This window comes from Rhizobium gallicum bv. gallicum R602sp, from assembly GCF_000816845.1.
Lineage (GTDB): Bacteria > Pseudomonadota > Alphaproteobacteria > Rhizobiales > Rhizobiaceae > Rhizobium > Rhizobium gallicum.
This window is the reverse complement of sequence record NZ_CP006879.1, coordinates 458,406-507,254: the sequence shown is the minus strand read 5'-3', so window position 1 is coordinate 507,254 and position 48,849 is coordinate 458,406. Positions and strand designations below refer to the sequence as shown.

Annotated in this window: 49 protein-coding genes and 8 pseudogenes (1 of these 57 cut by a window edge); 32 read left to right on the top strand and 25 right to left on the bottom strand. The window is 59.2% G+C overall.

Annotated elements, in window-relative coordinates:
• Positions 1-11: 11 nt before the first annotated feature.
• The 3 genes from repC to repA all read right to left on the bottom strand — a co-directional run bounded on the left by repC (position 12) and on the right by repA (position 3,720).
• Entirely contained in the window at positions 12-1,214 is a 1,203-nt protein-coding gene (gene repC / locus RGR602_RS23395; protein WP_040114423.1) for a plasmid replication protein RepC, read from the bottom strand.
• 194 nt (positions 1,215-1,408) lie between these two features.
• On the bottom strand, positions 1,409-2,440 hold the full coding sequence (gene repB / locus RGR602_RS23390) for a plasmid partitioning protein RepB (protein ID WP_040114422.1): 1,032 nt from the start codon (positions 2,438-2,440) through the stop codon (positions 1,409-1,411).
• Positions 2,437-3,720, bottom strand: a complete 1,284-nt coding sequence (gene repA / locus RGR602_RS23385; protein WP_040114421.1) for a plasmid partitioning protein RepA — start codon at positions 3,718-3,720, stop codon at positions 2,437-2,439. Before repA ends, repB begins: the two co-directional genes overlap by 4 nt.
• A 321-nt stretch (positions 3,721-4,041) precedes the next feature.
• Here repA and traI point away from each other — a divergent pair, with 321 nt between their 5' ends.
• The 13 genes from traI to RGR602_RS23320 all read left to right on the top strand — a co-directional run bounded on the left by traI (position 4,042) and on the right by RGR602_RS23320 (position 15,254).
• The gene (gene traI / locus RGR602_RS23380) at positions 4,042-4,665 is read left to right on the top strand and encodes an acyl-homoserine-lactone synthase (protein WP_040114420.1); all 624 of its coding nucleotides are present in this window, start codon (positions 4,042-4,044) and stop codon (positions 4,663-4,665) included.
• Between the two features lie 10 nt (positions 4,666-4,675).
• Positions 4,676-5,653: a P-type conjugative transfer ATPase TrbB gene (gene trbB, locus RGR602_RS23375; protein WP_040114419.1), complete on the top strand. Its 978-nt coding sequence runs from the start codon at positions 4,676-4,678 to the stop codon at positions 5,651-5,653.
• Positions 5,643-6,026, top strand: coding sequence for a TrbC/VirB2 family protein (locus RGR602_RS23370; RefSeq protein WP_040114418.1), 384 nt, complete (start codon positions 5,643-5,645; stop codon positions 6,024-6,026). The genes trbB and RGR602_RS23370 overlap by 11 nt, the downstream gene beginning before the upstream one ends.
• Positions 6,019-6,318: a conjugal transfer protein TrbD gene (locus tag RGR602_RS23365; protein WP_040114417.1), complete on the top strand. Its 300-nt coding sequence runs from the start codon at positions 6,019-6,021 to the stop codon at positions 6,316-6,318. Before RGR602_RS23370 ends, RGR602_RS23365 begins: the two co-directional genes overlap by 8 nt.
• 10 nt (positions 6,319-6,328) lie before the next feature.
• Complete coding sequence (locus tag RGR602_RS23360; protein ID WP_040114416.1) at positions 6,329-8,785, top strand: conjugal transfer protein TrbE; 2,457 nt, start codon at positions 6,329-6,331, stop codon at positions 8,783-8,785.
• On the top strand, positions 8,757-9,560 hold the full coding sequence (trbJ, locus tag RGR602_RS23355) for a P-type conjugative transfer protein TrbJ (protein ID WP_040114415.1): 804 nt from the start codon (positions 8,757-8,759) through the stop codon (positions 9,558-9,560). Before RGR602_RS23360 ends, trbJ begins: the two co-directional genes overlap by 29 nt.
• A complete protein-coding gene (gene trbK, locus RGR602_RS23350; protein WP_040114414.1) occupies positions 9,557-9,757 on the top strand; it encodes an entry exclusion protein TrbK in 201 nt (66 codons plus the stop codon). Before trbJ ends, trbK begins: the two co-directional genes overlap by 4 nt.
• Positions 9,751-10,932, top strand: a complete 1,182-nt coding sequence (gene trbL, locus RGR602_RS23345) for a P-type conjugative transfer protein TrbL (RefSeq protein ID WP_040114413.1) — start codon at positions 9,751-9,753, stop codon at positions 10,930-10,932. The genes trbK and trbL overlap by 7 nt, the downstream gene beginning before the upstream one ends.
• An 18-nt stretch (positions 10,933-10,950) precedes the next feature.
• Positions 10,951-11,613 carry a conjugal transfer protein TrbF gene (locus tag RGR602_RS23340; protein WP_040114412.1) on the top strand — a complete coding sequence of 221 codons (663 nt, stop codon included), beginning with the start codon at positions 10,951-10,953 and terminating at the stop codon, positions 11,611-11,613.
• A 17-nt stretch (positions 11,614-11,630) separates the two neighbouring features.
• Positions 11,631-12,443, top strand: a complete 813-nt coding sequence (gene trbG, locus RGR602_RS23335; protein WP_040114411.1) for a P-type conjugative transfer protein TrbG — start codon at positions 11,631-11,633, stop codon at positions 12,441-12,443.
• A gap of 3 nt (positions 12,444-12,446) precedes the next feature.
• Entirely contained in the window at positions 12,447-12,884 is a 438-nt protein-coding gene (trbH, locus tag RGR602_RS23330; RefSeq protein WP_040114410.1) for a conjugal transfer protein TrbH, read from the top strand.
• A gap of 11 nt (positions 12,885-12,895) precedes the next feature.
• Entirely contained in the window at positions 12,896-14,233 is a 1,338-nt protein-coding gene (trbI, locus tag RGR602_RS23325) for an IncP-type conjugal transfer protein TrbI (protein WP_052451722.1), read from the top strand.
• A gap of 316 nt (positions 14,234-14,549) precedes the next feature.
• Positions 14,550-15,254, top strand: coding sequence for an autoinducer binding domain-containing protein (locus tag RGR602_RS23320; RefSeq protein WP_040114495.1), 705 nt, complete (start codon positions 14,550-14,552; stop codon positions 15,252-15,254).
• 3 nt (positions 15,255-15,257) lie between these two features.
• On the opposite strand, the gene RGR602_RS23315 is transcribed toward RGR602_RS23320, so the two are convergent.
• The gene (locus tag RGR602_RS23315) at positions 15,258-15,581 is read right to left on the bottom strand and encodes a transcriptional repressor TraM (protein ID WP_040114409.1); all 324 of its coding nucleotides are present in this window, start codon (positions 15,579-15,581) and stop codon (positions 15,258-15,260) included.
• Positions 15,582-15,798: 217 nt separating this feature from the next.
• Here RGR602_RS23315 and RGR602_RS23310 point away from each other — a divergent pair, with 217 nt between their 5' ends.
• From RGR602_RS23310 to RGR602_RS23300, 3 genes are all read left to right on the top strand, one after another.
• The gene (locus RGR602_RS23310) at positions 15,799-16,014 is read left to right on the top strand and encodes a helix-turn-helix domain-containing protein (protein WP_040114408.1); all 216 of its coding nucleotides are present in this window, start codon (positions 15,799-15,801) and stop codon (positions 16,012-16,014) included.
• Positions 16,015-16,174: 160 nt separating this feature from the next.
• On the top strand, positions 16,175-16,807 hold the full coding sequence (locus RGR602_RS23305; protein WP_040114407.1) for a DUF433 domain-containing protein: 633 nt from the start codon (positions 16,175-16,177) through the stop codon (positions 16,805-16,807).
• Positions 16,804-17,181: a DUF5615 family PIN-like protein gene (locus RGR602_RS23300; protein WP_040114406.1), complete on the top strand. Its 378-nt coding sequence runs from the start codon at positions 16,804-16,806 to the stop codon at positions 17,179-17,181. Before RGR602_RS23305 ends, RGR602_RS23300 begins: the two co-directional genes overlap by 4 nt.
• A gap of 21 nt (positions 17,182-17,202) precedes the next feature.
• Here RGR602_RS23300 and RGR602_RS23295 read toward each other — a convergent pair whose 3' ends face one another.
• Genes RGR602_RS23295 through traA form a run of 4 tightly spaced genes read right to left on the bottom strand, consistent with a single transcriptional unit; the run spans position 17,203 to position 22,861 of the window.
• Positions 17,203-17,817: a TraH family protein gene (locus RGR602_RS23295; protein WP_040114405.1), complete on the bottom strand. Its 615-nt coding sequence runs from the start codon at positions 17,815-17,817 to the stop codon at positions 17,203-17,205.
• 16 nt (positions 17,818-17,833) lie between these two features.
• A complete protein-coding gene (locus tag RGR602_RS23290; RefSeq protein ID WP_040114404.1) occupies positions 17,834-18,997 on the bottom strand; it encodes a conjugal transfer protein TraB in 1,164 nt (387 codons plus the stop codon).
• Positions 18,987-19,493: a conjugative transfer signal peptidase TraF gene (gene traF / locus RGR602_RS23285; RefSeq protein WP_052451721.1), complete on the bottom strand. Its 507-nt coding sequence runs from the start codon at positions 19,491-19,493 to the stop codon at positions 18,987-18,989. Before traF ends, RGR602_RS23290 begins: the two co-directional genes overlap by 11 nt.
• Before the next feature lie 56 nt (positions 19,494-19,549).
• Entirely contained in the window at positions 19,550-22,861 is a 3,312-nt protein-coding gene (gene traA, locus RGR602_RS23280) for a Ti-type conjugative transfer relaxase TraA (RefSeq protein ID WP_040114402.1), read from the bottom strand.
• Between the two features lie 254 nt (positions 22,862-23,115).
• Between traA and traC the strand changes: the two genes are divergently transcribed.
• Genes traC through traG form a run of 3 tightly spaced genes read left to right on the top strand, consistent with a single transcriptional unit; the run spans position 23,116 to position 25,538 of the window.
• A complete protein-coding gene (gene traC / locus RGR602_RS23275; RefSeq protein WP_040114401.1) occupies positions 23,116-23,412 on the top strand; it encodes a conjugal transfer protein TraC in 297 nt (98 codons plus the stop codon).
• Between the two features lie 4 nt (positions 23,413-23,416).
• Positions 23,417-23,632 carry a type IV conjugative transfer system coupling protein TraD gene (gene traD, locus RGR602_RS23270; protein ID WP_040114400.1) on the top strand — a complete coding sequence of 72 codons (216 nt, stop codon included), beginning with the start codon at positions 23,417-23,419 and terminating at the stop codon, positions 23,630-23,632.
• Positions 23,625-25,538 carry a Ti-type conjugative transfer system protein TraG gene (gene traG, locus RGR602_RS23265; RefSeq protein WP_040114399.1) on the top strand — a complete coding sequence of 638 codons (1,914 nt, stop codon included), beginning with the start codon at positions 23,625-23,627 and terminating at the stop codon, positions 25,536-25,538. The genes traD and traG overlap by 8 nt, the downstream gene beginning before the upstream one ends.
• Here the strand turns inward: traG and RGR602_RS38755 are convergent.
• Positions 25,535-25,804 (bottom strand): PhnA domain-containing protein, encoded by a 270-nt coding sequence (locus RGR602_RS38755; protein ID WP_223844053.1) that lies wholly within the window; start codon positions 25,802-25,804, stop codon positions 25,535-25,537. The genes traG and RGR602_RS38755 overlap by 4 nt on opposite strands.
• Before the next feature lie 151 nt (positions 25,805-25,955).
• Between RGR602_RS38755 and RGR602_RS23255 the strand changes: the two genes are divergently transcribed.
• Entirely contained in the window at positions 25,956-26,216 is a 261-nt protein-coding gene (locus RGR602_RS23255) for a helix-turn-helix domain-containing protein (RefSeq protein WP_040114398.1), read from the top strand.
• Positions 26,217-26,298: 82 nt separating this feature from the next.
• The gene (locus RGR602_RS23250; RefSeq protein ID WP_040114493.1) at positions 26,299-28,065 is read left to right on the top strand and encodes a SulP family inorganic anion transporter; all 1,767 of its coding nucleotides are present in this window, start codon (positions 26,299-26,301) and stop codon (positions 28,063-28,065) included.
• 179 nt (positions 28,066-28,244) lie between these two features.
• Here RGR602_RS23250 and RGR602_RS38750 read toward each other — a convergent pair.
• A pseudogene (locus RGR602_RS38750) lies at positions 28,245-28,349 on the bottom strand (GntR family transcriptional regulator); the annotation flags it as partial.
• 193 nt (positions 28,350-28,542) lie between these two features.
• Between RGR602_RS38750 and RGR602_RS23240 the strand changes: the two are divergent.
• The 3 genes and pseudogenes from RGR602_RS23240 to RGR602_RS35035 form a co-directional block, all read left to right on the top strand.
• Positions 28,543-28,797: pseudogene (locus RGR602_RS23240) on the top strand (acyltransferase); the annotation flags it as partial.
• A 505-nt stretch (positions 28,798-29,302) separates the two neighbouring features.
• Positions 29,303-29,569, top strand: a complete 267-nt coding sequence (locus RGR602_RS23235) for a WGR domain-containing protein (RefSeq protein WP_052451726.1) — start codon at positions 29,303-29,305, stop codon at positions 29,567-29,569.
• Positions 29,570-29,813: 244 nt separating this feature from the next.
• Positions 29,814-32,114, top strand: coding sequence for a PAS domain S-box protein (locus tag RGR602_RS35035; RefSeq protein WP_207647048.1), 2,301 nt, complete (start codon positions 29,814-29,816; stop codon positions 32,112-32,114).
• A 134-nt stretch (positions 32,115-32,248) separates the two neighbouring features.
• Here RGR602_RS35035 and RGR602_RS23225 read toward each other — a convergent pair whose 3' ends face one another.
• The 3 genes from RGR602_RS23225 to RGR602_RS23215 all read right to left on the bottom strand — a co-directional run bounded on the left by RGR602_RS23225 (position 32,249) and on the right by RGR602_RS23215 (position 34,522).
• Positions 32,249-33,415 carry an EAL domain-containing response regulator gene (locus tag RGR602_RS23225; protein WP_040114395.1) on the bottom strand — a complete coding sequence of 389 codons (1,167 nt, stop codon included), beginning with the start codon at positions 33,413-33,415 and terminating at the stop codon, positions 32,249-32,251.
• Positions 33,412-34,155, bottom strand: a complete 744-nt coding sequence (locus RGR602_RS23220) for a response regulator transcription factor (protein WP_052451719.1) — start codon at positions 34,153-34,155, stop codon at positions 33,412-33,414. Before RGR602_RS23220 ends, RGR602_RS23225 begins: the two co-directional genes overlap by 4 nt.
• Before the next feature lie 109 nt (positions 34,156-34,264).
• Complete coding sequence (locus tag RGR602_RS23215) at positions 34,265-34,522, bottom strand: hypothetical protein (protein ID WP_132553110.1); 258 nt, start codon at positions 34,520-34,522, stop codon at positions 34,265-34,267.
• Positions 34,523-34,772: 250 nt separating this feature from the next.
• Between RGR602_RS23215 and RGR602_RS39300 the strand changes: the two genes are divergently transcribed.
• Complete coding sequence (locus tag RGR602_RS39300) at positions 34,773-34,895, top strand: hypothetical protein (RefSeq protein WP_267285107.1); 123 nt, start codon at positions 34,773-34,775, stop codon at positions 34,893-34,895.
• 58 nt (positions 34,896-34,953) lie between these two features.
• Here RGR602_RS39300 and RGR602_RS37570 read toward each other — a convergent pair whose 3' ends face one another.
• Positions 34,954-35,139, bottom strand: a complete 186-nt coding sequence (locus RGR602_RS37570) for a hypothetical protein (protein ID WP_040114393.1) — start codon at positions 35,137-35,139, stop codon at positions 34,954-34,956.
• A gap of 244 nt (positions 35,140-35,383) precedes the next feature.
• A complete protein-coding gene (locus RGR602_RS23205; protein WP_040114392.1) occupies positions 35,384-35,680 on the bottom strand; it encodes a DUF736 domain-containing protein in 297 nt (98 codons plus the stop codon).
• An 825-nt stretch (positions 35,681-36,505) separates the two neighbouring features.
• Here RGR602_RS23205 and RGR602_RS37565 point away from each other — a divergent pair.
• A complete protein-coding gene (locus RGR602_RS37565; protein ID WP_166677333.1) occupies positions 36,506-36,661 on the top strand; it encodes a hypothetical protein in 156 nt (51 codons plus the stop codon).
• 56 nt (positions 36,662-36,717) lie between these two features.
• Here the strand turns inward: RGR602_RS37565 and RGR602_RS23195 are convergent.
• The 5 genes and pseudogenes from RGR602_RS23195 to RGR602_RS35175 all read right to left on the bottom strand — a co-directional run.
• Positions 36,718-37,197: pseudogene (locus RGR602_RS23195) on the bottom strand (zincin-like metallopeptidase domain-containing protein); the annotation flags it as partial.
• Positions 37,198-37,332: 135 nt separating this feature from the next.
• The gene (locus RGR602_RS23190) at positions 37,333-37,920 is read right to left on the bottom strand and encodes a hypothetical protein (RefSeq protein WP_040114383.1); all 588 of its coding nucleotides are present in this window, start codon (positions 37,918-37,920) and stop codon (positions 37,333-37,335) included.
• Positions 37,921-38,302: 382 nt separating this feature from the next.
• The gene (locus RGR602_RS39890) at positions 38,303-38,665 is read right to left on the bottom strand and encodes a DUF1419 domain-containing protein (protein ID WP_052451718.1); all 363 of its coding nucleotides are present in this window, start codon (positions 38,663-38,665) and stop codon (positions 38,303-38,305) included.
• Positions 38,666-38,722: 57 nt separating this feature from the next.
• On the bottom strand, positions 38,723-39,754 hold the full coding sequence (locus RGR602_RS23180; RefSeq protein WP_040114488.1) for a DUF3991 and toprim domain-containing protein: 1,032 nt from the start codon (positions 39,752-39,754) through the stop codon (positions 38,723-38,725).
• Positions 39,755-39,893: 139 nt separating this feature from the next.
• Positions 39,894-40,151, bottom strand: a complete 258-nt coding sequence (locus RGR602_RS35175) for a hypothetical protein (RefSeq protein WP_063856011.1) — start codon at positions 40,149-40,151, stop codon at positions 39,894-39,896.
• Between the two features lie 86 nt (positions 40,152-40,237).
• Here RGR602_RS35175 and RGR602_RS23170 point away from each other — a divergent pair.
• The 5 genes and pseudogenes from RGR602_RS23170 to RGR602_RS23150 all read left to right on the top strand — a co-directional run.
• Positions 40,238-41,087: pseudogene (locus RGR602_RS23170) on the top strand (IS110 family RNA-guided transposase); the annotation flags it as partial.
• A gap of 818 nt (positions 41,088-41,905) precedes the next feature.
• A pseudogene (locus RGR602_RS23160) lies at positions 41,906-42,276 on the top strand (HNH endonuclease signature motif containing protein).
• A gap of 42 nt (positions 42,277-42,318) precedes the next feature.
• Entirely contained in the window at positions 42,319-42,783 is a 465-nt protein-coding gene (tnpA, locus tag RGR602_RS23155) for an IS66-like element accessory protein TnpA (RefSeq protein WP_040114389.1), read from the top strand.
• Positions 42,780-42,872, top strand: a pseudogene (locus RGR602_RS39885) (hypothetical protein); the annotation flags it as partial. The gene tnpA and the pseudogene RGR602_RS39885, both read left to right, overlap by 4 nt.
• A 77-nt stretch (positions 42,873-42,949) precedes the next feature.
• The gene (locus RGR602_RS23150; protein ID WP_052451716.1) at positions 42,950-43,693 is read left to right on the top strand and encodes an ImmA/IrrE family metallo-endopeptidase; all 744 of its coding nucleotides are present in this window, start codon (positions 42,950-42,952) and stop codon (positions 43,691-43,693) included.
• Between the two features lie 43 nt (positions 43,694-43,736).
• On the opposite strand, the gene RGR602_RS23145 is transcribed toward RGR602_RS23150, so the two are convergent.
• The gene (locus RGR602_RS23145; RefSeq protein ID WP_040114388.1) at positions 43,737-45,197 is read right to left on the bottom strand and encodes an NAD-dependent succinate-semialdehyde dehydrogenase; all 1,461 of its coding nucleotides are present in this window, start codon (positions 45,195-45,197) and stop codon (positions 43,737-43,739) included.
• A 53-nt stretch (positions 45,198-45,250) separates the two neighbouring features.
• Positions 45,251-46,585 (bottom strand): aspartate aminotransferase family protein, encoded by a 1,335-nt coding sequence (locus RGR602_RS23140; RefSeq protein ID WP_040114485.1) that lies wholly within the window; start codon positions 46,583-46,585, stop codon positions 45,251-45,253.
• A 140-nt stretch (positions 46,586-46,725) separates the two neighbouring features.
• Between RGR602_RS23140 and RGR602_RS23135 the strand changes: the two genes are divergently transcribed.
• The gene (locus tag RGR602_RS23135; protein ID WP_040114387.1) at positions 46,726-47,274 is read left to right on the top strand and encodes a cupin domain-containing protein; all 549 of its coding nucleotides are present in this window, start codon (positions 46,726-46,728) and stop codon (positions 47,272-47,274) included.
• A gap of 85 nt (positions 47,275-47,359) precedes the next feature.
• On the opposite strand, the gene RGR602_RS36315 is transcribed toward RGR602_RS23135, so the two are convergent.
• The 3 genes and pseudogenes from RGR602_RS36315 to RGR602_RS23120 form a co-directional block, all read right to left on the bottom strand.
• Positions 47,360-48,277 carry an EamA family transporter gene (locus RGR602_RS36315; RefSeq protein ID WP_223844074.1) on the bottom strand — a complete coding sequence of 306 codons (918 nt, stop codon included), beginning with the start codon at positions 48,275-48,277 and terminating at the stop codon, positions 47,360-47,362.
• A 133-nt stretch (positions 48,278-48,410) separates the two neighbouring features.
• Positions 48,411-48,563 (bottom strand): annotated as a pseudogene (locus tag RGR602_RS39880) (hypothetical protein); the annotation flags it as partial.
• A 219-nt stretch (positions 48,564-48,782) separates the two neighbouring features.
• Positions 48,783-48,849: pseudogene (locus tag RGR602_RS23120) on the bottom strand (IS110 family transposase); its annotated part runs 580 nt beyond the window's last position; the annotation flags it as partial.

Below are 48,849 nucleotides of genomic sequence, written 5' to 3'. Positions count from 1 at the left end.
TCACTCGATCCTCAACCGGTTTTCTGGCCAGAGCCTCCGTTCGCTCTTAGCAGCGCCATGAGAACCGGACCGAGGGAAAATTCGTCACGCTTCGTTTTCGAAGTTAGATCTCGCAGATATCCACCAGCCGAGTTGATGTGCCCTGCCCGCTCAAGAATGCAGGCGATCGTGGCGGCTGCATTTTCCGGTCCCATGGCATCACAAGCTTCCTGATAGGCGGACGGGCTAACGCCCAGCATCGATCGCACGGTGACGGCCGCCGCCATCAGATCTCGCCAGCTCCCTACCACTCCGCCAGGACCGTATGCCGCGATTTCAGGGCACGCCCGCAACACCATACCCAGCGGAAACGCCTTCGGCTGCACGTTCGTCCGTTCTCTCGGAATCGCGCCCTGCTCAGTTCTTGAGCTAGGTTCAAGTTCATTAATGGATTCGGTATCTGAATTCTGTATGTGGCGCTCATAGTGAGCATCATTGGTGCTATTATTTTCTGCTTTTTGCTGCAGATCCAATGTGTTGAGGATTTCTTCCTGCAACATATTCATTTCGTCGAGCAGGTCGCCCAGATCGGACGGCGTCGGGGAACGAGGTATGCGGCCGACCAACTCAACATATATAGCCTCAATTTTCTCCCAATCCCCATCCGCACCCTCTTCGATCGCGGCAGTGATGAGCTTGCGGACATCCCGCCGGCATATAGTGAGGTTTTCCTTCGCCCTTTTGAACGCTTTCCGATCCGCAGCAACTTGCTGCGCCATCTGAGCAAGTTCCTCGGAGCGCATGAGGAGCGGCGACAGATCGAATCCAAATGCGCTCTCGATAGCGCCGGCCCTGTCTTTGCGCGCGTAGCGCTTGCCGTTGGCGCTGTCCTTCCGAAGAATCAACCCAGCCTCGACTAGGAATGCTAGATGTCGGCGAAGCGTGGCACCCGCTATGCCGTGCGCACGAAGTGTGAGCTGAGCGTTCGACGGGAACACGACAAGCCCGGCGTCCTGACGCAGCTCATTTTCGGGATAGAAGCTCAAAAGAGCGTCTAGAATCGCCAAGCTGCGATCCTGGAGGCCGAGCAGTTCGCGCGCTGTGGAAACGTCGCGGAATATCTTCCATTTATCTGCCGACTTGCCCGACTCGATCTTTGTGGCGATCTGCCGTTTCACCAGGGCAAGCGTTACCGGCCGCCGCCCAAAGGGCGTCGTCACGAGCTCACTTTGCATTTTCCTTCACCTTCTAAGAGGCAAAAGAAAGCCGCTCACCAAAAACGGTGCCAAAGACTCTTGACTAGGATTCGGGGAAATGCGATTCTCTAGTTGTCACACAGAGAGAGAGGCTTCCACGACGGCAACGTTTGGGGGCCTTTTTCTTTTGCTACACTTCCTTTCCTCACTAAGCTCCAAAACCCTGACAGCTGTCAGGAATTCTCGTTTTCTCGCAGGCGGGCAAAACGCTCAGTAAGCGCTGGGAGCTCCGCCTCAACAAACTTCAAAAACTCGATACCGAGTGATCCCTCGGCCGAAATTCGAACTTCTTTCGAGGACATCGATAAGGCGCCGAGCTTTGTGCCGCTCTTGTCTGTAATCGGGCTCGGCTCCCGACGCCCACTCGCTGCCGGCTTGATGGCGTTCAACGCACGCTGAAACCTCTGATCGGAGGTCTCAGCCGCATCGCCATTCTTAACCAATGTCGCCCGCAGGGCATCAAGCGTTCCAGAGTCGCCCGCAACCGTCTTGGCAAGCTCGAGCCAGCGTGGCCGCCCTACCTTAGGCGCCCGCCCAATGGCCTCAATGATATCCGCGGGAATGATCCTGTAGACATTCCGCATCCGTGCCAGTTCGGCGTCTTCGATCGAAAGCGCGGCGTAGATGTGGCGCGGCTTGATCCCCGCAACATCCATTCTCGATGCAAATAGCGCGCGCTCGATCCAGGTCAGGTCTTGGCGACTCGCGTTTTCGATACCTTGTGCGAGAACGAGGTCGAGGTCGGTAATCTCCACCTCGATGGCTCGAACGGGCTTGCCGAGCTGCTTGGCAGCAAGCCAGCGCCGGTGACCGTAGACGATCTGATACCGTCCGGCTAACGACGGGTGTTTACGGACCTGGACGGGAACTTTTTGTCCCTCAGTCTCAATCGACCGCTTGAACGCCTCAAAACTCGCTCCGTCATCATCGGGCAGCCTGTCTGGGTAAGGGGAGGGGTCAATGAGAGAAGGATCCAGCTCTCGAACCGCACCGCCGCCCGCCTCGACAAGAGCCTTCAACCGATCTCGCTCTGATCTGATGTCGTCGATTGCCCGGTGGGCCGCGCCAATGACACCAGCCCCGACACGATTGCCGGAAGGCAGAGCCGGAGGCTCAGGCTGCTGGTCAGTTGTCTGGCTATTCTCCAGCTCTGCGGAAAGCAGCCCGAAGCTGGCGACAATGGACTTGCGGGGTGATTTGCTCATGTCCGCCCCCAGCTATCGTTGATGAGGCGAACTATCGCCTCGTTTACGGCGTCTACCGCCTCACGAGCGCGTTTTTGAGTATCACGACCGATTTGTCCCATCTCGAGCTCGTATATCGAACGTTTTGCTAGGCCGGCGGCCTCGACCGCAGTGCTCTCGATGGCGGTCGGCAAAAAGACATCAGCGCCGAACAAGTGCCTAAGCATCGCGACGACCTGTGACTGCGGAGCGTCATTTGGGTTGTGCCGTGTTACCAAGTAACGGATGAAATCCTGATCCAGCTGGGCGCCGCTCTCGTTGAGGACACTAATCAGATCGCCCATCATGAGAAGAAACTGGCTCATCGATGCGACGTCCAGCATGGCCGGATGGACCGTTATGATCATGCTCGTCGCCGCGTATATCGCGCTCAGGGTTAGAAAGCCGAGCGACGGCGGAGTATCGAGGATCACGAGATCGTAGTCCGTCTCGACTTCCGAAAGGGCTAGCTTCAATCGCTCGAAGAAGATTGCGCCCGAGCTCGACTTATTCGCCAAAACCCGTGGCGTTTCGTGCTCATACTCCATGACTTCCAGATTTCCCGGAATGAGGTCAATGCCATCGAAGTATGTCTTGCGGATGATATCGCGGATTGGACGACGTTCGGTCTCATCGTAGCGCAGGGCGGCGTAAATCGTTTCATTTGACCCAACGTCGATCTCTGGCTGAGCACCAAACATAGCGGACAGGGATGCTTGAGGATCCAAATCCAGTGCAAGGACGCGGTAACCGTGAAGCGCGAGATAATGGGAGAGATGAACGCAGGTCGTGGTTTTTGCGCTGCCGCCCTTAAAGTTGGCTATTGCAACGACCTGGAGATGCTCGCCGGCGCGACGGCGAGGAAGGAATCGCAAGGCGTCCGCAGGTTTCTGCATTGCGAACAACTCACGCAGCTCATTGATCTGGGCCAGCGTGTAGACGCGATGGTTATTCTCCAGCCTGCTGGGAACCGGTCCACGTCCTTCGGTAGACATGAGCTTCAGGGTGGAATCGGGTATAGACGTGAGCTTCGATACTTCATTGGTCAGAAACGGACGCAGGATCTTTTCCGACTTTGGAGGATACATGCGAGTTCTGAGCTGCTGCAATTGCCCGGACAGAAGCCCTGCGTGACGCATGATTTTGCCGCCAGCATCTTCCTTGGAGCCGACAACTGATTCTACTCGGTTTGCTATCGCCATCTGTTCCTCTTGGCGGCCTTCAACCGGTTTACCGGCCATTGCCCGCCAGAGATAGAACATGATTCTCCCAAACGCGTCCAGAAGTTTAGAGTTAACAAGTGGTTAAAGGCTTGGGAATGATGCACAAGCGGTTTTTCCGATTTTTGTATTTCCGCTCCGAGGGTTAGCCCAGCTCTCCTATGTCCTTGATCTCGAATTGTTCTCCTGTGAATCCTACAAGTAACGAACGCGAATGAGCTGGCAGACCACCATGGGATGTCATCGCACTTTCGACAAATGGGCGATGCGGCACAGCTGAACCGACCTTGTAGAATTCGACAACTGCCGCACCGCTTCGATCCGTGCTCATTTCCCAGCCGTCATTCAATGACGGAGAAAATCATGCATATGATCGCTATCTCTACCGCAAGGACTCATCGCGAGCACCAGCTCCTCGATGCCCACCACTCCTTGCGGGCACATGTCTTTTCCGATCGGCTCGGCTGGGAGGTCGACGTTGTCGATGGCCGAGAGGAGGATTCGTTCGACAATCTCCGGCCCGTTTACATCCTCGCGGTCTCTTCCGACAACCGCGTTGCGGGCTGCGCCAGGCTTCTTCCAACCCTGGGTCCAACAATGGCCGAAAACGTCTTTTCGTCGCTCCTTCCAGGAGGACGGCTCCATGCCCATTCGGCGATGATCGAGAGCTCCCGCTTCTGCGTAGACACGACGCTTACGGAGAGAACGGGAGACGGGTCGGTCCATGAGACGACGCTGACCATGTTCGCAGGCATCATCGAATGGTGCGTGGCGAATGGCTACACCGAGATTGTCACTGTGACTGACGTTCGATTCGAGCGGATCCTCGCTCGTGTCGGATGGCCGCTGCAGCGTTTGGGTGAGCCCAAGAAGATCGGCATGACGATAGCCGTGGCGGGCACGCTGCCCGCCAATGCGGACATATTCCTTAAGCTTCGCCCCTCCAATTATCGCTCTGAAGTCACCCATCTCAGCCAATCAGCGTAAGGAGAAATCCGTGAACCAGCTTCGTTCGCACCCGCGGCTTGTCCGCAAAATTCAGGAGGCGCTCGGCGATCAGCTATGCGTTGCGCTGAACGACAAAAATGTCGTTGAGATCATGCTCAATCCGGACGGAAGGCTGTACATCGAACGACTCGGTCATGGCGTTGCTCCCGCCGGCGAAATGTCCGCAGCCGCCGCAGAAATGGTGATCGGAACCGTGGCGCATGCGCTTCAGTCCGAAGTCGGCCCGGAACAACCGATCATCTCCGGCGAACTGCCGATCGGCGGCCACCGCTTTGAAGGGCTCTTGCCCCCCGTGGTCGCCAACCCTGCCTTCACCATCCGCCGTCGTGCCTCGCGCCTCATTCCGCTTGAAGACTATGTGGGCTCTGGCGTGATAAGCGGGTATCAGGCGTCCACGATCCGCAGTGCAATCTCTTCGCGCTTGAACATTGTTATTTCCGGGGGAACCGGTTCAGGCAAGACGACGCTCGCAAACGCAGTTATCGACGAGATCGTCAAATCCGCGCCGGAGGATCGGCTCGTCATTCTTGAGGACACTGCGGAAATTCAGTGCGCGGCTGAAAACGCCGTTCTCCTGCATACCAGCGATACGGTCGACATGGCGCGGCTCTTGAAGAGCACCATGCGCTTGCGTCCCGACAGGATCGTCGTGGGTGAAGTCCGTGACGGCGCTGCCCTTACACTACTCAAGGCCTGGAACACCGGCCATCCGGGAGGTGTGGCGACAATTCACTCTAACACCGCCATGTCGGCGCTGCGTCGCCTTGAGCAGCTGACAGCCGAGGCAAGCCAGCAGCCGATGCACGAGGTGATCGGCGAGGCTGTCGATCTCATCATTTCGATCGAGCGGACGCCGCGCGGGCGGCGCGTTCGCGACGTCATCCACGTCGAGCGGTTTGCGGGCGGTCAATACGAGATCGAATCCGATCAGCTCACCGAAGAACAGGAGGCGCGCCATGTCGCATAAGCATGCACTCATCGCCGTCGCGCTCATTGCAGCGTCCAGTCTTTTCGCATCGGTCGCGCCGGCACTGGCCAGTTCCGGCGGCAGCCTTCCTTGGGAGGGACCGCTCGAGCAAATTCAGGAATCCATCACTGGCCCAGTTGCCGGCTATATCGCGCTTGCGGCCGTCGCAATCGCAGGCGGCATGTTGATCTTTGGCGGGGAGCTGAACGATTTCGCGCGGCGGCTTGTGTACGTCGTACTCGTCGCCGGCATCCTGCTCGGCGCCACCACCATCGTGGGCTTGTTCGGTGCGACGGGCGCCTCGATCGGGCTGACGGACGCGCAGATCACGTCGACTGGTTCGACCGGAGAAGGGGAGGGGGCTCATGGCTGAGTCGCTGTCCGGCCTGCAGCGCAATCGTATCCACCGCGCTCTGTCCCGCCCGAACCTGCTGATGGGCGCGGACCGGGAGCTAGTATTGATCACGGGTCTTGCGGCCGTGATCCTGATCTTCGTCGTCCTCACGGTCTATTCGGCGCTCTTCGGCGTCGCCGTCTGGATCGTGATCGTCGGGCTGCTCAGGATGATGGCGAAGTCCGATCCGCTCATGCGGCAGGTCTACGTGCGACACATTTCCTACAAGCCATATTACAAGGCGACCACATCGCCGTGGCGACGGTTTTGAGGGGGCGGTTGTGGTAGGTCTCAAACGCTTCCGGGCCACGGGCCCATCCTTTGCGGATCTCGTTCCATATGCCGGTCTAGTCGACAATGGCGTCCTCCTGCTGAAGGACGGAAGCCTGATGGCCGGCTGGTACTTTGCCGGCCCCGATTCCGAAAGTGCGACCGACATCGAACGCAATGAGGTGTCGAGGCAGATGAATGCGGTCCTGTCGCGGCTTGGAAGCGGCTGGATGATCCAAGCCGAGGCCATCCGCATTCCGACGGTCGACTATCCATCGGAGGACCGTTGCTATTTCCCTGACCCGGTCACGCGCGCGATTGACGCCGAGCGCCGGGCGCATTTCGCGCGCGAGCAGGGGCATTTCGAGAGCAAGCACGCCCTGATCCTGACCTACCGGCCGCTCGAGTCCAAGAAGATCGCTCTCAGCAAATACATCTATGCCGACGGGGAGAGCCGTAGGACGTCCTATGCGGACACGGTGCTCTTCGTTTTCAAGAACGCCATCCGCGAAATCGAGCAGTATTTCGCGAACACGTTATCGATCCGGCGAATGGAAACCCGCGAAACGGTCGAGAGGGGAGGGGAGCGGATTGTCCGGTATGACGAACTGCTTCAGTTCGTCCGCTTCTGCATCACCGGGGAAAGCCATCCGATCCGGCTTCCGGATGTCCCCATGTATCTCGATTGGATCGCCACGGCCGAGCTTGAGCACGGGCTGACGCCGAAGATTGAGAACCGATACCTCAGCGTTGTCGCTATCGACGGCCTGCCGGCAGAGAGCTGGCCGGGCATTTTGAACAGCCTCGACCTGATGCCGCTCACCTATCGGTGGTCGTCGCGCTTCATCTTCCTCGATGCCGAGGAAGCGAGAGCGAAGCTCGAACGCACGCGAAAGAAGTGGCAACAGAAGGTACGGCCGTTTTTCGACCAGCTCTTTCAGACGCAATCGCGTTCCGTCGATCAGGACGCGATGACCATGGTGGCTGAGACCGAGGATGCGATCGCGCAAGCCTCGTCGCAACTGGTTGCCTATGGCTACTACACACCTGTTGTCATCCTCTTTGATTCAGACCGCGAGGCGCTGCAGGAGAAGGCTGAAGCCATCCGGCGGCTGATCCAGGCCGAAGGTTTCGGCGCGCGGATCGAAACGCTCAACGCCACCGACGCCTTCCTCGGAAGTCTTCCGGGGAATTGGTATAGCAACATCCGCGAGCCGCTGATCAACACCAGCAATCTCGCCGACCTGATCCCCCTCAACGCGGTCTGGTCGGGAAACCCGGTTGCTCCGTGCCCGTTCTACCCCCCGAACTCGCCGCCGCTGATGCAGGTCGCAAGCGGCTCCACGCCGTTCCGGCTCAACCTGCATGTGGATGATGTCGGCCACACGCTGATCTTCGGTCCGACCGGATCCGGCAAATCGACACTCCTGGCACTGATCGCTGCACAGTTTCGTCGCTACCAAAATGCGCAGATCTTCGCGTTTGACAAGGGAAGCTCGCTTCTGCCCCTGACGCTCGCCGCGGGTGGCGATCACTATGAGATCGGCGGCGACAACGCGGAAGAGGGGAGGGCTCTGGCGTTCTGCCCGCTTTCCGGCCTCGGAACCGACGCCGATCGGGCCTGGGCGACGGATTGGATCGAGATGCTGGTCGGCCTGCAGGGCGTCTCCATCACCCCCGATCATCGCAACGCCATCTCCCGCCAGGTCGGCCTGATGACCAGCGCGGCCGGCCGCTCGCTCTCGGATTTCGTCAGCGGCGTGCAGATGCGCGAGATCAAGGATGCGCTTCATCACTATACCGTCGACGGGCCGATGGGTCAGCTCCTCGATGCGGAAGAGGACGGTCTATCGCTTGGCGCCTTCCAGACCTTCGAGATCGAGCAGCTCATGAACATGGGTGAGCGCAATCTCGTGCCGGTCCTGACCTACCTATTCCGCCGGATCGAGAAGCGCCTGGATGGGTTCCCGAGCCTGATCGTGCTCGACGAGGCCTGGCTGATGCTCGGCCATCCGGTATTCCGCAGCAAGATCCGCGAATGGCTGAAGGTGCTGCGTAAGGCGAACTGCGCTGTCGTTCTCGCGACCCAGTCGATCTCGGATGCCGAACGGTCCGGCATCATCGACGTGCTGAAGGAATCTTGCCCGACGAAGATATGCCTTCCGAATGGCGCCGCTCGCCAACCCGGCACGCGGGAATTCTACGAGCGGATTGGCTTCAACGAACGCCAGATCGAGATCGTTTCCGGCTCGATCCCCAAGCGAGAATACTACGTCGCCACCCCCGAGGGGCGGCGGCTTTTCGACATGTCGCTTGGACCCGTTGCCCTCAGCTTTGTCGGGGCGTCCGGCAAGGAAGACCTGAAGCGCATCCGGGCGCTGAAATCCGAACATGGTCACGACTGGCCGATCCACTGGCTACAGACGAGAGGAGTCCGTGATGCCGTATCGCTGCTCAATTTCGAATAAATGGCTCGCCGGCCTGGTGGCCGCTGCGTTGACGATCATGGCCGTGACGCCGGCACATGCCGGCACGGCCACGGGTGCTGCAACCGAATGGACGCAGGTTCTCAACAACGGCGAACTCATCTCCTTAGTCGGGAAGTCGGGTGAGCAGATCCAGAACCAGATCACGCAGATCAGCCAGCTCGCCGAGCAGATCCAGAACCAGCTGAAGATCTACGAGAACATGCTGCAGAACACCGCCCAGCTTCCAAACCATATTTGGGGACAGGTGGAGAGCGACCTCAATCAACTCCGAAATATTGTCGAGCAGGGACAGAGCATTTCGTTTTCGATGGGGAATTCGGACGATGTGTTGCAGCAGCGCTTCAAGAGCTACGCTGACATCAAGACCAACTTGCCGAGTAATGCGACATTCTCGTCCACCTACCAGTCATGGTCGGACACCAACCGCGACACGATCGCCGGTACGCTGAAGGCGGCGAGCCTCACCTCCGACCAGTTCGATAGTGAGGAAGACACGATGTCCTCATTGCGCTCGATGTCCGAGACGGCTGACGGACAGATGAAGGCCCTGCAGGTCGGGCACCAAATCGCCGCTCAACAAGTCGCGCAGATGCAGAAACTTCGCGGTCTCGTCTCGCAACAGATGACGATGATGGGGACATGGCTCCAGACCGAACAGACCGACAAGGACTTGGCGCAGGCGCGGCGGGAAAAGTTCTTTAACGCCGGGGCAAAAAGCATTCCAGAGGGTCAGAAAATGGAGCCTCGCTGGTGAGCCGCGTCCTCCTGATTGCCCGGCTGTCGGCTGTTGCCGCTGTATCGGCTGCTGCGGCCGTGCTGATCGTCAACTCCAGAGACAGCGGCAAACCCGCGCTCCCCGAGGAACAGCGCGCTGCCCGGGAGAATTTCTTCGGATCTGAGAAGCAGCTGCCGCCGATCAAGAATGGTCAGGAGATGCGGCCGAGATGGTGAAGGTAAACGTTGCACGTCCATTGCTGATCGCAGGGCTTCTTTTCATCGCCTATGCCGTACCGGCTTTCGCGCAGGAGGGACAGGTCCTCACGGAATTGGAAAACCAGGTCTCGTCCGCTGCGAAGGGGTGGGAGACCACCATCATGGATGCGGCGAAATCCCTTTTCTGGATCCTCGCGGCAATCGAGATTGGCATTGCCGCCGTCTGGCTCGCGATCCAAGCCGCGTCGCTGGACAGCTGGTTCGCCGAACTGGTTCGTCGGATCATGTTCGTCGGCTTCTTCGCATTTGTTCTCGAGCAAGGTCCGACGTTTGCGCGAGCCGTGGTCGACAGCCTTTTCCAAATTGGCGCCGGCGGCGGTTCGGCTTCGCCCGCTGAAGTGTTTGACGCTGGCATCCGGGTCGCCTCGCAAATGTCGGAACAAGCAAAGTTCGGTGTGTTCGAGGACAATGCACTTGCGATCGCGGCGGTGTTGGCAATGGGCATTGTCGTCATCTGCTTTTCGCTTGTCGCAGCGATTTTCGTGTCGGTCATGGTCGAGATGTACGTCGGCCTGCTCGCCGGCATGATTATGCTCGGACTCGGCGGCTCATCCTTCACGAAAGATTTTGCTATTCGCTACCTCGTCTACGCCTTCGGCGTCGGCTTGAAGCTCATGGCCTTGGTGATGATCGCCAAGATCGGGTCGAACGTCTTGCTGGGTCTTGCCCAGGCGCCCACCGCCTCGTCCGATCAGTTCGTTACGACCTTGGCCATCGCCGGTATTTCCGTCGTGGTCTTCATCATCGCCATGTATGTCCCGAACATTATTCAGGGCGTTGTGCAGGGCGCATCAGTTTCCGCAGGAATGGAAGCGATCCGCCATGGCGGACAAGCCGCCTCGTTCGCCGCAGGTACGGGCTTCCTCGCCGCAGGCGCGGCCGGCGCGGGCTTTGCGGCGGCTCAAGCGGCCCGCGCTGCAGGGTCGTCTGTCGCAGGGGCCGCTCTTCGCGGCATGGGCGCGAGCTTCAGCTCCGGCGCACAGGCTGCGGGATCGGCCGCGAAGGAAAAGGCGATCGGCTCTCCAGGCGCTTATGCCGGGTCCATTCTCGGTTTGGCCAACGCCAAGCTCGATGAACAGCGCAGCGGTCACAGCGGACCCAAGACCCCTCCCGAACGCAACGACAAACCGTAATCAGAAAGCGAGGGTTAGATGGCCGCAAACCGCGCCCCAGAAAATCCGTACCTTGCCGCCCGCCAGGAATGGACCGAACGCTATGGCTCCCATGTGCAGGCTGCTGCCGCATGGCGCATCGTCGGCATTCTTGGCCTCGCCATGGCCGTCATCGGCTTCAGCTACGCGATGTATCTCAGTACCCAGGTCAAGCTGGTGCCCTATATCGTTGAGGTCGACAAGCTCGGAACGTCGATCACAGCCGGGTTTGCCGAGCAGATAGAATATGCCGATGCACGTGTCGTGCGCGCGACGCTCGGCAATTTCGTCACCAGCTTCCGCTCCATTACGCCTGATGCGGTGGTGCAGAAGCAATATATCGATCGGACCTACGCGCTTCTTCGCACCTCCGATCCGTCGACCCAGAAGATCAACGCCTGGTTCCGCGGCAATTCGCCGTTCGAGAAGGCGAAGACATCGACGGTCGCCATCGAGGTCAACAACATTGTGGCGCTCTCGAACCAAACCTACCAGATCGACTGGACGGAATATGAGCGTGACCGGAACGGCAAGGAAACCGGAACGCGCCGTTTCCGGGGGATCGCAACGGTGGCGCTGACCACGCCACAGGACGAGGCGACCATCCGACTCAATCCGATCGGTCTCTATGTCCGGGACTTCGACTGGACGGCACAGCTTTAAGGGCAGGGGATTTCTCAATGCACAGAACAGGATTGATCGCAGCCGCCAGCTGCATGGCCGGACTCTTGCTCGCGATGGGCGCTCAAGCGCAGAGCATGACAACGAATGAGGTGAGGGGCACGAATATTTCGGGGAAATGGCGCGGCACACCGGGCCTCGTCACGAAAGGACCGGACGGGAAGGTGATCTTCCTGTTTGGCGAAACGCAGCCGTCTGTCGTCTGCTCACCTCTGCAGGTCTGCGATATCGAATTGCAGGGCGGCGAGATCGTTCGCGATGTCCTCGTCGGCGACACTGTGCGCTGGAAGGTAGAACCTGCGACCTCTGGTGCTGCCGGTGGGCAGGCAATCCATCTTATCGTCAAACCGTCGGAGCCAGGCCTTCTCACCTCGATGATCGTCACGACCTCCCGGCGAACCTACCATATCCAGCTCAAGTCCCATCCCAGCCAGTATATGGCGCGCGTCGGTTTCGAGTATCCGGAAGACGTGACGACCAAGCTCGCCGACATCAATGCCCGGCTCGAAACCGGCGGCATTCCCGGCACGGCGCCGGACAAGCTCAACTTCTCCTATTCAGTCAGCGGAAGCGCCTCGTGGAAGCCGAAACGGGTCTATTCGGACGGGGTGAAAACCTACATCCAGTTCCCGAAGTCGACCTCCGGCCGGGATGCGCCGGTTCTTTTCGTCGTGTCAGGTGGCCAGAACCGCATCGTCAACTATCGGATGAAAAACGACATGATGATCGTCGACTATGCGGTGGACAAGGCGATCCTCGTTTCCGGGGTCGGTTGGCGGCAACAGAAAATCACCATCCGACGGGGAGGGTGAACGATGCGGACGCTTCTCATGCTTATCGCCGCCGCTGCTCTGCTTTCGGGTTGCCAAACGACTGACGACGCTCTGACCACCAGTTCAACCCCGGTAGCCGTCACCGGACCAACCGCAACCGCCATCGCCGGCGACATGGCAAATCGCCTCGCTGAACAGATCGGCCCGGCCGGAACGACCACCATCAAGATGGACAAGGGCACATCGGAATTCGCCATCGCGCTCGAGGCGGCCCTGAAAGGACGGGGCTACTCGGTGGTTGGGGATGGCAAAGTCGCCAAGGACGCCAAACCGGTCGAGCTTGCCTATGCGATCGATGGCTTCGACGGACAGGTTCTGGCGCGGCTTTCGACGCCTTCCATTGCCCTTGGCCGTGCTTATACGCCGACTACGGCCGGCGCCACGCCGGCAAGTCCAATTTCGATCATGCAGCGCAACTGACGGAGGAGAATATGGTCCAGTCGCTCCAGCTTGGTGCCCCCAACCAAGCCGACGATCAGCAGGGCATGCGCCGCCTCAATCGCCTGCCGATCATCGTCGCCATCATGATCATCGCGCTGTTCATCGGCGTGGTCGTGATTGGCCTGTCATGGCGCGGTCTCTCCTTCAACCGTGGCAGCGACATCGAAAACGCCTCCAATACCCCCGCGACAAGTTTCGGTGACCAACTAAAACGGGGTATATCGGATGGAATTATCGGCGAACCGGCTGAGCGCGAGGCGTTCCAGCCGACCCCTGTCATTGAGCACAAGGTCGACAAAGAGGAACCGGTTGGTGAACGCCAGCCCGCAGAACGGGAAGAGCGGCGGCCCAGGCTCGAATCCGAAGAGGAGTGGAAGGCTCGCCTGAAGCGAGAACAGGATGAACAGTATATGCGCGAGGCCCAGCGTCAGCGGATGGCTCGCCTCCAGGCGCGCGCTACGGCGCTCGATTCGCCGCTGAAGGTAGACACATCCAATGTCGACAAGGCTTCAGACCTCACGAACACGGGCCGACAGACGACAAATGCCGCGGTAAACAGTGCCTCAGACCTCTATGCCGCCGCGATGAAATCTGGTCTGATGGGCCAGAACTTCGATCAGAACGGCCAGACATCGAAGGAGGATTTCTTCAATCAGAATATCAAGGATCTTGGTTACCTGCCTGACCAGGTCGTGCCACAGATGTCACCCTACGAATTGAAGCGCGGCTCGATCATTCCGGCGACCTTGATCACCGGCCTAAATTCCGACTTGCCAGGGCGCATGACCGCTCAGATCAGCCAGAATGTCTACGACAGCGCGACCGGGTATCGCCTGCTCATCCCGCAGGGCGCAAAGCTGTTCGGCCGTTACGATTCCAAGGTGTTCTTTGGTCAGGAACGTGTTCTCGTCGTCTGGACCGACCTCATTTTCCCGAACGGGTCGACCCTGCAGATTGGCGGCATGGCCGGCACGGACGCGGAAGGCTACGGCGGGCTCAAGGACAAGGTGGATCGCCATCTTTGGCGGACCTTCGGGTCGGCCGCGCTGGTCGCGATCATCGGAACCGGGATCGACATGTCGTTGCCTGAAAGTTCGACTCTTGCGACGCAAGATACGGCGTCGGACGCAGCACGACGGAATTTTGCGGAAAGCTTCGGTCGCGTCGCGGAACAATCGATCTCGAAGAACCTCAACGTACAGCCGACGATCCGCATCCGTCCTGGCTACGAGTTCAATGTCCTGGTAGATCAGGATATTGTTTTTCCCTCAGCCTATGGCGACCACCAGTCGGGGATCAGAAATCCCGGTTTGCCGATAATCAGGTGAGGCTGGTCGAACCCTTCCACACCGCCGCAATCAGGTATCAGCAGAATCTCTGATTCTTTTGATATGTTATAGACTAACGGCACTTGAATGCCCGGAAAACGGGAAGTAGACCTATCGTGCATCGATCGTGGATATGCTTCGCGTAGCAGGGCACCTCATGTTTTCATTGGAAAAGAAGCGGGCGGACAGTTCGCAGTCATCGTCCGATGTCCCAAGTGGCTCCGGTCGGCGAACGTTGCACCGTCTAACCAACGCCGCGTGAAAGGCGCGACGGATGGAAGGCGCGCAGCTGGGCAAGAACATAGGAGAAAAGTCAGTGGACGGAGACCTTCGCTCCCTCATCGACATGGCAGAAGCCGCGCGCGATGAACGTATGATCAAAAGCGCTCTGAATAGATTCGCGAATTCTTGTGGCTTTGAGCGTTTCGCCTATCTGCAAACCGAAGGCGCTGAAATCCGTACGTTCAATTCCTATCCCGAGGAATGGCAGGATATTTATCTCGGCAGCCGATATTTCCTCATCGATCCAGTCGTCACGGAAGCCAAGCGTCGCATGGAGATGTTTTCCTGGACGGCCGATGACTGGCCGGCTCGTGGAGCGTCCGAACTCAGGCGCTTTCGGGACCAAGCCATCGAACACGGCATTCGTAGTGGGGTGACGATTCCTGTCGAAGGAAGTTTTGGCTCCACGATGATGCTGACGTTTGCCTCCTCGGAGAAGAAGGCCGACCGTTCAATATTGCAGGACGGGCAAAAAGCGATACAGGCGGTCATCGCGATTCACTACCGCCTGAAAATCATAGCTGCGGCGACAATCGTCGCCCCGAAAGGGCTCCTTTCACCAAGAGAAGCGATGTGCGTCATGTGGGCGGCAAAGGGCAAGAGTGCCCCGGAAACCGCGATGCTGACGGGAATCAATCCGAGAACAGTGCAGCACTACCTCGACAGTGCGCGCCGAAAGCTTGAAGCAGCAACCGTTGCGCAACTCGTAGCGATCGCTAAAGATCACGGTCTCGTTTGAACGTCATTCATCGCCATCCGAGGGAACATCAGGGACATAGCCAAGCGCGTCGATGATGTCCGAAAGTTCCTCCTGCTGGGCTTCGGATTTCTTCTGACGCGCGATATACTCGTCTTGCAGGTTCTTGAGTACGGCGCTGGAGACGGACGGGTCGGCGCTCGCGCGAGTCCACTCCTCATAGACAGCTTCGTCGGCGGCGAGAAGGCTGCGGTGTTCGCTGATCGCGGAAACCGCCAGCGCCTCCAATTCTGACTTGTGCATCGACCTGTAGCGAGATCCTGTTGCCTTCCGTTGGTCATTCGCCTCGGATGAGCCCACATCGTTCATCCGTTTCTCCTCAAACTTCATTCTCTCACCGATCGGAACCAAAGCCTCGTCCGCATTATATCCGTTAAGCCGCTACATCCAATTTTTCTAGGGTTAGGACAAGGCCGCTGATTTAACCTCGACATTTAAGCCACCGCTCTGGACGGACAGGTGTTCGAGCGCGTTTACACACTTTAGTTGATAAACTTAAAGTATGTAAACCGCGATTTTCCGCGTCATGGATATGCGCAAACTCGTGGGGAGAAATTTCGCCCTTCTGCGTCGGGAGCAGGGCCTGACTCAGGAGGACGTTCAAGCTCGCTCCGGGTTTAGCCAACAATATATTAGCGGCTTGGAGCGCGGACGGCGTAACCCGACGATTATCACGCTCTATGAGCTTGCGCAGGCGCTTGGTGTCAGCCATGAGGAATTGGTTAAGTCAAGGCGCGATTAGTGCCTTCTAACAAACGCTCTCCTCGGTCCAAGCGCGAATTTTTTAAATCTCTTCATCAGCGAAAAATGTTCCAGTGAGAGCGACCACCAGCCAAGGCCGAGTGGTCAATCTTTACGCCAGGCGTCAGTTGCGTTATATATTCTTCGCAAGGAGAATGATTATGGCTACGACATCACGCGCCTACACGCCTGCCGAGGCTGCAGCTGTCAGTGAGATCGCTGTAAAATCGGTACACAATGCGATTGACAAGCGGATCATCGCGACTCATCCGTTCAGCAGTGAGCGCCGAGCACTCACCGATGAGGATCTACTTCGCTTGAAGCTCTGGTATGGCGTCGGATCGATCTTGTCTGCTGAGCGTCGCAAACGTCTATTCGATACCATCGACCAGAACCCCGACGCCAATACGATAAGGGCAGACGACTATTTGATCGTCGATGTCGCTCGGGCAAGAGAGCAGTTGGCCGCACGCGCCGAAGCACTTGGGGAAGCTGAGAAAATCATTCACAGCGTGAAAGGCGTCGTTGGCGGCGAACCAGTCTTCAAAGGGACGCGTGTTCCAGTACGGATGATTGCCGCGATGAAAATCCAGGGCGCGAGCACCGAGGAAATTGTCGAGGGCTATCCATCGCTGACCGAGCGAATGGTGGAGCTCGCGGAAATCTGGACAGCGGCACATCCCGCCCGGGGGCGGCCGCGAAAGCTTTCCGATCAAGGACTGAAAGTGAAGTCGGTAAAGCGTTTGAAACTTTCAAATGAAGGCGCCCGAAAACCGTCGGGCGCCACCTCGTGAAGTTTCTCATCGATGAATGCCTTCATTCGTCTCTCGTGGCCGTGGCCCAAGGTCACGGCCACGATTGTTTCCGCGTCAATTGGCTCGGACTGAGCGGCGAAGCCGATTGGGATCTCATACCTCGAATAATCGAGGGAGATTTCACCTTCGTCACGAAAGACGCCCGCGACTTTCGAAAACTCTATGCGAAGGAAGAATTGCACGCGGGCCTTGTGATCATCGTCCCGCAAGTCCTGCCTTCGCTGCAACGGGAGCTGTTTGATCTCATTCTTCAGGAACTGGTAGAGGCGCAATTGGTCAACGAGGTCATCGAGGTGACCATCGACGGAGATGAGGGGGCGGTTCTTGCGCGGTATTCGCTTCCGGAAGCTTAGCCGCTTTTGCGGGAAAAGGGGTCATTTTCCTCCGATCCTCGATAGGTCGATCCGCATTTCTGCGGATCCAACGCCGTGGCTTTTCTCGGGGCTTTCAGTGTTCGCATGGTCAACATGGCTGTCGCTTTTGGCTTCGTCCTCGTCTGAGGGCGACGCCCTATAGGGCGTCACGCTTCCTCCCGGATCAGGAGCTTGAAACACGCTCGCGCCCTCGAATTCGCCGGTCTTCCAGGCATAGACGGCATCCTCGAATATCTGAGGGAAGACATCGTCGTTCGCAGGGTTGCCGTACCACTTGGTGACGATCCTCAGGACCTTGGCGAACATCGCCGTGCCGCTCCGAAGATTCTCGCAAGCATCGACGAGGACCGGCTTCAAGTCAGCCGGTTCCTTGACTCCAACGCCAGCTGGATACTGCGTCAGGCCGACGCGGACGACAGCCCTCCCGGCATATTGGCGCACGATCGCCATCGCCTCGTCGGCTGATATGGCCTTCGGAACGAGGATCAACCGGCCGCTCATTTTGACGGTGACGGCGAGGGGATCGGCGGAGCCTGCGGCGGCCACGAATTGCTCGACGATAGCGGGCTTGAGAGAAGGGTCGGAGCATTCTTTGATCAGGGCGGCGTCGAGCATACGGTCTCCTCGGGCTTCAGGTGTTGAAGGAAAGAACAAGCGGTTTTGCGAATAGTTTTGCCCATGCCGTGGTACTGGCGCGCTGGATGGCGACTATAGATGTCCCTTTGGTCCACCATCCGTTTCCCACAGCGACGATAAAATCCGGATCCTGAAACATGGATTGCAGGGCGGGCCAAACGATCAGTTGCTCGTAGCAGATCAATGGTGCGGCCCGATTGGCGCCAATTGCTACGACCGGGTTGGCAAAGAAATGTGCCCGCGCACCGCCGCTCTTACCGATCAGCAACCGCCATGGCTGCCACATCGAGACTGGGACCGGCATCCGCTCACGATAGAGGAGCCGGCCTCCCTCGGCAGAGAGGGCGAGGAGCACATTGTCGTATCCGCCCGCATCGACGATTGCGGCGCCAGCGACAACAGAGATGCTGGTTCCCTGGAGAGCCCTTGTCCAGAGCCGTTCGACGGTCGGCGTCCAAAAGCCCAAGGCGCTTTCGGGCAGAACAACGGAGCGAATGCCGCGAGATGCCTGGTCCTTCACCGTTGCAATCAGATCACGGTGGCGCTGCATACTGGCGTCACGCCCCAGCGAAGCTGCCAATTCCAAATCGACGCCCTGCCAACCTTCGGGTAGTTTCGGCTCGGTCCAGACTGCGGCGGACCACACCCAAAAGCCTCCTAAGGCGATTGCGACAGCTGGCCATATGCGGGTTACGAGGCTCGCAAGGCCGGCTGTCATGGCCGCAAGTCCCCACCATCCCCATTGCGGAAACAGGACGCCGGCGGCGGTGACAGGATGCGCCCAGCCCGTGATACCGAATGGTGGAATGGCCATAAGGATGGCCGCCAGGAGATAGCGAAACGAACGAACGCCGTCGTACCTCGTCCAAAGAACCGCATGGACCGTGACAAAGCTGGTAGACGCACACAGCCAGAGCAGTACGCCCGGCCGGAGATCCGACGAAAAGAATGCCGCGACGCCTTGCGGCAAACCACGCGACGCCGCCAAAAAATATCCGGCGGAGACAAGCGCCGCTACCAGTCTCGATCGCGCGATCGACCAGATGATCGGAAACCCCAGCGCGACAGGCAGGAGCAGTACATGGCCGCTCCACCCCACCGCGCCCACTGTAATCGAGGCGAAGATCAGCAGCGTCGGCTGAAGGCGGTCACGGCGCATAGGTGAGCACCTCCTGCGCCAGACCGCAGATGCCGGAAGCGGGCATTGGGCCAAAGTAGCGGGAGTCGTAGGAGCCGGCGAACGGGGAATGCAGGAAGACTTGCCCCCGTGGCACGACGCCACTCGGAAATGGCGACAGCGGCCGACCCTTTCCGTCTCGAAGCGCGAGGCCCGAAGCAGGAACCACCTGCCCGTCTACGTTTACGCCAGCGCCGATTTCGACATGCTGTCCCGCGACGGCGATGATCGTCTTGATGAGCGGCGCAACGCCGCTCCGGCAAAGACCGGAGCGCAGATAGCCGCGCGATAGCGCCTCCCGCATTCCGGCCGTTTCCGGCGGGCAGATGAACACCAGGTCATCGACAGCTGCCGGACGATCAAGTGGAACAATGCGCCAGAGACCGAGCGGCTCGCTCGGTGTCAGATTGATACGGTAGCCGCCCAAGAAGGCGGCCATCGCGAGCAGGACGGTAATCCCGGCCACGACGGATAGCATGGTAGCCGTTCGTTTCTGTTGCGCGATTATCGCCGGACGTATTCCAGCCCCTGCCGTCATTTCAACGAGAGCCCTTGGGCTTTCGTCTGACGCAGGGTCTCCACCTGCTTCAGCGCCTCCGTCGTGCGCTCATGCGCTGCAAATTGCTGGACCGTTCGCATCGAGTTCCAGGCGGATTGGACCTCCGCCTTCTGCCCTGCGGACATGCCAGTCGTCACTGTCTGAAACGCCTGGCCGCTCGTGTCTTTGGCGGCGAGCGGAAGGAAGGTCCGTTCGCCAAAACGCTCCGAAACGGCTCTCGCAAATCCTTCGAGTTCCGCCTTCACCATTTTATCGGCAAGGGCATATTCCAATCCGGCCGGAAGATCGTTCCGGTCGATGGCGTCACGGACACGTTCAAGCGTCCGTTTCGCGGCCGGTGAGAGTGCCGGAATATCCACGGACACCTTCAGACGGACGGCCCGCTCTTCGATCTCATGCTTGCGTTCAGCATCCGCCCGCTGGCGCAGATAGCGTTCAAGGTTGCGGGCAAGCGCCGGCGCATTGTTGAGTGCCCTTTCGCGACCCTGCTTGTCGGCGCGGCTTGCGAGTATTCCTGTCTTGCCTTTCAGCGCACCGAAGCTATCCGGTTGCGTGCCGATCCTAGCGATGGTGGACTTCGCGGCGGCTTCGTCCTTCAGGATCGCATCGACATTAACGGCCTTGAATGCGGTTTCCGGCTGGGCGTAGACAAGGTGGAAGCGGCTTGAAACCTCCTCCCATTGCTTCTTCAGGCCGGGGTCGGCGGCAACCTTGTCCTCGACAGCCTGCTCGAGCGATTTCGCGAAGGTCGCGATGCCGGATACCATGGGCTTTGCCTCCTTGATAATGTTCTGGATGGGAGATTTCTTTGCGCCGGTGGAAAGTCCGAACTGGCCGCCGATGGCGGCAAGACGTGCGGCCAAGTCCGCGAGCTTTTGTTTCTGCCGGACCGTCCATTCGAGCCGATCACGGACGAGTGTGCGGGCAACGTTGACGAGATGCAGGCCGCGGGCTTCGGCAAAGCGAAGCGCCTGCTTGTAAAAAGCGCCCTTCTCGTAATCGAGCGTCGTTTCCTTCGCGTTCCTGCGTGAGAGAATCGGGATCAGCCCACCAGATTTTGCGAACGAGCGTCGGCCGTAGTAGACGGCCAGATCCTCACGATGACGGGTCATGGCGACGTAGGTCAGGTGGCGATCGAGCGACAATGACGCCAGAATATACACCCGGTCGATGGTCGCGCCCTGGGATTTGTGGATCGTCGTGGCATAACCGTGGTCAACATGGTTGTAGAAGCGCTGCTCGACCGTGACCTGGCGACGATGTTCCCCCTCGCCGATCTCGGCCACGATGCGGCCAGGTAGCGCTTCCACGACCTTTGCCAGCATACCGTTCTTGACGCTGAGCGAACCCTCGTTCTTCAGGAACACGATATGGTCGCCGGCAGCAAACTTGCGGTTGCCATCCTCGGTCTTGAACACAAAACCTTCGGCGAGGATCCCGCGTTCAACGAGTTTGGCACGAGCCATCTCGTTGAGCATCCGGACGTCACGTCGAAGGTGTGCGAGGATCAGAGTGGTCTTTACCGGATCGTAGTCGCCGTTCCAGTCGGCGATCAGATTTTCGACTGCTTGGGCCTTCAGCTCCGACCCTTTGAAGTGCCCATAGGCACGGTAGGCATCGACCGCCTTGCCGACTTTGCCGCGTGCAAGATCGAGCGAGGCATCGCGCATCCACTGCTTGCGCTGGCGGTAGATGGTTTCGAGCTCGGCATAGCCGATGCGATCGGCAATCGCCCGGAACGCTGCACCCGCCTCGATCGGCTGGAGCTGTTCCGGATCGCCGACCAGAACCAGTTTGGCGCCGGCCTTCGTCGCTGCTTCGACGAAGAGCGCCATCTGTCGTGACGACACCATCCCGGCCTCATCCAGAACGAAGACGGTCTTATCGTCGAGCTGGTTACGGCCCGCGTTCCAGCGAAGCACCCAGGACGACAGCGTGCGAGACCGAATGCCGGCTTCTTTTTGCAGGCCCTCGGCGGCTTTACCGGCGAGCGCGGCACCAACGACGCGATAGCCGGCCGCTTGCCAGGCCTCGCGCGCTGCCTTCATCATCGTGGTCTTGCCGGCGCCGGCGCGGCCGATCACGGCGGCGATCCGTTCTCCGCCAGCGACGTGCGCGATCGCGATCTTCTGCTCCTCCGACAGGCGGGAATGGCGTGAGAAAGTCGCCTCCAGCACCGCTTCTCGAACACCATGCGACGAACGGTGAGATAGCCAGATCGCACGGTTGGCCATCTCGGCTTCGAGTTGGATCACCTCCCGCGTGGTGTACTTGGCAGATACCCGAACACCGGTGGCGAACTCGATCCGCTCGCGCTCGAGCTGAAGCGTTTCCGGACTTTGCAGTGTCCTCACCAGAAGGCTTTGAAACAGATCGGCATCATCGATATAGCGATGAAGGACTTTCGCCACATCGCGCTCATCGAAGACGCTCTTCTCCCGCGTGATCAGATCAAGGACGATCTCAGGACGGCGCTGGACCCGGCGAGCGTTCTCGGCGCGACGGTCCTCTTGGAGCTCGATGCGTTCGAGCGTGAGCGGCTTCGTCGCCGCCTCGGACTTGCGTTCGATTGCCTTCGTTCCCACGCCGAGATGAATCGTCGGCGTCAGCTCAATTCCCTGCTTATCAAAGGACCGGCCATCGATGCAGATGTCGAGACCCGCAAGCGCCAGATGCCGGTTCTGGCACGCGAACCAGCCATCGCGGAGCGCATTGAAGTCGTCTGTGCTCCCGGCCCAAAGCTCGTAGACGATCTTGCCGGACTCATTGCGCATCGGATTGCCGTCCGGTCCGAGCACGGCGACCTTCTTGCCCCCGAACCCGTCATCGGTCAGCGGCCGGAGCGTGGTCATCAGATGCACATGAGGGTTACCAGGTGCGTCGTGGTAGACCCAATCGGCCACCATGCCCGTCGCGATGATGTGCCTCTCAACGAATTCGCGAACGAGAGCGATGTTCTGCTCGTAGGTCAGCTCGACGGGCAAGGCGATCGTCACGTCCTTAGCAAGCTGCGCATCCGACCGCTTCTCGAAGGCCTCGACCTTGTTCCAGAAGGCTTCGGACGCGCCGGAGACCGACCGGTCAGCGATAATCGTTCGCAGCCAATCGGGAGCGTCGGCCGGGATGACGAACTCCTCATGAGCCAGGCCCTGCTTGCGCGTGTAGTCGATCGTCCGAGCTTCCCGCTCGTAGTCCATCTTGGCGCAGTGGCGATAAGCCGCCGACAGGACGGCGCTGCGGCCGGAGCCGCGGGCGACGATACTGACGGAGAAGTGAGGGACGGCCACGGTGGAGTTCTTTCCCGGTTGCGAACGAAATCAATGGGTTCGTCGGGAGCGGAAGGCCGGACCGGGCCTCAAGCAAGGGCGTCGCATCAGCGACGTATAATTGCGCCCTTGGATGCCGCTCCTTCGGAACGGCCGGGATCATCCGCGAAAGCATCGCCATTGGCGATTGTAGAATTAACAGCAGTGCGTTCCGCACAGGCATCCGGAAAACTGGGTCGAAAGACAAGCTTTCTCATCCAAGGAGACGATCGGACATGAAGAAGCCATCCTCGAAAATCCGCGACGAAATCGCCAAGCTCCAGGAACAGCTCAGGACTGCCGAGACCCGAGAAGCCGAGCGGATCGGCCGGATCGCGCTCAAGGCTGGACTAGGCGAAATCGAGATCGATGAGGCGGAGTTGCAGGCAGCCTTCGAGGACGTGGCGAAACGGTTTCGCGGAGGCAAGGCCGGATCGAACGGAAAGGAAAGGGGAGGGGCAGGTAGCGGCAATCCTGCGGAAACCGCGGCGGTCACGCGTGGCGCGGCTCAAGGCAGCGGCAGCGAGGCTTGAGAGGATGCAACGCAACACGGCCTCGGAGGCGCGGAAGAAAGACACACGCGACAAGATCGAACTCGGAGGCCTGATCGTGAAGGCGGGCCTCCGTTACGAGAAGCGGGCGTTGCTGCTCGGGGCGCTGATCGAGCTAGACCGCCGTCTCAAGGAAGAACCTGGCGAGCGGGCAAGATTGACGGCCATCGGTGCGGAGGCCTTCGGCAAGAGCCGTGAATAGGGTCCTTCTCGCCATCACCCCCGTCATGCTCATGGTCGGCGTGGCGATCCTCGCAAGTGGTATGGCTCCGTCCCTGGCGGGGTTTGGCAAGACCGAGGCCGCCAAGCTCATGCTCGGCCGGGCAGGCATTGCGCTCCCCTATGTCCTGGCTGCCGCGATCGGTGTCGTCTTTCTGTTCGCTGCCGTCGGCGCAATTCGCATCCATTTCGCCGGCTGGGGCGTTGTCGCGGGGAGTGCCTCTGCAATCTCGATCGCGGCGTTGCGTGAAGCAACGCGACTTGCCGCATTCTCCGGACAGCTACCGGCGGGGAGATCCATCTTCGCCTATCTCGATCCCCCTACGATGATCGGCGCGGCCGCCGCATTGATGGCTGGATGTTTCGCCCTGCGGGTTGCGCTCCTGGGCAACGCGGGCTTCGCTCGGTCTGAGCCGACGCGCATTCGCGGAAAACGCGCCCTTCACGGAGAGGCCGACTGGATGAAACTGAACGAAGCGGAGAAGCTGTTGCCCGATGCGGGCGGCATCGTCATCGGCGAACGTTATCGCGTCGACAAGGACAGCACCGCAGCACTTTCGTTCCGCGCCGATAGCCCGGAAACATGGGGCGCCGGCGGCAAGTCGCCGCTGCTTTGTTTCGACGGCTCGTTCGGCTCCTCGCACGGGATCGTCTTTGCCGGTTCGGGCGGCTTCAAGACGACCTCGGTGACGATCCCGACAGCGCTCAAATGGGGTGGAACGCTCATCGTGCTGGATCCGTCGAACGAGGTGGCGCCGATGGTTTGCAAACGCCGTGAAGATGCTGGGCGACGGATCAGGATTCTCGATCCCAGGAATCCGCAGACCGGCTTCAACGCGCTCGACTGGATCGGGCAATTTGGCGGAACGAAGGAAGAGGATATCGCCGCGGTCGCGTCCTGGATCATGAGCGACAGTGGCCGCACGAGCGGAGTACGCGACGATTTCTTCCGAGCTTCTGGTTTGCAGTTGCTGACCGCGATCATCGCCGATGTTTGCCTGTCCGGACACACGGAAAAAGAGCGACAGACGCTTCGCCAAGTGCGCGCGAATCTGTCGGAACCGGAGCCGAAACTTCGCCAGCGCCTGCAGGAGATCTACGACAATTCGGAATCGGACTTTGTGAGGGAAAACGTAGCGGCGTTCGTCAACATGACGCCGGAGACCTTCTCCGGTGTTTATGCAAACGCGATCAAGGAAACGCACTGGCTGTCCTATCCGAACTATGCCGCTCTGGTCTCCGGTTCGACCTTCTTGACCGAAGACATTGCGTCCGGCAAGACCGACGTGTTCATCAACATCGACCTCAAGACACTGGAGACCCATGCCGGCCTTGCGCGCGTCATTATCGGCTCGTTGGTGAACGCGATCTACAATCGCGACGGCGTGATGAACGGTCGCGCTCTCTTCCTTCTCGATGAGGTGGCGCGTCTAGGCCATATGCGCATTCTAGAAACTGCGAGAGACGCCGGCCGCAAATACGGCATCACGCTGACGATGATCTATCAGTCGATCGGTCAGTTACGGGAAACCTATGGCGGCCGGGATGCATCGAGCAAGTGGTTCGAGAGCGCGAGTTGGATCTCGTTCGCCGCCATCAATGATCCGGAAACGGCCGATTACATCTCAAGACGATGCGGGATGACCACGGTCGAAATCGATCAGGTCAGCCGCAGTTTCCAGGCGAAAGGATCGTCTCGCACGCGCTCGAAGCAGCTTGCAGCCCGACCGCTGATCCAGCCGCATGAGGTACTACGAATGCGAGCCGACGAGCAGATCGTCTTCACGGCTGGCAACGCCCCGTTGAGATGTGGCCGCGCGATTTGGTTTCGGCGTCAGGACATGCGGACCTGCGTGGCGAAAAATCGATTCAAGTCACCATCGACTTAGTGCGCCGTAACTACCTTCTGTGGGAAATCACGATAGCGATGCCACATCTGAACGCGCGTTCCAAATACATGTATGCCCTGAATTCCTCTTCGCTCAGTTTTTTCGTGTCGCGCATCGTAGGCATTCGATTTCATCCGTTGCCGAATGTTCTTGATCAGGGTGCCACGTTCCAGCGTCACAGAGGTGTCCTTCACCTTCAGATCCTTTATGAGCGTGACGGAGTCCCCGTCTTGGAGCGGCGTTCCGTTGCTGTCTTTCACGATCATGTTTTTGGCTCCGGTCGCTTGACATGGAAAGCGTTGGCGAATTCCATGCCTGCCTGCACGCCAACCGAGACCTGTTCGTTGCATGTTGATGTTTTTTACATCAGTGATAATGTTGTTAATGTGATTTCTCATACATAAACATGAATCTCAGATGATCACCGCCGCCCAGCTTCGTGCCGCCCGTGCTCTCCTCGATATCGACCAGAAAACCATGGCAGCGATGGCTGGTGTCTCGGTGCCGACCATCCAGCGCATGGAGGCAAGCACCGGGAATGTGCGCGGGGTGATCGATTCCTTGGTCAAGGTTGTCGAGGCGCTCGACCGTGCTGGCATCGAGCTGATTGGCGAGCACGCCGTCAGCGGCGGCGGCGGGCGCGGTGTTCGTCTCAGACACCCCGTGAATACGGGCTAACTCTCAGGAATTCCGCGAACGCGGCGCCGACCGGCTGACCGGCCGACGATCCGCCTCCGTTGTGGCACGCGAAAGGATGGTCATGGTCGCCCGAACTGCTGAGCCCGGCTTTTTTGAGCTGTTCACCCCCAAGCTTGTCACGGTTCTCCGCGAGCGCTACGGCCTCGCGGACCTGAAAGCCGATGCCATTGCCGGCCTGACGGTTGCCATCGTGGCGCTGCCACTGTCGATGGCGATCGCGATCGCCTCCGGCGTCACGCCCGATCGTGGGCTTTACACGTCGATCGTCGGAGGCTTCATCGTTTCGATGCTTGGTGGCAGCCGCTTTCAAATTGCCGGGCCGGCCGGCGCGTTTATCGTGCTCGTGTCGGCGACCGTGGCGCAGCACGGGATCGATGGCCTGCTCCTGGCGACGATGATATCCGGGGCGATCCTGATGGCGGTCGGGCTGCTGCGGCTCGGGACCTTCATCAAGTACATCCCCTATCCGGTGACGGTCGGTTTCACCTCCGGCATCGCGGTCATCATCTTTGCCAGCCAGCTCAAGGAACTGCTCGGCCTGGAGCTCGACAAGGAGCCGGGGCCGCTGCTGCCGAAGCTCCAGGCGATCGGCGGCACCCTGGCGACGGTCAACATGTCGGCAATTGCCGTCGCAGCCCTGACGACCGGCGGCATCGTCGTCGTCCGCCGGTTCCGCCCGCATTGGCCCGCTTTCATCATCGCGGTGGCGGCCGCCGCCAGCGCCGCGGCGTTGCTCGGCTTGCCAGTCGCAACGGTCGGCACCCGCTTCGGCGGAATTCCGCAGTCGCTCCCGATGCCGCAGATGCCACTGCTCTCCTGGGCAAAGGTGGTCGAAGTCCTGCCCTCCGCACTTTCCTTCGCACTCCTCGGCTGCATCGAGAGCCTGCTCTCGGCGGTTGTGGCGGACTCGATGAGCGGCCGGCGGCATCGCTCGAACTGCGAACTGGTGGCCCAGGGCGTGGCCAACATCGCCGCTCCGCTCTTCGGCGGTTTCTGCGTGACCGGCAACATTGCCCGCACAGCAACCAACGTCCGCTCCGGAGCGCGCGGGCCGATATCAGGAATGCTTCATTCGGTCTTTCTGCTGCTGTTCATGCTCATCGCCGCGCCGCTTGCCGCTTACGTCCCGCTGGCGGCATTGGCAGCGGTGCTGGCTGTCGTGGCCTGGAACATGGTGGAAAAGCACGAGTTCGCGACGCTCGTGCGCGCCTCGCGAGGCGATGCTGTCGTGCTGCTGATCACCTTCTTGCTGGTTGTGTTTCGTGACCTGACCGAGGGGATTCTGGTCGGCTTTGCATTGGGGACGCTGCTTTTCCTGCACCGCATGGCGGAGGCCGTCGAAGTCGAGCACACATGGCCGGTCGCGGAACTAGACAAGCCCGACACGATGAATGGCAACGGACGCGAGCCTTACGAGGCGGATCTGGCAACCGATCCGGACATCGTCGTCTGCCGGATATCCGGGGCATTCTTCTTCGGTGCGGCGGCGGGGGTCGGGGCCGCGCTGGATCGCATCGGTGAGCAACCCAAAGCCTATGTCATTGATTTCTCAGGCGTGCCGATTCTCGACTCGACCGGCGCCGCCACTATTGAAGGCTTTGTGCGCAAGGCTTATCACCAAGGCGCCGCCGTTCACATTGGCGGTGCATCATCGGCAGTCCGGCGCGTGCTTCTGATACACGGCATGCGACCGCCGCGGGTGCGCTTCAAGAGAACGCTGGCCGACGCAGTGACGACCGCGCGTGCAGGAATACCGCAAGGGACGCAGAAGCAGGGAACCAACAGGATGGTTGAACGGATTGTTGCTGGCGAGGTTTTCCGAGAATGAAGAAACCGTGCGCACGCTGATGGCGACGGACGCACGCTTCAACAAGCATTGTGACGAATATCGCAAGGTGACCGGCCTCCTCGATGAACTCGAGCTGGAGGTGGCGCGCTTGAGGCACGCCATGGCATCGATGATAGCGCAGGTTCCGATGAAGCCGATCTTTTCGGGCAGGGACATTGCTATTGCGCCGCGGCAAGCGGGCCTAACGAGACATCGGTCGTATAGTTTTCGCTCAGAAACGATATGAAATCGTGCTGGAACTGCCGCGTGTGGGCGTGAGCGAGCGCTCGTGGCGTCTGCCTGGACTGGCGGAGCAGATTGGGGTTGGTGCGATCCACATTAAGGACGAACGTCATCGCCTTAGCGCGGGAAGGTTCAAGGCATTGGGTGGCGCCTACTCGGTGATCCAACTGCTTCTTTGAAGCGAGCGGTAAACATCACAGAACTCCAGTCAACAGCAAAAAAAGAGGTCTTTGCATGCGCTCTAAGGTGCGATGGAAACTGTGCTGGGAAAAAGAGTTGCAACTCTCCGACCATGTCGAACTCGCCGAGTTCTTCCGAAAAACCTATGGACCGACCGGGGCCTATAATGCAAAGCCGTTCGATGGTGGTCGAAGCTGGGCCGGCGCAAGACCTGAGCTTCGTGCAATCGCCTACGATTCGAGCGGTGTGGCGGCCCACATGGGCTTACTGCGCCGTTTCATCAAGGTTGACGGAGTCGACCTGCTGGTGGGGGCGAACTAACTGAACAGGCATCGCCTGCCTTCGAGGCTGCCTGTCGCAGCCGAGACGGCCGAACCGGAGGTCAGGTCTGTTGCCTAAGGCCGCACGCCTCGCCCCTTCTAGACCGTCGATCTCGTCAACGCGATCAAGCAGGAGAAGGCGCGGCGGCGCTCCGGCCAATCGCCCCTTCTTGTCCATTCCGATCCTCTTGATCCTTGATGAGCTCGGCAATCTCCCCGTTCAGCGCATTCGGTGGCGGATTGCTCTTCCATCGCCGTCACCTTTCATCAGGAAAAGCTCAATGGTTCCGAAGACGTAGGACAGAAATTTAGTGATTGGAGCGGACCTGGAGCTCGCGAGAGCATCGTCACCCGAAGAGGCGGAGCCCTTACGGGCTCCGGTCGCAATCCTTCATCAGCACGCTTTCGCACCCATCATCGTTATGAATCGAACCACCATGACCGATTCATAAGTCTCGTTGGACGCTAGCGCCGAATTTTCGGATTCTGCGGGCATGATTGCTCAGCCTTATCATCTTTATGTCGAACGGACAGATGCCACCAAGAACATGGCACGCTACTACGTGATGGAGATTTCCGGCACGTTGTTCGGCACAACCTGCCTCAAGCGGACATGGGGTCGGATCGGCAAAAGAGGGCAGAGCAAGGTCCACCTGTTCGAGCGGGAAGAAGAGGCCGTCGATCTCTTTCTCGACATTATGCGCCAGAAGCGAGCGCGAGGATATCGACCGCGCGCGGTGGGACGCTCTCCACGCAATTGATCGCAAGGCCTCGTTCCCCTCGATCGAGAGAAGAGGAGCGCGGGAAGCTACCTTCCAACGGCGCTTCGCATCTTGATTGCAATGTGGGTGCCATACCAGGGCGTTTGCACCTGGTCGCGCGGAAATGATGCGTCGAGCTGACGGAGAAACCGGCGATGGACGCCATCTCGCACAAGCCTTGCCCGTCGGTCGCGGAACAGGATCGTCTTGGTTTTCAGTGATCGCGATGATACAGCCAACGACAATGACAAATGATCCCTTCAAGGCGCCGCGTCAAAGTGAATCTGACTGTGTGCAACTATTCGATTCCCACCCACAAGCGATGTGGGTTTACAACGTTGAGACGCTGCAATTCTTGATGGTAAATGACGCTGCCGTCGCCCTCTATGGGTACTCTCGGCAGGATTTCTCCAAGATGACCATCAGGGACATTCGTCCCCCCGAAGATGTGCCTGCCCTGTTGGAAAGTGCAACCCAGGGGCCCCGCGGCATCGAGGAGTCCGGCGTTTGGCGCCATCGACTTAAGGATGGCCGGATTATCTTTGCAGAGATCTCGTCCCATGCCTTCGAATTTGAAGGGCGAAATGCGAGGTTGATCATGGCCCAGGATGTCACCGAGCGTCTTGCCGCTGAACAGAAGACTCGCGAGAGCGAGGAACTGTTCCGGGCAGTTTCAAGCGTAACCACAGACGTAATCTGGGATTGGAATGTTATCACGGGTAACCTCTGGTGGAGCGAAGGCCTCAAGACTGTGTTTGGCCACTCGCCCGAAGAAAGTCGCCGGAATCTTGAATTCTGGAAGATGCGTGTCCATCCGGACGATCTAGAGCGCGTATTAGGCTCCACGCAAGAGGCTATGGATTCCAAGGAACAAAACTGGGAGGATCAGTACAGATTCTTTCGGGGAGATGGCTCGATCGCGCACGTCGAGGATTCTGCATATATCATCTACGATCGTCAGAGAAAACCGGTTCGATGTGTCGGTGGAATGACTGACGTTTCGGCGCGTAAAGAAGCCGAAGATAAGCTTGCACAGCAGGCGGCTCTTCTCGACATGGCTCGGGATGCGATTATCGTTCATGATATCGACCAGAGAATTCTGTTCTGGAATAAGGGTGCAGAGCGAATCTACGGGTGGACGGCGGAAGAAGCAGTGGGCCAATCGCTTGGACAATTGCTGTATTGCGATGAGCTCGACCTACTCACTTATGTTGCCGCCGTCGTGGCAACGGGAGACTGGAGTGGGGAGATCGCGCAAAAGCGCAAGGATGGGAGCCGCATTGCCGTAGAGGTCCGCTGTTCGCTGATGCGTGATGGGGATGGTAGTCCGCGATCCATCCTTTCGATCAACTCGGACATCACAAGGCGCCTCGCAGTCGAGGAGCAACTAAGGCAAGCCCAAAAGCTTGAGGCAGTGGGGCAGTTGACGGGGGGTGTAGCGCATGACTTCAACAATCTTCTAACCGTCATACTGGGCAATGCAGAGGTTCTCGCCGAACGGCTGAGCGAGGATGAGAGCCTTCGTCGCCTTGCGGAAATGACGTCAGCGGCCGCTCAAAAAGGGGCTGACCTTATTCACCGGCTGCTCGCCTTCGCGCGCCGGCAGGCTCTCGAGCCGCAAGCCGTCGATCTCAATTTACTCCTGAAGGATATCGACGGTCTGTTACGGAGGGCACTTTCCGAAAACATAGAAGTCGAATTCATCCAATCAGCCGGCCTCTGGAATGCGCTCGTCGATCCTTCCCAGCTTGAGACCGCCATCCTAAACCTTTGCATTAATGCGCGCGATGCGATGCCCCTCGGCGGGCGCCTGATGATTGAAACTAGAAATATCTCAATCGGTAAAGATGATGTGGATTGGAACGCGGACATTTCTCCCGGTCAATATGTGATAATGGCCATCTCTGACACGGGGATTGGGATGGAATCCCACGTCCTCACGCGCGCCTTTGAGCCGTTCTTTACGACCAAGGAGGTTGGGAAGGGGAGCGGTTTGGGTCTCAGTATGGTCTTTGGTTTTGCCAAACAATCGAACGGGCACGTCAAGATTTACTCGAAACCCGGCCAGGGGACGACGGTGAAGATGTACCTCCCGAAGGCCATTCAAGCCAAGAAAGAGGTAAGGTCCTATGCGAACCACGCCATTCTCCCCAAAGGCTCTGAGAAGATTCTTCTGGTGGAGGACGATGAGTTGGTACTAAGTTATGTAGCCGCACAACTCGAAAATCTCGGTTACCAAATTATTTCGGCTCGAAACGGTCAAGAGGGCTTGCACGCTCTACGCGAAATCGCTGATATCGACCTTCTGTTCACGGACGTAATCATGCCTGGCAGCCTAAATGGGTGCCAGCTGGCGGAAGAGGCTCGCAAGATTCAACCAAATATACCTATTTTGCTTACTTCCGGATACGCAGAGAACGCTATAGTTCATCAAGGGAGGCTCGACCTTGGCGTCGACTTTCTCACTAAACCTTACCGACCAAGGGACTTGGCCGCAAAGGTGCGCTTGATACTCGATGGTAAGAGCGGAAGACAGTTCATTTAGCAGATTGGACGTCAGCTAAGCCCCAACTTCGACGCGGTGTAATACAACGGCGATTGCCGAGGCTACCCCTTCAGCCCAAGGGGAGCACGCGATCTGATCTGGTGAGGCAGCTCAGAAATTGAGCAGTGGTCATATTACGAGTTGCCCCGCGGCAGAATTTTTTTGGGGAACCGAACATACGCTGCAAATTCATCAAGGGGCAACGCTGGTGCATAGAAATAACCCTGCGCGACGTCACATCCGATCTCAGCGAGCGTCGCGGCATCCTCCGGCGTCTCAACCCCTTCGGCAACTGCGTGCGCATTAAAGCCGTGGGCCAACTGTATGGTCGCGACACAGATATTTCTCAGAGCGCGGTCGCCTGAACATCCGTTTACAACAGATCGATCCAACTTGAGTTCCGAAAAGGGTGTATGTCGCAGCCGTTCAAAGGTAGCGTAACCGGATCCGAAATCATCGATTGAAATCTTGAACCCGTGTAGCACAGCGCGTGTCGCAAACGCTCGGCAGACCGAACTATCACCGCGGTCACTTTCGGTGATCTCCAAAGTCAGGTCTAGGGCACTAACGGCGCACATCCGTTTGAGCTGAAAAATCAGCCCAGGTTGTTTCATGCTGTGAGTGGAAACGTTTATCGAGAAACGTAGCGGCACACCATCCCGCAAATCAAGTGACGCAGCTTTTGCCGCAGCATCTGCGGCCCTAATCGTGAGTTCATGAAGGTCATCGTCGTCGGCTGTCGGCAAGAACTGGCCGGGAAAGACCAGACCGTCGCTGGGGTGTCTGATCCGGGCCAGGCACTCAGCGCCCACTATAAGACCAGTCTTGAGATCAACCTGTGGCTGAAACCAGAAATTGATCCAATCCTTCTGAAGCGCCTCGCGCAACGTCGCGTCTGGACTTGGTTTATTAACGCGTGCGATGGTGGACGTAACGTTTGTCGCCTCGTTTAGAACCCGTCTTAAATCTTGCAGCTTGAATGGCTTTCTAAGCGTTGCCTTTGCGTCCAACCCCATGCGAAGCGCAATATCCTTCGCGTGACGAAGTACCATTTCGGGATGACCGCTGACTATAATAATGGGCCCCATAAACCGGAGGTCTCGGAGCATGTGAAAAACATCAATTCCGTCGGCATCGCCGAGAGACAAGTCGACAAACACAATGTCGGGGTTCTCCCGCCTTACGGCGTCGAGCATGTCGCTAATCGTTGTAACCGCGCGCGCCTCTACGCCGATGTGCTGCAGTTGGACTTGCAGCAGATGACAGACCTCGGGATCGTCATCAATTAGTACCGCCTTCACCTTGGATTCCTTGGCTGTGGCGCGTTTGACATATCAGCTCCCTCCGTTGGCGGAACTAAACGATATCCGACCCCGCGTACCGTCTGAATATATTCCACACTCTTCGGGTCCAGTTGCTCGACCTTTCGTCTCACTCTTGCGATGTACACCTCTAGCGTCTTGTCGCGCGGATCATATTCTCTGAAGCAAGCATGTTTTGACAGCTGTGACTTACTGCAGGTTCGCCCGGGGTTTCTGCTGAGCTCTGACAGTAGCCGCGCTTCGAGCTCAGTGAGCGGCAGCGTCTTGCCGTGAAACAGTAGGGCTCTTCTCGTCAGATCGCACCGAACGCTTCCGATCGCCAACTCACACGGCAGAACCTCGGGCCGTATGCTCTCCGATTTTGTCACAGCACGGGTGAGGCGTGCCTGGAGTTCACGAACCGAAAACGGCTTCATCACATAGTCATCCGCGCCCGCGTCCAAAGCTGTCGCCCGGCTCTCCGGGCTTCCCGACCCCGAAATCAAGATCAGAGGGATGTCCGAGTGCCTTCTGACTGTACGAAGTATCTCCAGTCCGTTCCCATCGGGCAAATTTACGTCAACGATCGCACCATCGAAGAAGTCGATCTCGGCGCTGTGTATCGTCCGCAGGCACTGCTTGTAGTTTGAGATCAGTCGAATATTGTCTCCAGGCACGGGCCAGGATTCGATGATCGTTCTTGCGACCAGATCATCGTCTTCGACTAGGAGGATATCCAACGAATCAGCCTCCCGTGACCTCGGCGCTTGTAAAATTCCTCTTGCTCGTAGAGGGCCAAGTTGCAGCCGCTCGCTCGACACGGCGAATCTAAAGTGCGGAGTCGCATCGTTAGACCTCAAGAACCCTCTTCAGATCGTGAATAGTCGCGAGTGGAAACTCGATGCGGGAAAGAGCGTTAATAAATCGAGTCGGCTGTTCTTTTATGAACTCGACCTCAATTTCGCCCGTTGACCGGCGAAATGCGGTCACTCCTATGAAATACTCGTAGTTCCCCAGCACGATATAAAAATGATCAGGAACCGTGGAGCAACTGGTTCGTATCCGGGCGCCGTTTTCAGAGACTTCCACAACTAACGCTTTAGTCATGGTCAGATTCCTTAGCGCCCTTGCAGGGTACACGAGCCGTACCATAAAGCGGCAGTTCCTCTTTAATCGCGCGCTTGTCCTGAGATCAGCGGCGAGGCGAGATAGGTATGTCGATTGAACGCGGTCTCGCGGAGCAGTGCTAGGCATGAATTTGAGCCCATTTTGGAGGCACGCTGATCTCATACGCCGTCAGCGGTTGGGAAGCGTTGGCCAGTAGTGTCATGCCCGCGGTTAACTCAGGATTTCGCAATTGTTAAATAAGGTAAATGGTGGCATCTCGGTGAAGGGCATGGATTTTCCAGTAGATCATCGGTTCATCGGCGAGCGCACCCTCGACGGCCCCTTTTCGGCAACGGCACGAGCGGGCGCCTGATCAACCACTTATGTCGCGGCTCGGATCTTCCAGCGCGTCTAATCGACGTTCGGCATGGCTATACTTCCGACAACACGGACGATACGCCAACCTTGGGCACGCTGCGCGCTGCCGTAACATCTTTCGATAGTGGTATCTCGATTACCTTCGCGGCGTCTCGCCAGAGGATCTGGCCGAGGCGATCCCGCTCACCTTCACCGATGGCGACAAGGGTCATATGACCAGGGACGAAAGGTTGACCCATGTTGTTCTCCATGGGAGGATATCACCGCGGCGAGAGGGGCGGATATTCTGGCAACTCTCGATCACCCCGCCTTGGGACACCTTCACTGTCTATCTTCACCAGACCGAGCCGGCGCGGCGACGGCAGGGTATCACGTCTGCCGTTCGGGCTTGATGATCTGTCGAAGAGCGTCTTTCAAAGCTCCTCCTTTGCGGAACTGCGGCGCTCCTTGATGGAGCGCCGCGTCCGGTGGCTGGCCGCCGCCTCAGCGCGACCAGATGAGAACGTATCCGTCCTCGTTCTCGACGAGGCTCGCGTAGATCGGAGCGGGGAAGCTCGGGTCGTCAAGCTTGATCGAGTGATATTCCCGGCCGGTTTCCTTGGCGGTCTTCTTCCAGCCGGCGCCGATCTCGATGGTGCCTGCGAGGGCGCGAAGGTCGGGCGACTTGTCGTTTTCCTTCTCGGCGACAACGAGGCGGGCCTTGATGTTGAGGTTGAGCGTCTTGATAACTCCGACGAAAGAGCCGTCTTCGTTGCGGGTGAAAGTGCCGATCTGAGCCATTTGTCTTCTCCTTGCTGTATCAGGTCGCGACCATCGCGGCCTTGATGGCGATCGGAGAACACCGGGCGACCGGCCCGCACCCGAAGGGCCGAAATGGAATGGAGGGCGGCGCAGCGCGGAGCTTCTTGTCTCGCGAGGAAGCCGCGCGCAGGCGTCAGCCGAGCACGGCGGGGAAGAAGGTCGGCAATGCGCTGTTGCGGGATCGAGGTGGGGCTGCAAGCCGGACGCGGTGTGAGATACGCCAACAAGAAAGGCCGCAGAGGACGCACCTCACGCAGCTTCATGGAGGAGAAGGCCGTGGCTCACGATGTAAATCCGGACGAGGACGACTTGCCGAGGTCAGGCGCTACCTTGCATCACGTCCAGCCGTCCAGCCGCTCACTCAGACGAGAAGGAAGGCGAACTTTACTCCTGCGAGTCAGCTTATCTGCGCATGGCGACGGAGCCGCGTGGTACGAGCTGGGAATGTCAATGCTCAGCGTCGCGCACAATCCATCTGGTGATCGCAGCGGTGTCGGGCGGCGAAGAGTGTCGACCTTCGTCGACAGGGGCTCGTTTGCGGGATGCTGCCCTGAAGGAGCTTATCAGCTTGAAACAAGTGATCAGAAAAAGGAAGAAAGTATGAGGAGTTGCGGGGGCGGTTCAGTCGGCTTCTCTCTCCCGGCTATGTTTGAATTCGATTTTGTTGATTCGGCGCGGCTATCCGAGAGGTCTAAGCCGTGTTTTCCGACTTGGCGCCTGCGCGAAGGTGGGACTAAGTCTGGCGTTTGCGACAAGGCCGCTTGTTCAGGATGCGATGAGCGAAAGAGAACGAGGAGTGCCTCGGTGGACTTGCGCAAGACGGCGGGACTGGGGTCGGCGTCGCTGGTTGATATGGCCGAGATCCTCGTCGCTGAGTGTGTAGTGCCTAAGCAGATCCGCCCCGCGGCAGGCGCCACGGCGCGTCCTTCTGCCGATTGCCCGATGAAGATCCGCAAATAACGGCGATGCCCGCAAAAGGAGCCCGCCGCCATTGACGGCCCTGATCAAGCAAAAAACTAGGCGGCCGGCCGATCTTGCTGGCCAACCGGCTGGAGATCGTGGAGATAGGCCACCGCACGCTGTGCATGCGCCGCAGCCTGGAAGATGGCCCGCTTGTCGCCGGCGAGGACCGATAGCCAGGACTGAAGGTAAGAGGCGTGATCCGGCCGAGGCTCCAGTTCGGGCGCGATCCCGAGATCGGCGCAGAGGAAGCAGCTTCCAAGCTCGGCGATCAATTCCTCGCGGGCTCTATCTGACCGCTCCTTGTGGTAACGGCTGAGGTCGCGATTCAGCCGATGCGATGCGCCAACCCAATGGGTGGCCTCATGGCTCAATGTGGCATAGTAGCTTTCCGCATCCCTGAAGCTCTCAAAATGCGGCATCTGGATGAGATCGGCGGCGGGAGCAAAGAAGGCTTGGTTGCCGCCATGTCGGATCACCGCGCCAGTGTTACGGAAGAAGCGATCGGCGTGCTCGATGCGCTCGACCGGATTGACGTTGATGGCCATCGGGCCATCTTCATGTAGATAACCTTACAAATAATAATGATCATTGCGCGCCTTTTCTAAGCCGCTCCAACTTTGCGTCTCGATAGACTTCAAGGCGGGACCGAAGCCCGCCGAGGGTATGGCTCAGTCGAAAGCCGACATCTGCGTCTCGGCCGCCTTGCGGTCGAGCGAGTGGCCCGGGTTGTCGACCGGCCGGTCGAAGGGCTTCCAGACCTCGCCAATGATTTGCTTATAGGCTGCGATGGTGCCTTCGGCTGCCATTCGAAGAGCGTGTGCCTGTACCCCCATGTCGGCTGCGAACTCGCGCTTGCGCTGGGCGGCGCTGTCGTAGCCGACCGGACCGTCAAGGTCCTCATCGCGCGTGTCATTGGCGGCCTTGGCGGTGGCATCCCGTGCCTCGGTGACGGCGCGGGAGTAGAACTGGCCGGCTCCATGCGCGGAGCCGACGAAGGCGCCGACGATGCGTTGGAGATGGATCTGCATCGCCCGTTCTCCGAGCGCCTCGGAGAGGCTATCGGCGGTCTCGATGATCAGGCGCTCATGCAGTTCGCGGATGCCGTCGCTGTCGATGACCGCGATGCCGAAATTCTCGGCGAGTTTCAGCGCCTGGGCGGTGTCCGGGCAAGTGAGCCGGACCATTTCGAGGGTGGCGCCCTTTCGAAGTTGCGCGACGCGGGCGGATTGGCGGGATTGGGTTGCGGCCTTGGCCATGGGCTCTTCCTTTCATGGTTTTGCTCCCGAAGTGGTTCCGGCACTTGCCGGCTTGCCCTTCGGTGCGGTCAACGAGAACCGGTGGAAGACGGGCGTTTCAGGGTCCGGGCCCGGCAAGACGAGCAAAGCCGGGATGCGCGCAAGCAGGTCAAACTGACCTAGCGAGGCGCGCGGACCTGCTTTGCCGAGGACGCCGCAGTCCGGCCGCACCGCGGCGCGAAGCGGCCTTGAAACGAACGGACGCCGGTTCAGACCGCATCACAACCGAAGGGCAGCCGGCACGGGTCTGTTCCGAAGGATGCCATTGAATATGGCGCCCTTTAGTAGAGCCGCGGCCCCTCTCAGCTCGCCGCAGGCGAGCAACTGCTCGATCGAGGGACCATCACTGGGCCGACCCGGTTCGCGCACCAAAGCAGGCGGCGGTTTCGACGCGATTGACGCAATAGCCCCAGTCACAGACGCCGAGCCTTAGGTCGGTCTCCGCGATCAAAAAGCCGACATAGACCTGGAAATCTCCATCGCGGGTGAGGAACTCGCGCATGGCAAACATCGAACCGCGGATCCAGAGTGGCTGCAGGATTTCGAACATGTACGTTTCACCGATCTCGAATCTCGCCGGCGTAGAACAACGGCGCGTCATCCTCCAGCGGTTCGGGCGCTGGGCGTGACGGTCAAACATGCGGAACATCTGCTGGCCCGTGGCGACGCCCTGGAAGACTTTGCGGATTGCGGTGGAAGCCGTCATCTGCGGCTCCTTCGGTGTCGTGTCCGACCGAAGCGCGGCGCGGTCCTGACGACCCTGTCATCCTCTTCCGTCTTTCGAGACACCTTCAGGGCCGCCGGCATGCGGGCCGGCCGGCTCTGCCGGGCGAAGCTGCCCTTGACGCGGTCGGCCGGAATGCGGCACGCCTCTGCCTTTCTCTTTCCTCACCCTCTTTTCCTTCTCTGAAATCTTCAGGGTATCATTCCAGTCGTCCTCGGGCGGGCGCAATCGCATCCAATCGCAGGCGGCCTCGTTGGCGAGCGTCCGCAGCCGCTCCGCAAACATGTCGCCCTGGGGATTGGCATCCGTCGCCGCAACGAGTTGGACGTTGGGACGAGCGGCGAGCACGCGTATCGCCGCATCCGTCGCCGGCGACCAACCACCTCCGGTGCTGAGGTACATCGTCCCATCTCGCAGACCCTCGATCGCGCCCAGGCTCATTGCGTCGATCGCCGCCTCGGTCACGCAAAGACGGGGCGCATCCATGGCGCCGAGTCGAAAGAGAACCTTGTTGCCGCCAGTCGCAAAGCCACGCCATTCGCTGCCGCGTTCTTCCCAGCCGCAAACGACACCCGCATCGTCGGTATGGCCGGCCCACATGCTCCCGTATGGCCCTTCGCGAACAACGCCTTGCGCGATAGCGTAACGAATGACACGGGCGGGGAGGGAGCGCTGCCAACGAAGATAGCGCCACGTGGCCGATCCTGGCCAAGGCGCCCGTCGGTTCTCCCATTTCTCGAAGACTGGAATCTTGGCGGCTCGATAGCCCTTTGACCCCTGCCACACCGGTACCGATGGTCGGAAGCCGATCAGCGCGGCGATGCGCTGGCAACCCTCATGAAAGCCGACGTGTTCAAGACGCGACATCAAGGAAAAAACATCGCCCTTTTCGTCTCCGAGCGGGTCGAACCAGCCGCGCCCGTCATGCGTAACAATGATAATCTCACTTGCGCGGCGAAACTTCATCGCCCGCCTGGTGCTTTCTCTGACGTCGACTGCAAAACCCGAGGTCTCCAGCACCGCCCCGCAGCCGACCGTTTTCCGCAATTGCTCGATTTCTTCTCTTTCCATCTCCATTCCGATCGCCGTGCGATCAGCCTTTCATCTTCGTTCCTTCCCGTGAATATCGCGGGCGCAATCCGGACCGCCGCGAAGAGCAAAGGCTGCAAGGGCGTGGCTGGGCAATTGTCGGATTCAACAATTCTAAACGTTAGCCACGGCGGAGCCTCCCTTGCGGCCGCCGGCTCGCCAGCGGCATGCGGGAACGGCCCAAGGAAACGACAAGAGGCGGCTCAATGAGCTCCCACGGGATATACTCATGGATGATTTCAAGGTCGTCCCCGGCGTCGATTTCTTCGGAGGGGAGTGCGCCATATTCGCCGTCGACTTCTAAGACGATGACCGGGACCATCAGGTCGCGAGAGAGCTGGAAGGCGTGGGAATGTGCGAGGGAAAGGTCGTGCGACATGTGAGAGGCTCCATCCAGGAGCGGGCCAATTCCCGCTCGATGGCTCCTCAAAAGGCTGGGTTACGGGCGCGATCACCGCGAGGAGCAGCAACGTCGTAGATCCGGCATCGATTACTGTGTCCCGGCGTCGAAGACGGGCAAAGACAGATCGCCTTGATGGTGAAATACTTCTTCGAACATTGATGGCCTACACCCGTGGCGAGCCACATGTCTGCGCGATGGTACACGTCCCATCAGCGGAGGAAGAGGATCAACGGCGAATTTCCCGGGAACGCAAGACACTGATCGGGGAACGCGTTACGCACGTCAATCGCATAAAAGGGCTACTGTATTCGCAAGGTGTGTCAGGTTACGAGCCACTGCATAGAGACCGGCGTAAGCACCTCAACGAACTGAAGACCGGAGACGGCCGCGACTTGCCGGTGCATCTGAAAAGGCAGATCAGCCGGGAGCTGGACCGACTGGAGCTGTTACTCGAACACATCAAGTCAGTAGAAGCCGATCGCAGTAAATTCCTCTTGTCGCAAGTTAAGCAAACGAAAGAGCCTCAGCTCGAGATGCTCTTGGCCATCAAGGGGATCGGCGCCGAGGTTGCGACGATCCCGTGGACGGAGGCTCTATACCGGCATTTCGACAATCGGCGCCAGATAGCCTCGTATGCGGGCCTGGCCCCGACACCTTGGCAAAGCGGTTCGATCGACAGGGAGCAAGGCGTGTCGAAAGCAGGCAATCCTAGACTCCGGGTGATGCTTGTCCAGACGGCCTGGCTGTGGTTGCGACACCAGCCGAATTCCGCGCTTTCGGGAACGCACACAAGCCAATCAAGGTCGCCGAAAGAAATCGACGATCGTGGCCCTGGCACGGAAACTGCTCGTGGCACTCTGGAAATACGTAACCTCCGGCGTCCTGATGGAGGGTGTCATCATCTCGAACTGAGCCTGAGTTCTGAATCTTTTCGAAATCTACCAGAACCCGATCAGTTCTGGCAGATCCAGGCCGACGAACCGAGGGTCCGCATGGCTAATCGCCGTTTTGCTAGAATGGTCTCGTCGTCCTGAGCTTGGCCCGCCGTATGCGGGATATTGGTGCAGCCGCATTTAACGGCGACCGGATGTGAGGTTGATAGGTTCAGCGATGAACCGCGTCGTGGATTTAGCTCAGGCCTGGATTTTGAAAACTGCGGAGATTTATTATGGAGCATTGACAGCAAACATCCCATGTGCGCGGACCCCAGCATTGTTGATAACGTTCCGGAACAGGATCGCGTGGAGAAGCTGCAGTTGATCGCCTGCAAAGCACTCTTGCCTCCCCACCGCGTATGCCTAATGTGACGGGTGGCGAACCCACTCCGTCTCGACCGGAGGCCTTCAGCACACTGACTGGCGCTCTTCCCCTGAGCTATGAGTTGCCGCACGCGGATATACCAGAGGACGCACCGTCCGTACACCATGGCGTGGGCAGCGCCGACCTTAATGAACGCGCTTCGGAGCGTCCTCAATCTCTTCGAGGACCCGAATGAGCCCAAGAACCGCTTTCTCGTTAAGGCCGGCCAAGATGAGGCCTGATCGTTGGGCGGTGCCACCTGTCCGCCTATCGAAAATACTCCAACTCCCGTCGTCGTCCTTGCGTGCACCGAACCGAGGTTCTTCAATCATGGCGCTCTCATCCTATCGCTTCGAAAAACTGACCCTAATTTGTTTTCGAGGCAGCGCCAACCACACCCCCGTACCCGCAGAGGCGACGGATGGTAACGCTTGATGTCCCGCCGCGATCAGATCCGCAACAAGATCATGTCCCGCGTCGTGATCGACGAGGTAACGGGCTGCTGGCTGTGGACCGGCCCGACCTCCGGCGACGAGGGCCGCGGAGCTGGCTATCCGCGCATGTCCCTGGGAGGGCAGACGGTCGCTGTGCATCTCGTCATGTGGACCAACGAGCACGGCTATATTCCGGGCAGAAGGAACTCGACCACGCCTGCCGCAACCGCCTTTGCGTGCGGCCGCATCCCGATCATCTGGAACTGGTAACCCGCAAGCGCAACGCCATCCGCCGCGAGCAGGCGAAGCGCGGAATGATCGTATGCGCCGCCTACACCCCATTGATTCCACATGTTTGTGAACATTGAGGTTTCTGTCAGAAGGTTTTCGGCAAGAGCTGGAGATTTGGGATGGCGGATGGTGAGGGATTTGTCGGGCGATGCGAAGTTGTCGAGCCTCGTCGTGGAAACCGGCGATGGCCCAATGATGTGAAGGCGCGGATTGTAGCGGAAAGCCTTCAGCCCGGTGCGCGGGTTGTTGATGTTGCGCTCAATTATGATCTTGCTGCGCATCAGCTTTCGGACTGGCGAGGGCAGGCGCGTCAGGGTCTTCTGGCGCTGCCTGCCGAACTGATGCCATCGCTGCCGGCCGAGCCTTGCGACAATAGCGGCTCACTCGAGCCAGCCTTTGTGCCCCTGGCGATTACGACGGAGCCGCAGGAGGCTGCCGATCTGTCGCCGGTTCCGGAGCCGGTCATGGCCCCCTCGGGGATCGTGACAATAGAAATAGGCACAGACCTTGTGGTGAGGGTTCCCGTCGATGTGGCGGTTGCTCGGGTTGCGGCCTTGGTGCGCGCGATGCGAGGGACGGCATGATCGTCGCGGGCCAACGCTTGCCGATCCTGATCGCGACGCGGCCGGTGGACTTTCGCTGTGGTCATCAGGCACTGGCATTGATTGTGCAGACCGAGTTGAAGCTTGATCCGCATTCCGGGGTCACGGTGATCTTCCGGTCGAAGCGCGTTGCACCATCAACCAGCTCTTGCGCAGTCTTGAGCCGGAGCTGTTTGTTACGGACGAAGTCGCGATTAGGAGTGCGCGCCAGTCTGTTCCGTATATCCCCTTCGAGGAGATTGAGAAAGCAGCGCAAGACGTCCTGGAAAAGGTACGTTACAAATCAGGACCGGTCGATCTCAAAAAAATCTGCTCTGCGCTATCTATACGGCTGCAATTCAGCGAGCAGATAATAGTGGATCAAGACGGAACGCAGATACTCGGGTCAGCAAATTTTGATCGCAAGTCGATTCAGGTCAATTCCCACCGAGACGGCAATCGGGAGCGCTTTACCCTAGGACACGAAATCGGGCATATTTGCCTGAAGCATGATCGATATCTACGGTCCGAGACGATCGTTGAACGAGATCTGTACATAGATCTCGATACCGACGAGCTCTTCAATTACGAGCGCCTTGAATTCCAGGCGAATGCATTCGCCTCCAGCATTGTTCTGCCCACTCAGGTATTTATCATCGCAGTCGAAGTGGGCCGACAGAAATTCGATATTCGGGACCGCGGGCACGGCCATATTTTCGTCGACGACCAACCGTGCAACTCGATGCCATACGATGACCTTCTGTCAGATCTGTCGCAGTATTTCGAGGCTTCGCGACAGGCGATTGAGATAAAGCTTAGCAGGTTGGGTTTGCTCAATGATCAGAGGCGGCGGAACAAGACTATTCCCGCCGCCCAACTGTTAGGAACCCTTACTTCGTCGCTCAAGAGGTGATCGCTGGTCAACTTTGAACATAGTATGTGGGTGGCGCGGCAACCTAAAGCCCGGCAAGACAGACGTATTTCATCTCGAGGTACTCATCCATGCCGTGGCGAGATCCCTCCCGCCCAACTCCGGACTGCTTCCAGCCGCCGAACGGCGCCGCCTCGGACGACATGCGTCCGGTGTTGATGCCGACCATCCCGTATTCGAGTGCCTCGGCAACGCGCCAGACGCGTCTGTGATCCGTCGCGAAGAAGTAGGCAGCGAGACCGTAGATCGTGTCGTTCGCCTGCCGGACGACGTCGTCCGCGTCATCGAACCGGATGATGGCAGCCAGCGGACCGAATGTCTCCTCGCGGGCGACTGCCATATCCGAGGTGACGTTGGTCAGGACCGTCGGCTCAAAGAACGTGCTCTCGTGGTAGCGTCGTCCGCCGCAGTGTATGAGGCCGCCTTTCTGGATGGCATCCGCGACATGATACTCCACTTTCGCAAGGAGATGGCGGTCGATCAGTGGCCCGATCCTGCTCTCAGGATCAAAACCATCACCCACGGCCAGTTTCCGAGCTCGGGCAGCGAACTTCTCTGCGAATTCGTCATGAACCTTCGATTGGGCATACAGGCGGTTCGCGGAGACGCAGGTCTGCCCGCCGTTACGGAACTTCGCCTGGATAGCCCCTTCTACTGCAGCGTCGATGTCGGCGTCGTCGAAGACGATGAACGGAGCGTTGCCGCCGAGTTCGAAACTGACCTTCTTAATCTGATCTGCGCATTGCCTCATCAGTATGCGGCCGACCTCCGTCGATCCGGTGAAGCTTATTTTGCGAACCTTGGGATTTGAACAGAACTCTCGGCCGATCGCATCACCTTCGGACGCGTACACGATCTCGACAACACCTTGCGGAACGCCCGCCTCCCGAGCAAGCGTGACCATGGCTGCAGCGACGAGCGGCGTCTGTTCTGCTGGCTTGAGAACGACTGTGCAGCCTGCGGCAAGAGCGGGAGCGATCTTTCTGGCGACCATCGATGCCGGGAAATTCCACGGCGTGATCGCTCCAACTACCCCCACAGGCTGTCGGAGCACGAACAGGCGGCGGTCTTCGGAGGAGGCGGGGATGGTCTCGCCGTAGATCCGGTTCGCCTCCTCGGCGTACCATTGGATGTAGGCCGCGGCATGCGAGACTTCCGAGCGGGCCTCGTCGAGAGGCTTGCCCATTTCTGCGGTCAGGATCGCTGCCAGGTCTTCGGCATTTTCATGGATCAGTTCGTACCACCGCCGGATAAGATTCGACCGGGCGCGGGCGGTTAGCGATTTCCAGGCGACGAAGGCGACTTCGGCGCGGTCTATCGCAGCCGCGGCTTCGCCAGCACCCATATCGGGTAGTCGGGCGAGTAGCTCGCCCGTCGAAGGATTTCGTACCTCGAAAGTCGCGCAACCTGGTTCCTGCTCCTTCGAGTCGACCGAGAGGAGCGAAGGTGTCTTGAGGCGGCGTGTGAGAGAGGAGGGCGAAATCACTTCTTTTCCTGTCGCTCGATGAGGGCGGGCCGGAGGCCGGCCCTCCCCAACTGTCAGGCAGCACGCTTCAGGGCGTCGCCGATAGTGGAAACGATAGTCTCGATCTGGCCCTTCTCGACGATGAGCGGCGGTGACAGCGCGATGATGTCCCCCGTGACACGGATCAGAAGGCCCTTCTTGAAGCAATCGACAAACACGTCGTATGCACGCGTTCCCGATGCTCCGTCGCGCGGCGCAAGTTCCACCGCGCCGACGAGGCCGAGGTTGCGGATGTCCACAACGTGAGGGAGGCCCTTCAGCGAATGGAGGGCGTCCTGCCAGTATTCGGCCAGCTCGGCGGCGCGCGTGAGGAGGCCTTCCTCCTCATAGATTTCGAGCGTCGCAATGCCAGCAGCGCAGGCTACCGGATGTCCGGAATAGGTGTAGCCATGGAAGAGCTCGATGGCATTATCGGGTCCGACCATCAGGCCGTCGTAGACCTTCCGGCTCGCGAACACCGCGCCCATCGGGATGGTGCCGTTGGTCAGTCCCTTGGCGGTCGTGACGAGATCGGGAACGACGCCGAAGTAGTCGACGGCAAACGGCGTGCCGAGGCGGCCGAACCCCGTGATGACTTCATCGAAGATCAGCATGATGCCGTACTTGTCGGCGGTGGCGCGCAGCTTCTCGAGATAGCCCTTCGGGGGCAGGATGACGCCTGCCGAGCCGGACATCGGTTCGACGATTGCGGCGGCGATCGTCTCGGCGCCATGGAGCTGAACCAGACGTTCGAGATCGTCCGCAAGTTCGATGCCGTTCGCGGGAAGGCCCTTCGAGAACGCGTTGCGCTCGATGTCCAGGGTGTGGCGCATGTGGTCGGCGGGGATCTGCGGAAATACACGGCGGTTGTTCACCAGGCCGCCCACGGAGATGCCGCCGAAGCCGACGCCATGGTAGCCCTTTTCGCGACCGATGATGCGGGTTCGCGTTCCCTGACCGATCGAACGCTGATAAGCGATCGCAATCTTCAGCGCCGTGTCGACAGACTCCGAGCCGGAACCTGTGAAGAAGACACGGTCGAGCTTCGCGTCGGGGCCACCGGGCGCGATCTTTGCAAGCTTCGACGCGAAGTCGAAGGCGATCGGATGGCCCATCTGAAAGGTCGGGGCGAAATCCAGCGTCGAAAGCTGCCGCTCCACAGCCTGCGAAATCTTCTTTCGGCCGTGACCTGCGTTGCAGCACCAGAGACCAGCGGTGCCGTCGAGCACCGAATTGCCGTCGACATCGGTGTAGTGCATGCCTTCCGCCGAGGCGAGCAATCGTGGCAATGCCTTGAACTGCCTGTTTGCCGTGAACGGCATCCAAAAGTTCTCGAGTGAACGTTCGTTTTTCAGATTCGTCTGATCCATCGTGCCCTCCTTCGGCTCGGCGAACACTTCCGGCATTTCCGATGTGCGAACAAGTCCTTTTCTTTTGTTCAGTAACTCATTGAAATTGTGGAAAATGCGGATATGGTTTGACGTATCTTGAACAACATCAACAGCCGCCCATGACCTTCGACATCGGAACTCGACTCCGCTACGTCCGAACCGCTCACAACCTGTCGCAACGCGAACTGGCGAAGAAGACTGGCGTTCCCAACTCCACGATATCGCTCATCGAGTCAAACAGCTCGAATCCGTCTGTAGGAGCGCTTAAGCGGATCCTGGACGGCATCCCGATCGGGCTGGCGGAGTTCTTTGCCCTCGAACCCGAGATGCCGAAGAAGGCGTTCTACGCGGCCGAGGAGCTCGTCGAGATTGGGAAGGGCGGGATCTCGTATCGCCAGGTGGGCGAGAGCATGTTTGGCCGAAGCCTTCAGATGCTGAAAGAAGTCTATCAGCCAGGCGCCGATACCGGAAAGGTTCCGCTCGTGCACGAAGGCGAGGAGAGCGGCATTGTCCTTTCCGGAAGGCTTGAAGTCACGGTAGACGACGACCGTCGGATCCTTGGTCCCGGTGACGCCTACTATTTTGAGAGCCGACGTCCGCATCGGTTCCGGTGTGTCGGTGCCGTACCCTGCGAAGTCATTAGCGCGTGCACACCCCCGACCTTCTGATCTTCAACCTGAAAGCCTAACGAGATGGTCCCGTCGCGATCCGAGAGCGCGAGCCGGGTACTTGATTTTCCGCAACCGCCTTCGCTCAGCCCATACCAATCAATGCTGTCCCGGCAATGGCGAGCCCCGCGCCGACCCAGGCGTGGGGACGAGGCATCTGGCCGGTCCGCGCCCATACCAGCGGTAGGACGACAACGGGCGTCATCGACGAAAGCGTTGAGACGATCCCAACGTTTCCGGTGCTCAAGGCCGCCATAAGCAGCGACATGCCGAGAGCTGCGCCGCAGAGCGCGGCCGCAATTGCAATGCCGAGATCGAACTTCCGGAATTCTGTCAGCTCACGTCGGATCTTCGGAACCATGAGCAGTGCCCAGAAGAAAAGTGCGGCCGGAATGGAACGGACGGCCATGGCGGCGCACGGTTCGGCGCCCGAGGCCATTGCTGGACGGGCGACGAGACTTCCGGTCGCCTGACCCAGCGCCGTTACGACACCGAGGGATATTCCGAGCAGCCATGGCGGCGGCGCATCGGGAGGAATGGATTCGATCGGTTCAGCGTCCGACAACGGTATCATCGTGGGCGGGCGGCGCCGGCGGACGCCAATAGCAACGACAACGCCGACGACGATGAGCGCCACACCCGCGAGCTGGATCGCGGTGACCGTTTCGCCAAGCACGAGGTAGCCAAGCAAAAGCGCGAAAGGCGATGTTAGCGAGAACAGCAACGCCGTGAGCCGAGGCCCAGCGGTGTAGATCGTAGCGAAGTAGGTGGTACTCGCGAGGGCGATTCCTAAGGTACCCGATATCGCGAGCGTCCATGCCTGCCATGCCCTCAGCGTTTCCCAGCCGCCGAATACCGTCGCCAGGGCTGCTGTGATGAGAAGACCTGAAGTGATTTGCCACCTGGCAAGTCTCATGAGCGGCACCCGCCCGTTCAGCTCGCTGATGAGCATGGAACTCATCGCGAAGCAAAGCGCTGAACTCAATGCAAAGGCTTCGGACACGAACACGGCTGTAATGTCGAGGCCGTGCACGGCGTCGTTGATCCGCTGGAGCACGAAGGGGCGGACCAGCGCAGAAATCGGCGATGCGGCCCGCCGAGTCGGAACCCTTCGCTGCAATGACTGCGACGCCGTGTTTTCTGGCGCGCTCGATCGCGATATCGGTAGCGTCGCGCATGATAATGTGCCCGAAAGCCTGGTCGCCAACGGCGACCACGATTGTCCCGCTGTCCCGCTCGATGCGCAGACGCCCGTGAGGACTAACCTGTCCGTTTCGGGCACGCTTGATGTACTCGGGAAATCTTCGAATGCCGTGGCATCATGGCCGGATAGCTCCGAAGCCAGGATCGCATCCTTCATGAAGCGGGCGTCGATGCCCGTCATGCCGATTTTCAGGAATGCGTCATAGAGGAAGGTACCCATGTCATCGACAGGGCAGTACCGTTCTTCGGAACTCTGCGTTATTCGGCTCCTCCCGCACAACTTCGGCAGCCCTCCGGCCAGAGAGGACACCCGGCGCACTCACCAGCCTTTGGCAAACTCTGTCGGCGCGGGCGATCCTAAGCATCTCGCGG

What these genes read in the sequence shown, in the direction of transcription:
- repC (WP_040114423.1), bottom strand. Translation starts at nt 1,214, where the DNA reads ATGCAAAGTGAGCTCGTGACGACGCCCTTTGGGCGGCGGCCGGTAACG.
- repB (WP_040114422.1), bottom strand. Translation starts at nt 2,440, where the DNA reads ATGAGCAAATCACCCCGCAAGTCCATTGTCGCCAGCTTCGGGCTGCTT.
- repA (WP_040114421.1), bottom strand. Translation starts at nt 3,720, where the DNA reads ATGTTCTATCTCTGGCGGGCAATGGCCGGTAAACCGGTTGAAGGCCGC.
- traI (WP_040114420.1), top strand. Translation starts at nt 4,042, where the DNA reads ATGCATATGATCGCTATCTCTACCGCAAGGACTCATCGCGAGCACCAG.
- RGR602_RS23370 (WP_040114418.1), top strand. Translation starts at nt 5,643, where the DNA reads ATGTCGCATAAGCATGCACTCATCGCCGTCGCGCTCATTGCAGCGTCC.
- RGR602_RS23365 (WP_040114417.1), top strand. Translation starts at nt 6,019, where the DNA reads ATGGCTGAGTCGCTGTCCGGCCTGCAGCGCAATCGTATCCACCGCGCT.
- trbJ (WP_040114415.1), top strand. Translation starts at nt 8,757, where the DNA reads ATGCCGTATCGCTGCTCAATTTCGAATAAATGGCTCGCCGGCCTGGTG.
- trbL (WP_040114413.1), top strand. Translation starts at nt 9,751, where the DNA reads ATGGTGAAGGTAAACGTTGCACGTCCATTGCTGATCGCAGGGCTTCTT.
- RGR602_RS23340 (WP_040114412.1), top strand. Translation starts at nt 10,951, where the DNA reads ATGGCCGCAAACCGCGCCCCAGAAAATCCGTACCTTGCCGCCCGCCAG.
- trbG (WP_040114411.1), top strand. Translation starts at nt 11,631, where the DNA reads ATGCACAGAACAGGATTGATCGCAGCCGCCAGCTGCATGGCCGGACTC.
- trbH (WP_040114410.1), top strand. Translation starts at nt 12,447, where the DNA reads ATGCGGACGCTTCTCATGCTTATCGCCGCCGCTGCTCTGCTTTCGGGT.
- trbI (WP_052451722.1), top strand. Translation starts at nt 12,896, where the DNA reads ATGGTCCAGTCGCTCCAGCTTGGTGCCCCCAACCAAGCCGACGATCAG.
- RGR602_RS23315 (WP_040114409.1), bottom strand. Translation starts at nt 15,581, where the DNA reads ATGAACGATGTGGGCTCATCCGAGGCGAATGACCAACGGAAGGCAACA.
- RGR602_RS23310 (WP_040114408.1), top strand. Translation starts at nt 15,799, where the DNA reads ATGGATATGCGCAAACTCGTGGGGAGAAATTTCGCCCTTCTGCGTCGG.
- RGR602_RS23305 (WP_040114407.1), top strand. Translation starts at nt 16,175, where the DNA reads ATGGCTACGACATCACGCGCCTACACGCCTGCCGAGGCTGCAGCTGTC.
- RGR602_RS23295 (WP_040114405.1), bottom strand. Translation starts at nt 17,817, where the DNA reads ATGCTCGACGCCGCCCTGATCAAAGAATGCTCCGACCCTTCTCTCAAG.
- RGR602_RS23290 (WP_040114404.1), bottom strand. Translation starts at nt 18,997, where the DNA reads ATGCGCCGTGACCGCCTTCAGCCGACGCTGCTGATCTTCGCCTCGATT.
- traF (WP_052451721.1), bottom strand. Translation starts at nt 19,493, where the DNA reads ATGCTATCCGTCGTGGCCGGGATTACCGTCCTGCTCGCGATGGCCGCC.
- traC (WP_040114401.1), top strand. Translation starts at nt 23,116, where the DNA reads ATGAAGAAGCCATCCTCGAAAATCCGCGACGAAATCGCCAAGCTCCAG.
- traD (WP_040114400.1), top strand. Translation starts at nt 23,417, where the DNA reads ATGCAACGCAACACGGCCTCGGAGGCGCGGAAGAAAGACACACGCGAC.
- RGR602_RS38755 (WP_223844053.1), bottom strand. Translation starts at nt 25,804, where the DNA reads ATGATCGTGAAAGACAGCAACGGAACGCCGCTCCAAGACGGGGACTCC.
- RGR602_RS23255 (WP_040114398.1), top strand. Translation starts at nt 25,956, where the DNA reads ATGATCACCGCCGCCCAGCTTCGTGCCGCCCGTGCTCTCCTCGATATC.
- RGR602_RS23250 (WP_040114493.1), top strand. Translation starts at nt 26,299, where the DNA reads ATGGTCGCCCGAACTGCTGAGCCCGGCTTTTTTGAGCTGTTCACCCCC.
- RGR602_RS23235 (WP_052451726.1), top strand. Translation starts at nt 29,303, where the DNA reads ATGATTGCTCAGCCTTATCATCTTTATGTCGAACGGACAGATGCCACC.
- RGR602_RS35035 (WP_207647048.1), top strand. Translation starts at nt 29,814, where the DNA reads ATGACAAATGATCCCTTCAAGGCGCCGCGTCAAAGTGAATCTGACTGT.
- RGR602_RS23215 (WP_132553110.1), bottom strand. Translation starts at nt 34,522, where the DNA reads ATGACTAAAGCGTTAGTTGTGGAAGTCTCTGAAAACGGCGCCCGGATA.
- RGR602_RS37570 (WP_040114393.1), bottom strand. Translation starts at nt 35,139, where the DNA reads ATGGGTCAACCTTTCGTCCCTGGTCATATGACCCTTGTCGCCATCGGT.
- RGR602_RS23205 (WP_040114392.1), bottom strand. Translation starts at nt 35,680, where the DNA reads ATGGCTCAGATCGGCACTTTCACCCGCAACGAAGACGGCTCTTTCGTC.
- RGR602_RS23190 (WP_040114383.1), bottom strand. Translation starts at nt 37,920, where the DNA reads ATGGCCAAGGCCGCAACCCAATCCCGCCAATCCGCCCGCGTCGCGCAA.
- RGR602_RS39890 (WP_052451718.1), bottom strand. Translation starts at nt 38,665, where the DNA reads ATGACGGCTTCCACCGCAATCCGCAAAGTCTTCCAGGGCGTCGCCACG.
- RGR602_RS23180 (WP_040114488.1), bottom strand. Translation starts at nt 39,754, where the DNA reads ATGGAAAGAGAAGAAATCGAGCAATTGCGGAAAACGGTCGGCTGCGGG.
- RGR602_RS35175 (WP_063856011.1), bottom strand. Translation starts at nt 40,151, where the DNA reads ATGTCGCACGACCTTTCCCTCGCACATTCCCACGCCTTCCAGCTCTCT.
- tnpA (WP_040114389.1), top strand. Translation starts at nt 42,319, where the DNA reads ATGGCGGATGGTGAGGGATTTGTCGGGCGATGCGAAGTTGTCGAGCCT.
- RGR602_RS23140 (WP_040114485.1), bottom strand. Translation starts at nt 46,585, where the DNA reads ATGGATCAGACGAATCTGAAAAACGAACGTTCACTCGAGAACTTTTGG.
- RGR602_RS23135 (WP_040114387.1), top strand. Translation starts at nt 46,726, where the DNA reads ATGACCTTCGACATCGGAACTCGACTCCGCTACGTCCGAACCGCTCAC.